Consider the following 56510-nt stretch of genomic DNA (forward strand, 5'->3'; position numbering starts at 1 on the left):
AACTGGCGACAATGCATGAAGCCTTCCTCAAACTCGCTGCCTGCATGATCTGCTGGAATACTCTTCAACGATCTGCTCAGGCATTTTGAAACCACCTCTAAGCACCTGAAGTAGATATGGTTTGTCACCCTGCACGAAAGCATCGACGATTGTGAGGCAGTGCTCGACTGATCCTGCCTCGTTTCCACGTACAGCAAGTCATGCAGCGATCATCCTAGCCTCGTAATCGACGGGAGTGGAGAAATCGATAGAGGTGTGCAGGCGTTGTCGATTGTAGTAGCCCTCGATCCAGTCGACGATATCCAGACGAGCCTGAGCGGGCGTTTCGTAGCGAACTTGATAGATTCGCTCGACTTTCAGGGTTTTGAAGAAGCTTTCCATTGGCGCGTTGTCCCATGCATTAGCGCGACGGCTCATCGAAACGTTCATCTTGAAGTCAGCGGCCAGTTTTCGGTACGCCCGGCTTGCATATTGGGCGGATTCAACCGGTCGTCGCAACACCTTTGATCGAGGAGGTGTTGCATGGTGCGAAGTGCAAAGCAGGTGTATCGGTTGACCGGTCGAGCAGCGATGTACTCGCCGGGCGCGCCATCGCTTGGAAACGAGATCGAGCGTCGCTTTTGGCAACAGATCGCGACTGGCATTACAAGCGAGAAGGCAGCGCAGGCGGTAGGCGCATCTCAAGCAGTGGGCTCGCGCTGGTTCCGCTATCGTGGCGGCATGCCACTATTCATGTCCGAACCTATCGCTGGTCGATACTTGTCGTTCTCTGAGCGAGAAGAGATAGCATTGCTCTGTGTCCAAGGCCTCGGAGTGCGCGAAATCGCTCGGCGTATCGGACGCAGTCCATCAACCGTTTCGCGAGAACTTACGCGCAATGCTGCAACCCGCAGTGGGTATCTCGAGTATCGTGCCTCTGTCGCGCAGTGGAAGGCGGATCGATTCGCTAAACGACCGAAGCCAGCGAAGCTGGCGACTAATGAACGACTGCGTCATTATGTACATGAGCGCTTGGAAGGCAAAGTTCATGACACTGATGGCCGTGCAGTTGTTGGGCCTAGGCAGGCACCGTTTAAGGGGCGAAACAAGCCTCGCCGCGGTGATCGAACGTGGGTCAAAGGCTGGTCACCCGAACAAATCGCCAATCGGTTGCAAGTGGATTTCCCGGATGATAAATCGATGCGCATTTCCCACGAAGCCATTTATCAAGCGCTTTATATTCAAGGGCGAGGCGCGCTTAAGCGCGAGCTGGTGGGCTGCTTGCGCACCGGTCGCGCGTTGCGCGTTCCTCGAGCGAGAGCGCGTGCCAAAGCGTGGGCGCACGTCAGTGAACAGGTGATGATTTCCAGTCGGCCCGCAGAGGCGGAAGATCGTGCGGTGCCGGGCCATTGGGAAGGCGACCTCCTCATTGGCCTGAACCGATCCGCCATCGGTACGCTAGTAGAAAGATCAAGCCGTTTCACAATGCTCGTGCATTTACCTCGAGAAAAAGGCTACGGGTTGATTCCGCGCACGAAGAACGGACCTGCGCTAGCCGGCTACGGGGCTGTCACGATGGCCAACGCACTCAAGAAGACTGTGACTGACTTGCCTGCGGAGTTATGGCGGTCATTAACATGGGATCGTGGCAAGGAGCTTTCCGATCATGCCCGCTTCACTATAGAGTCTGGCGTGAAGTATTCTTCGCCGACCCGCAAAGCCCGTGGCAGCGTGGTACGAATGAAAACACCAACGGCCTTCTACGACAATACTTTCCAAAAGGCACAGACCTATCCCGGTGGAGTGCTCGCGAGATCCAAGCCGTTGCTAATACGTTGAACTCAAGACCGCGAAAAGCTCTTGGATGGAAGACGCCCGCGGAAGCTCTCGACGAGTACCTAAAATCTGTTCAACAATCCAGTGTTGCGACGACCGGTTGAATCCGCCTTGACTTCCGCGATCGGAATGTAATAACAACCCCAGCGCGGGCTTACGGTGCCAGCACGCGCTGCGCAGTGCCTGGCAGACCAGTTCCGCGTTGATGCGCTCTGACATTGACCAACCTACGATGCGTCGGCTTGCCAGATCCAGAATGGCAGCTAGGTATAGCCAACCTTCGCCGGTCCTGATGAACGTGATGTCGCTGACCCAAGCCTGATCGGGCTGCCAGCCGTCAAATCGACGATCAAGCAGGTTGGGGGCAACCGGTAAGCGGTGTGTCGAATCCGTCGTCACCCGATACGGGCGTTTATAGACCGGCCGCAGCCCTAGGCGTTGCAGACTACGGCGTACGCGTTCGGCGCTCGCCGGCTGCCCCTGGATCCTTAATTGCCTTACGATCCGAGGACGGCCGTAGCTGCCGCGACTGGCCCGGTGAATCGCTGCCACCTCCCGATCAAGCGCGGCGTTGGCCTGCGCTCGCTGACTTGGCACGCGCTTACGCCACTGGCAATATCCGCTGCGCGACACCGTCAAGACGTGACACAGCCGAGTAACACTGTACTGGTCGCGGTGCTCGTCGATCCATGCGTATATATGGACTCTCCCGTTTTGCAAGCGATGGTTTCCTGTCGCGGTGCCAATGGGTAAGTTTGCACGTATATATCCGGCCTGTTTTCGCGGCTAAGCCGCTGGCCATGATGCAAATCGCCTGCTTCGGTCTCAATACTTCAGCGGCCTTGAGAAGCCACTACGCATGTCGGATTTCCGAAGCCGGGTCCAACCCGGTGCGCATCAGCCAATCATCGTTCGCAAACTGGTGAAGAATAAAACCGTTACGATTTAACGCCAATGGAAAGACTCGTTCTTTGCGAGGATCGACCAGGCAATGCGCGACAGTTTGTTCGTTAGGGCCACGGCCGCGATATTCGCGCCACGGCGAATCGCCAACGCATTTGCCCAGCGCGAAATGGCGTCTTCACGTCGACTCGCGAAGCGTAAAATCGAGCGCGCGCCTTGGATCAACAACCATCGCAAATAGCCGTCCCCTCGCTTGCTGATCCCCAGCAATTTCTGCTTACCGCCGCTGCTATGTTCGTGGGGCGTCAGCCCAAAGCTCGCTGCCATGCAGCGACTGTTTCGGAAACGTCGCGCGTTGTCGACCGCTGCGACTAGAGCGGTGGCAATGACCGGCCCAACGCCAGGAACTTCGAGCAGGCGAGCGCAGCGTTCGTCCTCGGCGGCGATGCGTTTAATCTTGTTGTCCACTTCCGCGATACGTGCCTCCACATGCCCGAGTTCCTGCCACATTGCTTCCGTGAGCTCGCGTGCGAGGGCTGGCAGCGAGCCGATTCCGGCCGCAATACAATTTCGCATGCCGTCTTTGAATGCCGCCACTCGCGCAGGGAACACAATGCCATACTCACCTAGTAGCCCTCGCATCTGATTAATGAGCGCCGTGCGGGTCGTCATCAGACGCTGTCGTATGCGGTGGACCATCTGTATGGCTTGCTGCTCTGGCGTGTTGATCGCCACGGTTGGCATGTCGGGACGTAATACAGCGTCGCAAATTGCAGCGGCGTCGTTCGCGTCCGTCTTTGAGCGCCGTACAAACGGCTTGACATACTGCGCTGGGATAAGCTTTACCTCGTGCCCAAGCTTCTGCAGTTCGCGCGCCCAATAATGGGAAGTGGCGCACGCTTCAATGGCAACAAGACAAGGCGGCAATTTGTAGAAAAACGCTAAAACTTGGTTGCGCTTGAGTTGGCGTGCGACAGCGGTTCGTCCTTCAGCAGTCACGCCGTGCACTTGAAATACATTCTTCGCAATATCGAGTCCGACGGTCTTAACTATCATGGCGGCTCTCCGGTAAAGAAAGGACATTGTGCGCTTCCAGGAAAGGTGGGAGAGTCCATGCATTACTTCACCGCGACCCCTTCACGAAGTACGCCGTCGCTTTTCGAAGGATCTCGATATCGAGTCTCGCACCGGCGAGCTCTTTCCGAAGTCGGCTGTTCTCCGCCTCAAGTTCGTTGATCGGGCGCGTCGATCGCGTGCTCTTCACTCCGTGACTGTCGACTTCGCCGATACTTTTAGCACTGTGACTCCGTCGACTCCAATTGCCCAAGGTTGCCACGGGCACTCCGAGCCGACGCGCGGCTTCGTGCTGCCCGACTGATTCGGCAAGTCTAATGGCCTCGACCTTGAACTCGTCCGTATATTGCCGCTTTGGCACTAGCTTCTCTGACATTCGAACCTCCGTACAAACAGAAATTAGCAAATTTCTGCTGTACGTGAAACCGAGGCACGGTCACTGGCTGCTTGCACGGGAGGGTCGAACGGCAAGCGTGGAGAGCATCCGTAAGGGTCTCGCTGAGTGGCCGGGTGGTGAATCGGCCGGACGACGCAAGCACCGGCTATTCGACGAACGCGCAATTCAAATCGGCCTTACCCGGCTGGCCGAAATGGAACACGCGTAGGATTACTATCCAGGACATAAGGCAACGCCGATCGCTCGCGCAAGCCCCTGTCGGGTTTAACACTGATGAAGAGCGTTATTGCCGCTTCAACCGGCGTGCTCCGAACACTTCCCGGCGTCACTTAGCTTCCGCCATTTCGTGGCTGGTGGTACTGTCCGCTTGACATAACGCCGTCGTGTCGTTCGGCGCGCGCATCACGCGTCGTCCGGAGCAACTCCTATCGGTTCTGTTGGAGCCTTAGGACCTCAGCAAGCGCGTGTATGTTGAATGGCTTGGCAAGGCACGCGTCGCAGCCGGCCTCACGTGCGACGCCTTCTTCCTCGCCTATTGGTCGACCAGTGACCGCCACAATCGCAACGCTTGAACCCGTTTCCAGTTGCCGGACCCGGCGCGCGAGCTCGTATCCGTCCAACTCGGGCAAGTTCACGTCGGTGATGATCAGCTCGAATTCGGAGGCCGCCAACAAATCCAAAGCTTGTTTTGCACTTGCCGATGTATGGACCTTTGCTTTGTAGAGAGAAAGAAGGTCGGCCATCGCGGTCAACGACTCCGCAGAGTCATCAACCACGAGTACGCGAACGCCTTCGAAGATCGACAGGTCTGCGGGCGATGCTCCGACTCGACGGTGCGCGGAAGCAGCGTCCGCAGGTAGCCAAACCAGGAAGCGAGCACCTCGGCCTTCACCTTCGGAAAACGCTTCGGCGGTCCCGCCGTGGAGTTGGGCTAACTGGCGTACAAGCGAGAGCCCAATCCCGAGTCCGCTTGATCGCACGCGCGACCGCACGTTGGGCGCCTGCTGAAAAATCTCGAAGATCGATTCCAGCAGAGGCGGGGCAACGCCAATGCCCGTGTCGGCCACTTCCAGACGCACCTTGTTGGCTTCCTGCCGAAGTCGAACACTCACGTGCCCGCCGCTTGGCGTGAATTTCAACGCATTGCTCACGAGATTCCAGACGATCTGTTCAATTCTGACCGCGTCGGCGCGAATGATGAGAGGCTCTGCGGGGACCTCCACTTCCAGGTGTATCTCGCGAGCGGCAGCATCGTCGCGCACGGCTTCAGTGATTGACCGTGCGATCTTGGTAACGTCAGTCGGCGCGAAGTGCAGCGCAAGCTTCCCGGTCTGGATGCGGGAGGAATCAAGCAAGTCGTCGATTATCTGCGCCTGGGTCAGCACGGACTTCTGAATCGCGTCGGCGATTTCCTGGATACGGCCGACATGCTGCGCCTCCGGCATCCGAGCGAGAATCTCGGCTTTTACGTGAATCAAGTTGAGTGGATTCTTGAGTTCATGCGACAGCACCGCAATGAATTCATCTTTCAAGCGGTTGAGCTTTCTGATCTCGTCATGGTCCGCGCGCTCCCGAGCAAGCGCCATATCCTTCTTGCCCTCGACAAGCTTCCTGTTCGTCGCGTCATGAACAATCTTCGCGAAACCTGAAAATCCCGGCACATCGATGCGGCTCAAAAAGCCACTGCAAAAAACCTTCATGCCACCTTTTTTCAGATGCCAGCGCTCGTCTTCGGCGCGTCCAGTGCTGCGGGCCTTGTTGCATTCTTCTCGGGGGACGCCGGCGGCAACGTCTTCGTTCGCGAAAATTGCGTCAAGCGGGCGACCCAGCATTTCGTCGGACTGGTAGCCGAAGATTCGACTTGCGCCGACGTTCCAGCTGACGACCAGGCCGTCATCGCCGAGAACAATGATGGCGAAATCATGCGTTTCCTGAGCAGCAAGCCGGAGTTTTTCTTCGCTCGCTCGCGCCTGCATTTGGGCGGCCTTCTGTTCGGAGATGTCGATTAGTGCGAGTACTGCACCGTCGATCCGGTCATCATCGGTGCGGTATGGGATAACCCGGGCGAGGAAGCTCCGTGCATCATTGCTCTGCACTTCTTTTTCGACGGTTCTGAGCGACTGGAAAGCGGCGCGCAGATCGTCGATCATTTCTGGATAGTCGAGCTTGTGCGTGAGGTGCTCCAGCGGCCGACCCGTGTCAGCTGGCAGGATATTGAAAAGCGTTTCCGCGGGCGAAGTGTAACGCTTGATGCTCAGCGTCCGATCGACAAATATAGTCGCAACACCGACCAGAGCAATCAGATTCTTCAAGTCGTCGCCAACCCGCGCGGCTTCCTGAACTTTCACTAGAAGTTCGGTATTGACCGTGACAAGCTCCTCGTTAAGCGACTGCAATTCTTCGCGGCTTGCCTCCAGTTCCTCGGACGCCGAACGCAACTCCTCATTCATCGCCTGCAATTCTTCGTTAGAGGCCCTGAGTTCTTCGCCTGAATTGCGTGCGTCCTCCAAAGTATTTCGCAAACGGTCTTCGCTTCCGGCGAGCGCTTGCTTTAGAGAATCGACCGTTTCCTCGCCGGGTTCGCTTCTCAGTGCGGCGTCAGTTGTCGTCGGAAACGGTGCCAGCAAATCACATGTAAGCGAGATCAGGTCCTCGTCTCGCCCGAGGTCACGGAAGGGTCGCAACGACAGGGTCACCGCGATGTCGCCGGATGCGGTCTCGAACGGAACGGCTTCTTCATCCCCACGCCGTCCCATCGAGACGCAGCGCTCAATGGCCTGGCGCACACGAGCGTGCACGTCATCGCGAACGACATCGAAGAGGTTCACTGCCCGAGTCCGCCTCAGATCTTCAGTCAGCCTGTTTGCGTTCGCTGAACGATAAACGATCTCACCGTCTGTGCGTATCACCATGACGGGTGGCCCGAACAAGTCAAGGGACTGCGTCTGGCTCGGAATCTTCACTTGAACTGGCTTATCGTTGACGGGCAGGCTGAAGAACGCTTGTCCGCCGCCGATGTAAGGCTGAACCTGAAAGTTGGGGTAGGTGGGCAGACCGTTGGACGCAGTTCTTGGCATCGAACGATAGATCTTCTTTTGCTTATTGATAGGCTCGAAGAATTCTTGTGCGAAGTCGGCCGATTCGGCGGTGCCGAGGAACAACAGCCCTGCCGGGCGTAACGCAAAATGAAACGCTTCGACGACCCGCGATTGCGCCCGCCGATCAAGGTAGATAAGCAGGTTTCGACACGAGATCAGGTTGATGCGGGAGAAGGGAGGGTCGCTCAGCAAGTTGTGCGCGGCAAAGATCACCGTATCGCGTAACGATTTCGTCAGGCGATAGCGGTTGCCCTCTTTGTGAAAGTACTGGGCCAGGCGCGCAGGGGAGACATCGTTGGCGATCGCTGCCGGGTAACTCCCGGCTCGCGCGATTGCGATCGCCCGTTGGTCGATGTCGCTCGCGAAAACAGCCACCCGCGGTCGATGAGGGAGTCGGCGGGAGATTTCGTCAAGAAGGATCGCGATGGAAAACGCTTCTTCGCCTGTCGCGCAGGCTGGAACCCACGCCCGCAGTTCCTCCTGCCCATACTTTCCGTTGGCAAACTCGGTATGCAACCGTTCTTCGAGCGCGCCAAAGGCTGAGGGATCGCGAAAGAAATTCGTCACGCCGATCAGCATGTCAGCCAGAAGTCTCGGCGTCTCGTCGGAGTTTGCGGTCAGGAAGGCATTGTAGGCAGCGGCAGTTGTGAGACCGTTCACTTGCATGCGGCGCTCGATGCGACGCACAATCGTGCCCCGTTTGTAATTGGAAAAGTCGTGCTGGGTCCGAGTCCGCAACGTTTCCAACACTTCGTCGATCGCGCCGGCGTCCGGGATCAGCGAGTCGGTGCCCCCGGGCGGCTCGTCCGGGTCGGACGGCGCCGGAAGTTCAATTTGTGCGGCGCTCCTCACGAGCTCCAAAAGCCTCGGAATGATCTCGGCCACGGGAAGGACCAGGTCGACGTCCCCGGTCGCAATGGCGTTTCGCGGCATCTCGCCATACTGCGCTTCCTCCGGACGCTGGGCGATCGTAATGCCGCCTTGTTCGCGAACGCGCGCAATGCCGACTGACCCGTCGGTTCCCGCGCCCGACAGCACGACGGCGACCGCGCGAGCGCCGTGGGCGTCGGCCAGGCTCCGGAAGAAAACGTCGATGCTGGTTGGCGGCAGGCGCGGTGGTTCTGGGTCGCTCAGACGCAAATACCCGTCTACCATCGCGAGGTGTTTGCCGGGCGGAATGACGTAGACGTGGTTCTTTTCGAGCGGCACCGGACCATGAACTTGCTGCACGCGCAGGCTGGCAACGCTCTGAATGACGTCGTGCGCGTGGCTGGCATGGTCGGGCGACAAATGCAGTACGACAACAAAGGCAACATCCGGCGAAGGGGGCGCAGACTCGAATAGCCGCAAAAGCGCCTGGACGCCGCCCGCGGAAGCGCCCACACCGACGACTGCGAAGTCAGGCCCGGTCGACTTGCTCTGTTCCTTTTTGCTCATTCCTGTATTTCCTCGACTCATTGACGCAGTACGTCGGCGCCGACCACGCTCGCTGGCCCGGAAAACACTCGTAGGAAGGTAGGAGCGTCGGTGCCTCGGGTGCTTTCTGCTAGAGGGGCGCAAACAACGCGATCATATCGAGTAGAGGCGCAGTGCCCATACCTTTTTGGCAGAAACCGTCGAATCCCGCTTCGATGCCCTTCGACTTCACAGCGAGTTCGTCCATCGAGGTATAGGCTATAAGAACCAGGTCGCGAAGAAGCTCCATTGCGCGTAGGAGCGCTGCAAGCTGAAAACCATCCGGCGACGGCATGTTGATGTCCAGCACGGCGACGTCGGGCGTCCATAAAGCGATTTGCTCGAGGGCCGAACGTCCGCTGACGGCGAAGCGGGCTTCGTGACCAGCAGATGAAAGGGCCAGGGCCACGGCTTCGGCTCCAAGCGCGTGGTCGTCGACGACGAGGATGCGCAGCGGACGGCGCGGGCGCGCCCTCCTTTCCGTCCAAATGAGCGGTTTCATACTCGTCCCGTGGGGATAAGGCTGTTTTGCTCGCGCGGCGCAACTGCCGTTCCCGTAGCCTGAGATGAGCCGTTCGACCGGGGGGCAAGACAGGCGCCGGCCGCAAGCAGCCTCCCGCTTAGCTCTCCGGGTAATCATGGAAATTAAGCCGGCAAGCCGGACGACACAATCGGAGGTGTCTGTGACTGATGGTCTTGAAAAGAAAAACCGGATCGTGGCGGTTGGAACGTCGCTGGGCGGTCTCGAGGCGCTCCGAACCGTCCTGTCATCGCTGCCGGAGAATCTCGCCGCGCCGATGCTGATTGTCATGCACATCGGTGCGTTCCGCAGCGTTCTGCCCCAGCTGCTCAGCCCCGTCTGTACATTGCCGGTGACGCATGCGATAGATGGCACCGTCTTAGAACCGTCCAAGATCTACATCGCGCCTCCCGACAGACATCTGGTTGTTCAGGACGGGCGGGTGCGCTTAACTACCGCGTCGAAAGAGAACTTCACGCGTCCCGCGATCGATCCTTTATTTCGTTCGGTCGCGGTCGAATACGGCCCACGTGCCATCGCTGTTGTCCTGACCGGTGATCTCGACGACGGCGCCGCGGGTGCTGCGGCCGTCGACGCATGCGGTGGCAGAATAATCGTAGAAGCACCGAACGAAAGCGTGGCGGCCTCGATGCCCGCTGCGGCGCTGCGCGCTGTTCCGAGCGCTACGGTGGTGCCACTGGACGGTGTTGGGCAGGCTATTGTCGATGCGCTTCGCCAGCCCATCAAAGGAGTTTCCATGAGCCCCCAAAAGCAACGTATAGAGGCCGAGGCAAGAATGACGCTGACTGGATTTTCCTCGCCCGAGGAGCTCGACCGTCTGGGCACGCGCAGCACGCTCACGTGTCCGGACTGCGGCGGCGTCGTGTGGGAAATCAGCGATGCTCCGCCCTTGCGATATCGGTGCCATACCGGACACGCGTTTTCCGAAGCCTCGTTGGACGCTGCCCAGAAGGCCGATGCCGAAGATGCCCTGTGGACGTCGGTGCGTCACGTTGAAGAGCGCGCGATGCTGGCAGCGCGTCGCGCTCGTATGGCCGAAACGCTCGGTGATGATGCCCGCGCGAAGAGCGAGCGCGATTTGTCGCAGCGGCTTCTCCGACTCGGTGGGGCTCTCCGAGATTTCGTGCTGGATAGTGCAGGGAATGATGACGACCCGTCGTCAGGTCCGTCCGACAATGAATCGCCAATTTCAGCGTCCTAATGGCCGCTTTCTAACCACGCGACTGTCCGGTTTAAATAGCGATTTTCCGATCGCCACCTGCGGCGAGAAACGCAGCAGCGCGACCGCCACCTCGCGCTGCATCTCGTATTCACGTACAGCGCTGCGATCGAGCATCAGCGCTTGAGGCGCGAGCGCCGTGCCCTGCCGCGCTTTATCCCCACTCGCGCATCCCGCGTCCTTTGCCAACGCGTCGAGCACGATGACTTTGTCGCGCTCGAGCACCGCGCACCCATGCTCAAACGGAGGCGACCACCTCAGTGTGAACACCTCCAGCGAAAGCCGGGGCAAGTGAATGGCGACGAACACAGCCGTAGGGACTCGGCAAGATCGGCGACGGTTGTAGGGTGACGGTCAAATCGCTCAGTTCGGATGGAACCGCGTCGCCTTGGCGTGCCGCTGGACAAACTGATGTGGCTGCGTGCCTCGAAAACGGCGGACGCCTTGTGGTGCGCGGAGCGCGTTCTGCAGGCCGGAAGTTGCGGTACGCAGCTGTTCTGGCAACAGCACACCGCTCCCAGGCTTGCCGACGCTTGCACCTGGCCGCTCAGGCGACCGATACGTTGCTGATTCTGGTACGTCCGCTTGCCGGCGCCCTGGAAGCGTAGCCGGCGACCTTACGCCTTGGCGTGAGACCCGCAGAGGGCGGCATCGCAATCGACATGATTAAACGTACGAGAACGCCAGCGCATTCGGCCCATGCGGCGCCCGCAGCAGCACGCGACTTGGCCGCCGAGCGTGTTGAGCCTGCTGACTCACGCGCGCGAGCGCCGGGCGCAACGGACGCATTTCACCGACGGCAGGCTGCTGAACGAGCAATTCCACGAGCGCCGCAAGCGGCCAGCCGCCGCCGTTACCGCTCGCAGGTCGGGCGACTATGCTGCTTGGTGACTGCGGAGGAAGTGGAACAGCGTTGGCAGGGCAGGTCGGTAACAAGTCCTCGGGCGTCACTAACGCCGGACGCCGAAGACGAAGTCAGGTTGGATTTCGGCGCGCCGGCGCTCACAATAAAATTCAGCCAGGGCATTAAGCGCCCGGCGGTAGACTCCAGTCGGTTCTTGCCGACCGCGCAGCGGCCCAACTTGTTGCTGTGCGATATCGTCCTCGGTGGCGAGCAGGACGGCTATGACGTTCCATGGCTCATCCGCGAGGAAACAGGCGAGCCGCGCCGCGACGCTGACGGAGCGCATGCCCGCGGTTGCGGGGTTATGCGCAGGCGGACGCGCGCTCACGCGCGTCGGCGTCCGGCTTCCAGGCGCATCCGACGAAACCGGTGCTCGCGCCGAAGCTCATCGCGACGATCGGCGGTGTAACGCTGCGCCCTGCGCAGAAATGCAGAACAACTTCGCGGATGAGCATCAAGACTTGGAATCGCCCTCGGCCGGCTTCGTCTCCGACAGGTCGTCCGTCTTCACTTCTGCCTGATGGACCGACGTGCCTTCGTCATCAGTTTCGGAGATGTCGGTTTCGAAGGTTTCATCGCCCGATACGGACTGATCTTGCGTGCCGGGGTTTTTGGGTGAGGTGCTCATGTCGATACTCCTTTAAGGAAAGGCCGGAACACGTTATGCCGCTGAGTTTTGGCGTCGGCACTGACGGGTATTTGCAACCGTCGTTCCCGCAAAGCAAATTTTTTGGCGTCGAAATCTTGAGTTCCAGGCCGGTGCTTCACTGGAAGCGGCCGAATTGACTGCCGCGGTGAAGCGAAGTTCGTCGCCGCCGACACGCTTACTATCCCGAAGGCGCTTGTACGGCGTCTTTGTACAGCGACGTTTCGAGGCAAGGGCACACTGGGGCATGATGTTATAGCCTCATCCCCAGTTACGGTAAAACCACTGGATTCATAGAAAGCAATTTCATTGTGGTTCTGGAGTCTGCGTCAGCCGCGGTGAGCGGTACCCTATCCGACGGGCTTTTTGTTCGAGCGCCGAAAGAATGGCGAACTCCATACCTTCGAACTCCGGGCGCGCATACAGGTGTCTGAGCTGGGCGACTTGATAGCTATGTCGACTGGTACCCCGCATTCCAGGAGTTCTCCATCAGCGGAGCGTGCCACCAGGAACCGCGAAGACTCGAGCGGATACGAGGCTAGCCTTTTGGACAGCTATCCACGCGGCTCCGATTAAAACGGCACCGAGCCATGCCCTCGCGGGTGCGACGCTTGCTCCCTCTCGCTCTATTCAGAAACCAGCGAAGGAGCACAGCATGAAAGCCGTCGTCTTCCACGGAGTCGGAAACATATCCCTCGACAACGTTCCCGACCCTTCGATTCAGCACGATCAGGACGCCATCGTTCGCCTGACTGCGAGCGCCGTTTGCGGGACCGACTTGCATATGGTTCGCGGCACGCTCGGCGGCATGAAGCCGGGAACGATTCTCGGCCATGAAGGCGTCGGCGTGATCGAGGAAATTGGCAAGGGTGTGCGTAACTTCAAGCGCGGCGACCGCGTACTGATCCCATCGACGATTTCCTGTGGCTTCTGCTCGTATTGTCGGAAGGGCTATACCGCTCAGTGCGACGAGGCCAACCCGAATGGCCCGGCCGCAGGCACGGCGTTCTTCGGTGGCCCGCAATCGACGGGACCCTTCAACGGCCTGCAAGCCCAGTTCGCGCGCACGCCGCTCGCGAACGCGAGCCTTATCAGGCTGCCGGAGAATATCGACGACGAACGTGCCATTCTGATGTCGGATATCTTTCCGACCGGATTCTTCGGCGCGCAACTCGCCGAAGTCACCCGAGGCGATACGGTCGCGGTGTTCGGCGCCGGGCCGGTCGGTCAGTTCGCCGTGGCAAGCGCGTTCATGCTCGGAGCAGGACGCGTGATCGTCGTGGACCGTCTGCAAGATCGCCTGGACATGGCGCGTGCGCAAGGCGCGGAAGCGGTCAACTTCGATGAAGAGGACCCGGTGCAGGCCATCCTTGAATTGACCGGCGGCATCGGCGTGGATCGCGCGATCGATGCGGTAGGCGTGGATTCCGTCCACGCACAGGCGGGCCCGGCATCATCCGAGGACAGTGCGAAGCAGGGCGAATCAGAAAGCGAAACCGTAACTCCCGAGCGCAACATGTCGGACGGCAACTGGATTCCCGGCGATGCGCCCACCCAGGCGCTCGACTGGAGCATCGCCGCGGTGGCCAAGGCCGGGACGCTCGGCATCATCGGGGTTTATCCGCCGAATGATCGATTCTTTCCTATCGGCGTCGCAATGAACAAGAACCTGACGATCAAGATGGGCAACTGCAATCACCGCGCGGTGACGCCGCCGCTGGTGGAGCGCGTACGCAGCGGATCATTCGACCCGCTGCGGGTGTTGACTACACGGGAGCCGTTGATGAACGTCATCGATGCCTATAAGGCGTTCGACAAGCGACAACCCGGCTGGATCAAGGTCGCGCTCGAACCGGTGGCCTGATTGCGCATCGGAAAAGGTAGATTCTCATGGCGATCCATAAAGCCGGCAACCGCTCCGTCACTCACACCGTGGCCCTCGACCAGATCGACGTTCGGAAGGGGCAGGTAACGGAAAAAATTGAGCGCGATGTTTTTCGTCAGCGATTCACGGCGCGCTTTTACGATCCGGCGTTTCGCGTAGAGGACGAGGCGATCGACCGGCTTGAAGCGATCGCGTGGGACGCGTATCTCGAAGGCAGAAAATCGCCGATAACCGAAAAGGCAGGACCGCGTTTCGCAGACCCCGAATACGAGCTATCGGTGGAATGGCGCGAGGCGAGCGACCGAATTGCCACGGCGCAGGCGCGGCAGCGCGATCCAGAAGCGCCGTCGCGTGTCGTCATCGTCGTGGGTTCGTCGCGCAACGACTTCACGTGTCCGGGCGAAATGTCGAAGTCGTTCCGGCTGGCCAAGCGAGCGGAAGCCATCCTCCAGAGCGCGTCGATCATAGTCGACGTGCTCGATCTATCACGGCTCAACTCTGAGCACGACCTCCATATCCATCCTTGCAAAGGCTGTGTTTCGACGGCGATGCCGCTTTGTCACTGGCCGTGCAGTTGCTATCCGAACCATTCCCTAGGCCTCGTCAATGACTGGATGAACGAGATCTATGAAAAGCTCGCCGCCTGCCACGGCTTGCTGATCGTCACGCCTGTCTACTGGTATCAGGTCAGCAGCCCGATCAAGTTGATGATGGATCGCCTGGTCTGCGCGGATGGCGGCAATCCCGATCCGTCATCCACGCACGGCAAAAACCCTGCTGAAGCCAAACAACTCGAACTGGATGGATGGGATTATCCAAAGCATCTGGCAGGGCGTGCATACGGGCTCGTCGTCCATGGCGATGTAGCCGGAATCGAGGGTTCGCGCCGCGCGTTGACCGATTGGCTCGACTGGATGGGTTTCGTGGAGTCGGGTGCAAAGTCTCGGCTCGACCGATTCATCGGCTACTACGAGCCGTATGCCACGAGTCATCAGACGCTCGATCGTGACTTGCCGGTTCAGCAGGAAGTCGAGAACGTCGCGCGTGCGCTCGCGGCCAAGGTGGCACAAGTGCGTGAAAAATTCACCGAGCCGGATTCGAACCTTCAGCAACCGCGCGCGAAATAGCCTCTTAAACGCAGAGGCGTCGCGCGGGAGCCGTTACGGCGGGTGGCCTAGTGATTGTCGGGCAAGGCGTAGGCGATCACGTAATCGCCGAGCTTGGTCAGGAACGAACCATGTCCGCCCGCCGCGATGAGCACGTATTGCTTGCCGTTGGCCTCATAGGTCATCGGCGTTGCCTGGCCGCCTGCGGGCAGCCGCGCTTCCCATAGCTTCGCGCCGGTGTCCGTGCTGAACGCGCGCAGATAGTCGTCAGCGGTGGCGGCGATGAAGAAGACATGTCCTGCTGTCGTCATCGGTCCGCCGAGCATCGGCATGCCCATCTTGAATGGAATGGGAATCGGAGACGAGTCGCGGGTCGTGCCGATGCGTTTCTTCCAGATCACTTGGTTGGTGTCGAGATCGAGCGCGGCGACATAGCCCCATGCGGGTTGCTTGCAAGGCAAACGCACGGGCGAGAGGAACGACATCGGCAGATTCGATGGATTGCCGGTGTCGCGCGCCTGTGCGGCGGCCGGCGTTTCATAGTAGGACACGCCGCGGCAGGTCACATGCTGGAAGCTGGGATCGGGCTTCAGTTGCGGGTCGAAGCGCCATTTCTGCTTGCCGCTCGCGCCGTCCAGTGCGACCGCCTGCTGATGCGGCGTGCAGAAGTACAGCGTGCCATCGACAGCGAGCGGGGTGACTTCATCGGTGATCTCGAGCGGGTCGTTCGGGCCTTTCATGTCGCCCGTGCGAAAACGCCATGCTTCGCGCAGGTTCGAGACATTGCGATCGTTGATCTGCGCGAGCGGTGAATACCGGGTGCCGGCCTGTGAGTTGCCATAGGCGAGCCAGTTGCCCGCGTGCTTGCCCGGTGTTTCCGCGGCCGCCGACGTCGCCGCGCTCACGGTGCCGTCTATCTGCTGCGGATCGTTGAACGCGGCATAACCCAGCGCGACGCCCGACAGCACGAGCGCAACGCCCAGCGCCGCCGGGCCTGACGCGCGTGGCGCGACATAGATGCGCAGCACGAACGGCAGCACCATCCAGATGCCGACGAGCACGAGCACATCGAGGCGCGACGCGAGCGCCCAGAAATCGAAGCCGGACTCGGCGATCGCCCATATCAGCGTGCCGAGCAGCAGTAACGCATAAAGCCAGAGCGCCTTGGGACTTGCGCGCAGAACGAGCCATGCGATGACGAGCGTGACGATGCCCGCGATCAAATAGTAAGGCGACCCGCCGATGGCAACGAGCCAGCCACCACCTATGATCAAGTAGAGGCCCGACAGCGCGAGGAATACCAGCGTAATCCATTTGACCACTGCCGAAGGCGCGCGCGGCCGCGCAAGAGGTGGGGAGGAGGGAGCATTCATTTGACAACTCTCGAGGGTGGGGCCCGCATGCGATGCAGCGTCGAAGGCAGTTGGTTCACTCAGCAGTCGTTGTGCCCGTCGATGACGCTTTATCTGCGCGCAGCGGCTTGCGCGTACGCTCCTCACAGTGCTAACTGCTGGGGCGCTAACTTGTTGAGTTATCCAGGGCGGCAGTCTGAGGAGCGTGTGGCTTCGCGGCGAGGCCAGAGGCCGGGTCATGGAAGCTTGCATTATTCGCGACTGCATGCTTCTCAATTCGGCCTTCAGGCCAAGCGTGTTATTGAGGAGTCGGCAGTGAAGGACGAATACCTCCTTAATCATGCTTTGCATTGGACAAGCGTGACGACCGTTCACCGGAACGCCCTTTGATACGGATGTCGTCGCCGCATGCGGTCCGCACTAGGCGCGCCACCGGCGCGGTACATATAACTTGCCTAAACGCTCTTTCGCCAGAAGGATTCCATGAATACCCACGTTGCCAACGCGGAGGACTTCCGGATAGAAGATTTACGTAATGGCAGCGAATGGTGGCAGTACGGCCTGCAACCTGGAGATTGCGGTCGCGGCGCGCATAGATATGCGCGCCGCCGCGCTTCAGCCTTCTTCCTGCCCGACCGCCTTCGACACATCGGCCGGTGCCTGAAACTGCTGTTCCGGCAGCGCATCGAGCGCGGACATCACATCGTCGCTTGCCTTGCTTGCGCGCTGTATCGACGATGGTCTGCTTGTCCGCGGGATAGTGAATGCCTCTCAACGCCTCCTGAATTTTGATGAACACGGTATTGGAACCGCTAGCGGACGTGCCCTTGCTCATGGCTTTGAACTCCTTCGTTCGTGTGCGGAGTTACTGGCTGGCGCCCGATGGCGTATCGCTTGCCGCCGTCGCGGGGAAGCTGGCCGCTGCCGGCGCGGACGTGGCCGACGTGGGCGCGGCAGCCGCACTGTCGCTGGCTGCGCTGCCCGCGCTCGTGCTGTTGCGGTTGCATCCAGCGATGACGCAAAGACTTGCCGACAATGCGGCGATCGCCGCGGCTTTCAACATGATGGATAATTTCATGGTGCGCTCCTTGTCTTGCCCCGGTCGATAAAACTGATGAGCCCATTGACTGATCCGCTTGCGTTGCCGCCGATGGCTTCGGTTTGGGATCGGGCTCGGCCTCCGTGTCGGTGCCGGTCTTGCCGGTGCTGCGATGGACGGTTGCGCCGGTTTCATCGAGCAGATCGTCGAGGTCGTCGCTTTCGTCGTAGGCGGAAGGCGTGGGCGGCATCGAGATCAGGAGGAAGTGCACCGACACGGCGGGAAGTTCGTGGATGTCGAAATGACTGGTCATGGCGGTTAGAGCGTTGAATGAATCGTTCGTAAAATTCAGCAAGCGGCATTCCGCTGTTCCGCGCGCGCCTTAGGTCCTCGACTTGCTAAATGGGTGCAAACAGCAGGAGGAAGAATGGCTCTTCATCCAGTGCGATCCGTGCAACGGGAAGACGGCTTCGATTGACGGGCGAATCCTGCTCGATGAACTAAGCGCCAATCTCGCGTTCTTCTCGAGCGATGGCGGCCAGTCGAGATTCGATGTCCCCGAGTTTCGCTCGGCAAGTGGCATGTTCTACGTGGCGCGCACGGCCCTCGGAAAGCCCGTCGGGTGCGGCGCATTAAGGCATCGACGCATCGACGGCCGAGATCAAAAGGGTCTATAGCCGTCAATCTGCATCGGGCATCGGGCATCGGGCGTCGGGCATCGGGCACCGGCACGGCCGTCGTCCGGCATCTGGAGGCCGACGCTGCCGGTTGTGGCTACAGGAGGCTCTTCCTGGAAACGCGGGCGGTCACAAGCGTGCGATGCGGTTCTACCAGGGTAATGGATTCAGTCCCATCGAACGATATGACGGTTATGTCTGCCAGATGGATGCGCGCTGGCTTGAAAAAATGCTGGTCGATGTATGACGTCCGCCCCCACAGCGCCGCATCAGCGTCGACTATTTCACGTCGATAAGCGTTTGACGGCATGCAAATTGCACCAGCTGCGTCGACGCCCGGCGGACCGACTTCCGCTGGCTCGATACCGCCGAACACCCAAGGAGACGTTCATGGCTAACAGGGTTCAAGGTTCCGACCCGGTCGATTCCCTCATAACGGAAAAGGCTGAGGCTGCATATGAATTCCCGACCAGCGCAGACCGGCCTTCTTCGAATGAGAACGGGGAGTCATCCGCGTCCGGCAATGATATGCGTTCGGTCGTCAAAGACAGGCTCTCCGATGTGCGGGACGGAATGGCGACGAGATATCGGGCGGCATCCGAAACCACCGACGACTTCGTGCACGACAATCCGTGGAAGGCTATCGCGCTGGCCGCAGTCGGCGGCTTGGTGATCGGGATGCTTGCTTCGCGTTGAACCAGATTGAGCGGCGATCGGGCGACCACCTTTTCAGTATCGCCGATCGTCGCGTTTAATTGAATCCATTGCGAATCACTCGTTCGTCGGATCGCCCGGGTCTTCGACACCCTTCTCGATGTTGTCCTTCTGATCGCCGTAATCCTTGCGATTGGCGCCGTTGGTGATCTCCACGTCGCCCTTGAGCTTGCGGTCCTCGTCGCCCGTCACCTTGCCGATCGCGGTGTCGGTCCAGCCCTTGACCTGTTCCTTGATGCCTTCCTTCTGATCCTTGTTCAAGATTTTCTCCGTTCGGTGCAGGCGTGCGGCGCCGCACGCGCTGTAATGAAGTGTGTCAGACCTCGACCTATGCAGCATGTCGTGTGCCGCCGCTATCATCGACGCGCGAGGAACACGCAATGCTTGACCGCCAGCATTCCTTACCCGCAGCGAGTGCCACCATGCGAATCCGGCTCAAACCTCTCGACCAACAGGTCATCGTCATTACGGGCGCAACGAGTGGAATCGGGCTCGTCACCGCGCGCACCGCTGCGAGACGCGGCGCCAGGCTAATGCTCGTATCGCGCGACGAGAAGGCGCTTTCCTCACTCGCCGACGAGTTGTCGCGAGATCGAAGCGATACCGTCGCGTATGCCGTCGCCGATGTCGGCGACCGTGAACAGCTGCAAGCCGCCGCGAACGAAGCGATTTCGCGCTTCGGCGGCTTCGACACCTGGATCAACAATGCAGGCGTCTCGTTGTACGGGCGCTGCGTCGATGTGCCGCTGGAAGACCAGCGCAAACTCTTCGATACGAACTACTGGGGTGTGGTCAACGGCTCGGTCGTCGCCGTGCAACATTTGCGGGAACGGGGCGGCGCGCTCATCAATCTGGGAAGCGAACTATCGGACGTCGCCATTCCGTTGCAAGGCGCATACGTTGCATCGAAGCATGCGGTGAAGGGCTTCACCGACGCGTTACGCATCGAACTCGCCGACGAGCACGCACCGGTCTCGGTGACCCTCGTCAAGCCCGCGGGCATCGACACGCTCTTCGTCGAGCACGCGAAAAACTACCTGGATCATGAGCCGAAGCTGCCACGGCCGGTGTATGCGCCCGAGGTGGTCGCGGAGGCCATACTGCACGCCGCGGCTCATCCGCGGCGCGACATCTATGCGGGTGGCGCATCGCGCGGCATGGCCTGGTTCGGGCGATCGGCGCCGCGCGCGTACGACGCCATGACGAGCCGGCTCGGTGTGAAGGCCCAGCTCACGAGCGAGCCCCGGCGCGACGGCGATAGCCTCTATGAGAGCGGCACCGGCCTGAGAGAGCGGTCCGGACGACACGGCCGGGTCCGCGAACGCAGCTTCTACACCGATGCGCATACGCATCCCGCGAGTGCGCGTGCGGCGCTCATGGGCATCGCGGGTGTGCTGCTGCTCGCGGCGGCGCGACGCTATGTACGCGAGACACAGGGACGTCGGCTTACCCGCTTCCTGCGCTGAAAGTGCGGGTCATGACAGGCCGCGTGCGAATCGGCATCTCCGGCTGGCGCTATGCGGGCTGGCGCGGCGTATTCTATCCGCCGAAACTCGCGCAGGCGCGTGAACTCGAATTCGCGTCGCGCCGGGTGCAGAGCATTGAGATCAACGGTTCGCATTACTCGCTGCAACGCGCATCCAGTTGGCGTGCATGGCGCGATGCGACGCCCGACGAATTCGTTTTCAGCGTAAAAGGTCCTCGCTATCTCACCCACATGCTGCGCTTTCGCGATGAAACGGCTATCCCTGCAATGGCAAACTTCTTTGCGTCAGGCGTGCTGGGCCTTGGCGAAAAACTCGGCCCGTTCCTCTGGCAGTTCCCGCCGAGCTTCGCTTTTCATGCGGACGACTTCGAGCGCTTCCTCAAACTTCTGCCAAAGGATACGGCCTCCGCCGCGGCATTTGCCCAGAAGCACGACGCGCGAGTCAAGGAACCGTGGTTCGATGCGCCAAGGAAAAAGCGAGCGTTGAGGCACGCCGTGGAAATTCGGCATCCGAGCTTTCTTGACGAGACCTTCGTAAGCTTGCTACGCAGACACGGCGTTGCGCTGGTGGTATCGGACTCCACGGCTGGCTGGCCGTACGCAGAGGACGTGACCGCCGATTTCGTCTATATGCGTTTGCACGGCACCGAAACCCTTTACAGCGGCGCATATACCGACGAGGCGCTCAACGCCTGGACGCATCGCATCGTGGCCTGGGCGAAGGGAACGCAGGCCGCGGACGCACGGCTTATCACGGCGCGCAAGCGGCGAAGTCGCGCATCGCGCGATGTCTTCTGCTACTTCGACAACGATCAGAAAGTACAGGCGCCGTTCGATGCCGAACGGCTCCGAGAACTTCTCGAAAGAGGCTCATTCAGCGCTTCATCGCGCTAATGAAATCGTCGATGAAGGTCAATTGGCCAACGCCTCGCGTTCGAGTTCGTCCAACGGAAGGTGACGCACGTCCCGGCCCTTCACGACAAACACGAGAAACTCAGCGATGCTCTTTGCGTGATCCCCGATCCGCTCGAGCGCTTTGGCGATGAACAGGTATTCGAGCGCGACCGAAATGGTTCGGGGCACTGCGTTCATCTGCATGGCGAGCCTGCGGGAAAACGAGCGGAACAGTTCGTCGATCGCTTTGTCGTCGCGCACGATCCGCGCGGCATCTACCGTGTCCATTCGTGCGAATGCGTCGAGCACCCGATGCAGGACGGAGTGAACCATCTCGCCGCATTTTTTCAGCTCGGCCACCTGGAACGATGCCGCTTCACCACTCTCGGAAATATGCCGCATCCGTTTGGAGATCTTCCGTGCTTCATCGCCCATGCGTTCGAGGTTCGTCACGCACTTGGACATCGCCATTAGTAACCTGAGATCGCAGGCAGCCGGCTGTCGCCGGGCGATCACATGTTGTATCTCATCGTCGATTTCGATTTCAAGCGAGTTGAGAACCCGCTCGCTGTCGCGGATTTGCAGCGCGAGCGCCGGATCGTACGCGTTCAACAGTCGCAGGCAGCGTTCGATCTGCATTTCGACGAGACCACCCATCTCCATGAGATGGGTCGAGAGTGCATCGAGCGAGGCGTCGAATGCCCGTGAGAGATGCTTTTCTGGCATGGCGAATATCTGGTTCACGCCCCTCATGGTGAGCGGTGAAGTCGTGTCGTCCGAGGGGCGGACTTCACGCTTATCGTGTTGCAAATAACGGTATATACCGTTTCATGGCCATTGCGCAAGCAGTAATCGCGCTCGAGGAAGCGTTCAATTCGCTAAGCAGATAGGGATTCGGCGCGATGCGCGTTGACCGGGTTGATGCCGCGTCGCTAGTGTCCGGAGGACGCTCCTTTCGGACGCCAACTCGTTCGTGAGGCTCGCACGATGTGGTACGTCGAGTGCTCGAATGAAAGCATTCTCCTGTGCCGAAAGACCCGCTAATGCGAGTCTTCTGGCACCGTGCCTGTCGAGGTTTATTCCGTGAGAGTCGAGTTCCATGCCCCGCCCGCAGCGGTCATGTCGAAGAGACCGAGAGTTCTGGGCTCGACGTCGTTGATCATCGCGTTTGCGCTTTTTATTTGTATCGACCGGTACTACGAACGAGCGGCGACGCATCCGGTCGACCTGGTCGTCCTTTGGCTCTCTGCTCAGTACTGCATTGCGGCGGTGCTTTTCTGTTTCTGGCCCACATCCTCTAAGAGGACGCTGAAGGAGAAGCTGCTCGTCGCCCTGTTGATTGGCGGCTTCATGGGCGGCGCAACCTTGCCGAAGGTCGTCGCCTTGTTCAATGGCCTCGGTGGTCCGCAGGCGCCGTGGTGGTTCTATCGCATTCCGTTTCCGGCGATTTCCGTCACAGCCTGCACTCAGACGATCATGGTCGCCGCGGTCGAGGCGACCATGTGGGTCGTCGCTTACGCGATTGTGTCCAAGCGGAAGCCGTGACCTTGGCGCATCGGGTCTGCACAGGCAAGCAGGTCGGAAAAGTTTTGGCACCACGATTGCTGTCATCGCGCAATGCCACCATCGGAGGCGATCATGGCGTCCATCTCGAAGCCGCTGTGCCGAATCCTTTTCCTCACACTGAGCCTCGCCGCGTTCGCTCGGGCGGGCGTTGCCGAGGAGAGCGCGGACAGGCGCGGCGATCATGCCCGAGGCGGCGGTCCGCAGCTTCAGCTCATCGCCACGTTCGAACATCAGGTCACTGGCGTGACGCTCACGCCGGATGGCCGCACTTTCGTCAACTTCCCCCGCTGGACGGAGGACGCGCCCATCTCCGTCGCGGAGCTCGGAGCGTCCGGCGATCTGCGTCCTTATCCGGATCCCGAATGGAATAGCTGGCGCAATGCGCGCCGCGACGAAGTCACGCCGCAGGATCATTGGGTATGCGTGCAGTCCGTCGTGGCGGACAAGCACGGCAACCTCTGGGTGATCGATCCGGGCGCGCCGGCGCAATCGCTCATCGTGCCCGGCGCGCCGAAGCTCGTGCGGATCGATCTCGCGTCGAACCACGTCGCGCAAGTCTATGCGTTCGATGAAACCATCGCGCCGCAAGGAAGCTATCTCAACGATGTGCGCATCAGTCCGGACGGGCGTTTCGTCTACATCACCGATTCCGGCGTGCGCGGAGCGATCGTCGTGCTCGACACGGGGTCGGGCAGCGCACGACGTGTTCTCGACGGCGATCCGAGCACGCAGGCCGACAAGACCGTCACCGTGAAGGTCGACGGCAAGCCGCTGCAACAGACGGACGGCAGGCCCGTGAGCTTTTCCGCCGACGGCATCGCGCTGACGCCGGACGGACGTTACCTCTATTGGCAGGCGGTCAAGGGCAAAACGCTTTATCGGATCGCAACCGACGCGCTGCAGAATGCGCAGCTCAGTCCGCGGCAGGTCTCGGCGCGCGTGGAGGCGGTGGGTATCGATGGTCCCGCGGACGGGCTCTGGTTCGACGAGCGTGGACGTCTCTATGTTTCATCGGTCGAGCATCATGCGATTCGCGTGCGTGACGGCGAGCGCATCGACACGCTGCTACGGAATCGCGCGCTGATCTGGCCCGACACGTTCTCGGAAGGCGCCGACGGCACGATCTACATCACCGATTCGCGCATTCCCGAGATGAGCTGGTTCGATCCGCAGAGTCCGATCGCGCTGCCGACGCGGCTGTATGCGATTCGAGGACGCTAGCGCCGGGCGACGCCGTACTCGGCGTGACTCGTTCACCGTGGATATTGACGCAGAAAGAGGAAAGCAGCGTATGGAACAGCGATTCGATGACCGGCGCGTCCACGTGCTCTGCTCGGGTCTGGCAGCGGGACTGGCATCGGCCTCGGCGGCCTGCACCGGCGCGCAGCGTGCGGGTCATGCGCCCTACGCCGCGCTGAATGCCGTGACGCATTGTGTGTGGCCCGACGCATCGTCGCAGGAAAGGCCGAGCATCCGCTACACGGCGCTCGGCGCGACGATCCACATGGGCAGCGCGGTGTTCTGGAGCGTGCTGTTCGAAGCGCTGTGCGGACGACGGAGCCGTCCCGCGGGAATCGTAAGCGCTGCCGCGGCGACCGCCGTCGTCGCTTATGTGGTCGACTACCACGTCGTGCCGAAACGCTTCACACCGGGATTCGAGACGCATTTGCCGAGGCGCTCGCTGGCCATGACATATGTCGCGTTAGCCGCGGGATTCGCAATCGCCGCGCTGGCGCGACGCGCGTCCCGCTGAGGCCACTCGCCGCGCGACACGCCGCGCCGCGCGGCGCTTCATGCTTCACTCCGCGAGCGGCGCATCGAGCACGTGATGCGCGGCGATGACCGAGCGTTCATTGATGGCGGGCGGCCGGGTCTTTCTCGGCCGGAACACGAGATCGCCTCGCTTGATGTGCTCGCCGCTGATGGAGCAGACATCTTCCGCGCGCGCTCTGCCAAGCGACCAGACTTGTTCGGCGAGGCAACCCAGTTGCGAGTCCGACCACGACACGCTCGCGGTGCGGGACGTCAGACGCTCTCGTATCGTGATCGACACATGACTGTGCGCGGTCGGGCGCATCGCTGCTGAACGGCGCAATGATTCCTGGGAAGGTGCAAGACAGTCGAACCAGGTTACACGCGCTTCGAGTGCCGTCTGGGTATTGTCGATGGTCGCCATAGGTTGCTGATCTGTTTGCGAGTGTCGGTCGATCCCGGCATGCGCCGGCTCCGTTTTCATACGACGCATTCGTCATGCCGAAACAGCGCACGACGCCACTCATGGGTCGTGTCCGGAAGCTTCCGGTATCAAACAGGGCCTTTGCGCGACGCGACCGGACTCCGAACCGCGATCCGCACGCAGTTTCGCGATCGTCGGAAATGGAGCGGCCGCGCTTGTAGTGGTGGTTCCGGGAAGCGTTACCTCGAACCGCGATTCGCGAAGTACCGGTGCAGCAGCGAGGTCGCGCTCGAGCCATGCAGGACGACGGAAAGCACGATGGTCGCGAGCACGATCGGCGCGATCGGCCGGACATGTTCTCCGCCCGCCTGTTCGAGCGCGAAGAGCAGGTAGTAGAAGGCGCCGACGCCCCGTATGCCGAGCCATCCCGCGAGCAGGCGCTGCGGCCGGTCCATGCAGGAACCGGCGAGCGATATCGTCGCGCTGAGCGGACGGGCGACGAAGAACAGAAAGAGCGCGGGCCATATGACCCGCCAGTGGAGAAGCGCCTGCCAATGCGCCGACACGACGCTCCCGATCAACAGCATCAACGCGAATTCGACCAGCCGTTCGAACTCGAGCGCGAACGCCATCATCGTCTCGGCCATGTAGGCGTGCGCGAGCTCGGGGTCGCGGGCGGCTTCCTCGCGCTCGCCGCGTTCGACCGACTCGAGCGCCTTGCTGGGCGAGGTCTTGCCGGTTGCGGCGAGCTCCTGCCGGCGCAAGGACACGCCGGCCGCGAACACCGCGATGAACGCATAGCCGTGCACGAGCAGCGCCGCGCCATAGGCAAGCGCCATGAGCCCGAGTGCGATGAAGCCTTCGAGCCCGAGCGCCTGCCGGTAGCGCGTTCGCAGACGAATCACGAGGCGCACGACGCCCGATCCGAGTCCCCAGCCGATGACGAGCGCACTGACGACGCCCCAGGCGATAGCCGCCGCGAAGGTCCACGGATTGCCGCTGCCGGGGCTTGCACTTCCGCATAGCGCGAGCGCGACCAATGCGAACGGGTACGCGGCGCCGTCGTTGCAGCCGCCCTCGGACGAAAGCGCGAAGCGCAGCGGCTCATCGTCGCCGGCCTTGCACACGCGCAATTCGTTGGCGAGCACGGGATCGGTCGGGGCGAGTATCGCCGCGAGCAGCAGCGCAGGTCCCGAGGCGAGGCCGAGGCCGAAGCGCGCGGCGACATACACGAGGCCGATCGTCAGGATCATCGCCGGGCCCGCGAGCCGCAGCGTGAGCCGCCAGAGTTCGTTCGAAAGCGGCACGCGCAAATGCATGCCGATCGCAAACAGCGAGACGACGAGACCGGCTTCCGTCAGCACGCGCAACAGACGCAGATTCCCTTCGATGTCGGGCTCGAGCAAGCCGGCGCCGGCCGGGCCCAGCGCGAATCCCGCGGCGAGATAGACCATGGCGCCGGTCATCGGCAGGCGCGAGATCACGCCGCGCATGACGGCCATGAGAATCAGCAGCGCGCCTACCACCATGAACCAGACCGCCTCGATGACCACCGCTTGCTCCTTGACTTCGTGGACCGCGCTTGCCGGTGATACACGCTCGTCGGAAACGCGGTCGAGCAATCGACATTCCAAATCGCGCCCGTGGCGGCGCGGACGAGATCGGGCCTTGCGCGTCGAAAAACGCAGCTAGAGAAGCAGCGATTGAGCGCGGTGACGAGATAGTGGCCGCCGACCTACGAAGTCCTGAGCTTTAGGAGGAGAGGTCAAAGCAGGACATGCCGCACCCAGACGTCGGAGAATGCAAGAGGTCATCATGGTGACAGAAGAAGGTGTCGATGAAATGGAAGTTGTTGTTAGTGCGTGTCGTGGCGGCTGGCAAATGGAGGCCCCGGCAACGCAAAAAGTCAGCAGCATGGTAGTGCACGACAAATGTCAGGCGGTCATACTCGCGCGGAGGCTTTTCCCCGACGCTCAGATTCGGATTTTGCTTACTGACGATACGACCAGGCCTTCCTAAAGTGGAGTTGTTTGAGAGCTCTTGAGAACACTCCCTTCTCGACGACTAGGCGGCCAAGGAAGCAATAGATTCGGTTAGCGCAACTCCGTTCCTGCTGTTCGCTTGCTTCAGAAAAATCTCCGCGATGCCTTTGGTCCGAATGCTCGCCTCGACGCTGCGAAGTTCCTTCAGCCGAATCCATTTGCACCGAGCAATCTCGTTCGATGGGACCGCGGTCGCGTCCGCTTCCACACTCGCGATGAAGACGAAGTGTCGAGTGCGCAGTCCGCGAAACTGAAACGCATAGCGGACCTGCAAAGCAGCAAGCCCCGTCTTCTCCTGTAACTCCCGCCCTGCGGCGTCAGCGGGCTCCTCGGCTGTCTCGATGCGACCGCCAGGGAACGCCCATCGTCCTGTTGCCCGGGCAACAAGGAGGACTCGTCCGTCCCGTTCGCAAATCACGGTTGCTCTACGTTTCATGAGACTGAAAATCCTAGGTTGAAGAGGGGCGGCTTCCTAACGGTCACGGGCACATCTGGGTCCGACGGTATAGCCTAACTGTTTTCCGGTATCGTGGGGGGCGTGATGAAATCGCGTTCGGGTGCCGAAATCTGCTTTCCGGCCGCTCTCTTCGGCATGGCCTGCCCTTTGTCTATGCCAACGCTCATCTTGGCGTTGCTCCGGGTCATCATCGGAACGGTGTACGTTGGGTACCGCGAGTCGCGCGCGTTTCCGGCAGACTGCGTGCCTCGACATTGCCAAACGGAGTTTCGAAGTGCTTTTCTCTGGTTCTACCACCTGGCGTATTGGCCTTGGTACATGTTCGTTGAGCTAGCTTAGCTCGCAGAGACAATGAGGTCGCGGTTGTCGCAAAGCTCCTGGCACTCGAAGTCAGCGTCGGATGTCGAAGGCGAATCGCGAAGGGACGACGAGCAGCGTCGAACGGGTATGGCAAGCGCATCTATCACGAATCTCGCCCATCCAAGGATTGGCAGGCGCTTCGCCGGGGAATAGGATGTCCCGCGCCGCTAGTTCGAAGGTTCCGAGGCCGTACCACCACGCGGGCTGCGCTCATTAGCGTCCCATACGGTCAACCAATAGCTGTCCGCGTGCCGCAAGAGCGCCAGCAACGACTGGTACCACGTGCGCAGGCACGCACCATTCAGCGTCCGTCCCGTCTTCCAACAGCTGCTCGGCGAACAGGTGAAACACCTCCGAGCATGAAACTTCCGGCCGCGGATCATCTGCACCATGTTCGCGGTACATGCTCGCAAACTGCAGCACGCATCGGCTCAGCGCTGCACTTGTCAACTGCGCCCAAGCGCAGCTTTCCTTGCCCGCTAGGCTCTGCTGCATGCGGTTTACGACAGTCAACAGCGCGCTCGACAGACGTTCGGGTATTCCGAGGTACGCGTAGCCAACGCCGCCATTGTCCATCCTTGTCTCCATTTCGCCGTACGTCGCGAATACTGCCGCCGATGGTTGCAATCGGCATGCCGAACATCTGACGTCATGGCTTGGACGCCTTGCGCACAAGCGAATGGCTGTCGAGAGGTAGCAGCGGCAAACGAGAAGACGCGGGCGTGCGTTTTTCCGGCCGCACCTCAAGCGACCGAAGCGACTGCCGTAAACAGGATTGTCACACTGTGACCGTCGGCGGAAATGTGCAGGCTAACGACAACAAGGAGACCCTATGAAAAAAATTGCTGCTTTAATCGTCGCGCTGCTATGTATTGTGAACGTCGCCCACGCTTGCCCGAAGGGAGAACATCCTCACGGCGGCACCGGTTCCCATCATAAGGGCGGCTACTGCTCCTAACTTACCGCTTCTTCGAAGCCCGCCTCCGCGGGCTCTGCTGACGTTTGTCTCCTCGTTCATGCCACTCTCGGTGAGCGTGCAAGTAGGCGCCCCTCCAGTTTGATGCCAAGGGTGCGTCGCACTGGCGGGTTATTGGGTGTCGCTCTCAGACGCGGGCAACTCGACTCGGAGGTCGCCCGATTTGTCTTGCCAGACCGCGGCTGGCGGCTCGTAATTCCTGCACCCATAAGGAACTCACTCATCGGGCAGGCCCGCGAGGGCAGGCGGGCACACGCGGCACTCAAGCAAGGCCCTTCGACCCTGTCCTCGAGATAGCGGACTACGAACTCGCCGGAGAACTCGACCTCGCGGGGGATCTGAAAGGGAGCGTTCATTCGGCGTCGGATATGGTCAACGGGAGGCCCTCTCGTTGTCCCCAGGACCCGGGCTTTTCCAACGCCTCAGCGAGTCAAAGACCTGGAGCGATGCTTTCCGGCAGTCACGAATTGATTCCGCTGGAGTGCTTCCGGCGCTGCGCTTACGACCGTTGTAGCCGCGCTCGATAGCACTGAGCAGGTCCACAAGCGCACGCTTGCCGCAGCGGGAGTCTCTCGGTTGATTTAAGAGCAGGCTACGCGCTGGACGAGGGCTCGTATCTGTCGGAGATTTCTGCTACGGCCTCTTTCGGACTCGAAGCCGAACCCATTCCTTCCGATCGTGTTGAAAGGCGGAGATAAGCTGCCGCAAGACGTCGCAATTCATCCTCGGAAGCGTCCTCTATCCCGATGAGTTGATTGCTCGCCGCACGATGCGACGAGAGCAACTCGTTAAGCTTTAAATGCAGGGCAACGCTATCTTTATTCTGGCTCTGCTGAATCAAAAAGACCATCAGAAATGTGACGACAGTTGTGCCAGTATTGATCACTAGCTGCCAACCATCGGAGTAGTGAAACAACGGTCCGGTTACAACCCACGCAACCACTGTCAACACCGCCAAACAGAAAGCGGCTGGCGAGCCAGCCCACCTGGTAACCAAGCTCGCGAACTTATCGAAAGCACGGGATAGCGGATGTGGATTGGCGTAAGCGGGGCTCGCGGTGTCCGGAACCGTATCGAGTTCGTCGACAGACGAGCGAGACGTTCTGGTGTTGTCCATAGCCTGCTCCCGGGTCGCTGTTGCACTTTATGAGGGCAAGTCACGTGCCAGTCGGCTGGACGTAAGCTGAACACGGCGCGAGCGCCGACATGAAAGCGAGCGAAGAAGCGCCGCAGCATTTTGGCGCCACGACGTCGAGTAGCAGTGGAAGGGCTTCAGTACTGCCGTACAGGAAGGCGCATGCCGGCGTTTGGGAACGCGCCGTGGGAGGACGGCAGACCGTGGCCGCCCAGCTCGACTTGCAGTTTGGTTTCATTCATGAGGCTCGCTTGGCGCACCATCTGTTGGCAAAGATAGAAGAACTCCATTTCGCTGAGCCGTGTAACGCGGCGCTCGCCGCACTGGAATGACGAGCATGAAGCGTTCGAGCGGGGACACCTTGGCTTGGGAGGAGGTCACAGAGGACTGCGGACGCAAACAGTTCGCCCGTTTTCGAAGTGGTCGTGTTGGAGACGACGTCCATCTTGAACCGTCGCGGGTCCCGGATTCGCTGAATTGCTGGGACAAAGGAAATGGAGGTGCGAATGAGTCAATCATCGGTTGCCATCGTCGTGAGCCGCGACGATCCGACATCACCGGAGGGAACACGACTTCTCGATGAACTCAGCGCAATGCTGGCCGTGTTCTCAGGAGACGGAGGGCAATCGCGGTTTCAACTCGCCGACTTCCGCTCGTCGAATGGAGCCTTTTGCATCGCGCGAACAGCGCTCGGCGAGCCGGTGGGATGCGGAGCGTTCTGGCATTACGACAACGGTACGGCCGAACTCAAGCGACTCTACAGCCCGCCCAACGCCGCTGGCGTCGGGCAAGCAATTCTCCGTCAACTCGAGAGCGATGCAGCCGCCTCAGGCTGCAGGAAGATCGTGCTGGAAACGCGCGCCGTAAACCATCGCGCGATTCGCTTCTACGAACGCAACGGCTTCTCGGACGCAGCGTTATGGCGCGTACGTTGGCCGGCCTGATGCGCGTTGCTTCCAGAAGCTGCTTCGATCGAAGTAAGGGTAAAGGTGACAGCAGGCAAGCGTCGATGAATACGCTGTTGTTGCCCCTGTTGGTTATTTCCCTAGCCCGGTTTCCACTCGCTGAATATGAAAAGCGGTTGGCGGATGCTGCGCTCGATAACGAAACGCCAGGCGCGGCGCCGTCTGCAATGCAGACGGCGCCGTGTGCACCTTACACCTTGTCCGCGCTTCCCGCGCCGAGATCGGCGCCCGTCGTCGGATCCGCCGAAGGATCTGAAGCCGTACGCGATGCCATCGCTTGCAGCACCTGCACGTCCTGCTCGGTAACGGTCACGGTCGCGGTGCCGTCGCCGCCGTCGACTGCGGGTTGCGGGTCCTCGACGAACTGCCAGTCGCCGCCTTCGTTCCACGGTCCGCGCGCATCGTCGCCCTTCGACATGTTGAAGTACACGCTCGCGAACTCGGGAATGCCCGGCAGCTTGCCTTGCGGAAAGTTCGGCTGAATCGAATGCAGCGCCTTCTCGAACGATTTCTGATGCGCGATTTCGCGCGTCATGAGAAAGCCCAGCGCTTCCTTGATGCCCGGATCGTCGGTCACGTTCATCAGGCGCTCATAGACGATCTTCGCGCGCGCCTCGGCGGCGATGTTCGAACGCAGATCGGCTGTCGGCTCGCCGATCGTATCGATATACGCGGCGCTCCACGGCACGCCCGCCGAATTCGTGAGCGACGGACCTCCGCCGTAAAGCAACTGCGTAACGTGCGAATCGTTGCCGGGGCCGGTGAGCGATCGATACAATTCGGCTTCCTGCTCGACGGCTTCTGCGAGTTGACCTTTTGCGCCCTTGTTCAGCATCGCGACGATCGATCCGATGACTTCAAGATGGCTCAACTCTTCCGTCGCAATATCGAAAAGCAGGTCCTTGCGGCCAGCATCGTCTTCGCTGACCGCTTGCGTGAAATAACGCATCGCGGCCGCCAGTTCGCCTTGCGGACCGCCGAATTGCTCCAGCATCAGATTGGCCAGACCCGGATTGGGGACGCCCACGCGTACCGTGTATTGCAGGCGTTTGTTATGCACGAACATTTGAACGACTCCTTTTATGGCGCACGAACTCCCTCACGGGCTTCGCGCGAGTCATCGAAGTTGAACAGCTAGCTTGCAGCGCCCAAGAGCGACGCGCATGCGTTGCCTATGGCCGTGTGACTGCAGGCCTCAGCGCGTCTCGGACTCGCGCTGGCGTGTTGCAGCAGTGAAGCCGCGTCGTGATATGTGAGGCAAGCCTAATACGATGTGCTGCGGCCCGCCTGAGCACACTTCAGCAACCGGTGTGCCACCGCACGGGCGGTAGGCGTGCGCTTAACCGTCTGTCTTCTTGGGTCCCGTCCCAGCGGCGGAAGGGGCCCGAGATTCGATCGGAATCCACGGATACGACCACCTGCCGTAAGAGCAGGGAGGGCGCAATGGCTACTGACGAGCTCGCATGCGGCGGGGCGGGGAGGGCGTTGCCCGCATCGCATGGCAGCCGCGATAAGCGAAGGGTGCGAAGCGTTTTCGGGTTTTTTCAAAACCCGGCTCATCGTTTGGTCTTCACGACTCCGGCGGTCATTGTCATGCCGCGCGCGGCCTGCGCTAACGCCATCATCTGTGCGGCGGGAATGTTGACAGTCAATACGGGCCGCCAACCTATCCGGAAGATATATTCGTCGGCTATCGAGACTCCGATCGAACACCGGCCCGCTCGCCGGTTCGAGGCAGTGGATGTTCATGTTGGTTGAGCAAGGCGCGCCGATGCCGCGACCGATCAAAAGAGATAAAGGCTTCGCGACGATGTTCGCGCACCTCGGAGGAACGACAGTCACGGTCTTTCAACACAATGGAACGGACCTCGACTATACGCTCGCACCACCGCGATCAGACTGAATTCACGCGCGGATCTTCAAGTTGTGCGTGCAACGGATGGCTTTCGGACGAACCCTGTTGGGCATATTACGAGACTCGTATGGCGCCTTCGATTGGCGGTTCCTTTCTGTTTCAGCCCGCTCGGCCTTTTACTTCCCGGCGTTTGGTGTTTGGGCGGTGCGACCCGGCATCGCTATTGCTGAAGGGCCGGAGCGACTGGACCATTCAATGAGGAGATTTTCATGAAGGCACATCCGGCTCTGGCTACTTTCGCCGCGTTCACGCTGATCAGCGCCGCGCCGATCACCGTTCTTGGGCAGACGCAGGCGGCAAGTACGACTCAGGCTAACGATCTTCCGGCAGTCGATAAAGCGTTCGTACAGGCCGCGTCGGAATCGAGTTCGACCGAAATCGACACGGCCAAGCTCGCCAGCAAGCAGTCGCAGGACAAGGACGTTAAAAGTTTCGCGCATCACATGATCGTCGACCACACCAAGTTGACCATGCAGTTGAAGATGGCGGCCCCGCATGGCGTCGCAGTCCCGAAGGACAACTCGGACACCGCGGTGATCGACGCGCTCAGACCGCTGAAGGGCAAGGAGTTCGACACCATGTACATCCAGAAGGTGGGCGTTGAAGGGCATCAGAAGGCCGTAGCCGCGTTCCAGAAGGAAGCGCAGGAAGGTCAGAACGCCGACCTCAAGAAGGCTGCGCAGAAGGCGCTGCCTACCATCCAGAAACATCTGAAGATGGCGCAGGATCTCGCCGCGAAGAAGGGCGTGCAGTAAGCGAAATCTAGCGTGGCACGGAAGGCCCGCGTCGATGCACGCGGGTCTGGTACTTACTGGTCGGCGTTCGGGGCGCGGCGGCTGGCACCGTCGATGCTCTCAACAGAGCGCCCGATCACCGGGAGATGACCCATGGACGTCAAATCGCTGATGGGCGGCGCTTTCGCGTGGCCCGTTCGCACCTTCAAACGCTTCAGCGCCGACCGCAGCGCGCCGATGGCCGCAAGCATCGCCTTTTACTCCGCTTTCTCCCTCGCGCCGACGCTCGTCATGGTGATCGCCGTCGCCGGTCTCGTGTTCGGCGCGGAAGCGGCGCGCGGGCAATTGTTTCATCAGATCAGCGGGATGCTCGGCAAGGAGGCGGCAGCGAGCGTGCAGGCGATCGTCGAGCATGCACATCAGAGCGGCGGCAGCGGCATCGCGGCGGTGCTGTCGTTCGTGCTGCTGGCAGTGGGCGCATCAGCGACGTTTTCATCGTTAAGCACGGCGCTTTCGGTGATCTGGCCGAAGGACGCCGAACAGAAGTCGGGCGTCGCCATGCTCGTCAAGGTGCGGCTCATTTCCTTCGGCCTGGTCATGGGCGTCGCGTTTCTGCTGATCGTGTCGCTGGTGCTCGACACCGCCGTCCAGGCTGCGGGCAAATGGGTGTTCGGCGAATCGCCGCTCGTCATAATTGGCGACATCGTGCAGTTCCTGCTCGGACTCGTGATTCTGTCCGGCGCTTTTGCCGCGCTGCTCAAATATCTGCCCGATGGTCCTGTGCCTTGGCGCGATGCGCTCGTCGGCGGGAGCATTTCCGCCGTGCTATTTTCCGTCGGCAAGAAGATTTTCGCGTTGTACCTCACGCACGCGGGGACAGCGAACGCATTTGGCGCGGCGGGCTCGCTTGCCGTTCTATTGATGTGGCTCTACTTCGCCGCCGCGGTTTTGCTGCTCGGCGCAGAAGCGGCGGCAACGCGAGTTGAAGCGCGCGAAGGCGAGCAACGGCCCGCGCCGGAATCGCCGGAAGCGCTGCCACCGAATGGCGGACAAGTGCCTGCCGGCCCCGCGGCCGACGATGCCACCGTGCACGCGCCCCCGCCCGCGCCCGTGCGCGTGCCGGTGCCAGTGGCCGTGCCGGTGCCGCGCGCGATGGAACCCGGCGCGACGATATGGACGCGGCTCCTCGCAAGGAGCATCAGCGTCGTGAAGGCCAATCCGAGCCGGTTCGCGATCGCGGCGGCGGGCGCGGGCTTCTTCGTTTTCACGCGGGGCACGCATCGCCCGGCGGCTCGAAAGCGGTGAGCGTCGTGACCCACGCCGTTGAGCGAAGAAGCATGTTAGTTCGCAGAACTGGATCATAGTCCAGTGTCACGCGTGGCTTGGCGGTGCGGCCGTCGCATCGCTCGCCAACGTGGCGTGCATCGCCGTGCGGGCGCGCTGCGCTGAGCGCGACTTTCCGTCTGCCGGACATTTCATCGAAGTCGATGGCGTGGTTCTGTGATGTCTCGGGAGACACGGAACGGATTGCGTTGATAACGGTGATAGTGGCGAGGACAACTTGACGCATCAATTCGAGGCCACGTTCGAAAGTCGATGGGCGAATGTCGACAAACCTCCTCGCCGAACCGAGACTAGAACGACATCACATTGATCAAGGAAGATCGCGCATCTGCGGTTCCGACGCGATGACAGCAGCGGTGGCTGCAGCAAACCTCGCGAACGCCTCGACCGATTGAGGGCGCCAGTTTCACATGCTCCGGCCACACAGAGTTGCAGAGGCCCGCGACAACCGGGACGCTTGCGGCGTTCGTGTGCGCAGCGTCAGAAGTACGCTGGCCAGTAGTAGCAACAAAACAAGGTCGCCTACTGCTCGCATAAATCTAACCCGTGTGAATTCGTCTGTTGATATATGTCATGACATCGGAGGCGCTGTACTTCCTTAATGGGACCGAAGCGCGTAGCAATCGCGACACCCGCCAGCGGGAGTGGAGGCTAATTCGCGGCATAGCGTTTGCGGGCAGATCTGCGCCGTAACCGCCCAACTTTATGGAGAATCGCCATGGCCGTCGCAACCCTTAATGACCTTTTTATTCACGGACTCTCTGATATCTACAGTGCGGAGAAACAGCTGACCAAGGCGCTGCCCCGACTGGCGCGGGCTGCAACCAATCCTGAATTATCGGCAGCGTTCAAAACTCACCTGGAAGAGACGCAGGGACAGGTGGAGCGGATCGACCAAGTAGTCGAAAGTACTGGCGTCAAGCTTAAACGCTTGAAGTGCGTCGCCATGGAGGGACTCGTTGAAGAGGGTCAAGAGCAAATCGAGGAAATCGAGAAGGGCCCGATCCTGGATGCAGCGCTGATCGCGGCGGCTCAGAAAGTTGAGCACTACGAGATCGCTGCGTATGGGACGCTGGCGACGCTTGCGAAAAAGCTCGGTTATACAGAAGGTATGAATCTTTTACTGGAGACGTTGGAGGAGGAAAAGTCAACGGACGAAAAGCTGACCATGCTTGCCAAGCAAGAATTGTCGAAGGAGGAGGTGGGCAAGTAACGCGTTATCGCCGCGGGTGTACGGCCTCAGAAGACGCGAAGGGCAGTGACGTATCTATCGTACGTTGCTGAAGAGCTTTCGGCCTACGTCATGGCCGCGCTTATGCTTCGGACAGGGCAGCGCGAGGCTGTCGCCCGTGGATTAGCAAATGAAGAGCCGCGGACAGCCGTACGCTGCGAGCACGCGGCTCGTCGAGGTCAGTCGAAAGTGATCGCGCGGCTAGCTCTTGTGCTTGGCAAGCGTTCTGAAAGGGCATAAGGCAAAGGAGACGGTCCGCCATAAGCGACAACGAAGGAACTCGGCATGGCTTCGGTGCTACTGGTGGATGATGATATGGGGTGGCCGGGTTCTCTCGGCGTGCGATTGCGGCGGAAGGTCATACTGTCCGAACTGCAACCGACGGCGAACACGCTTTATCGCTCGCGAAATCGGCACGCCAGACGTTGTGGTGACGGACTGTGCTATGCCCGGCTTGGATGGCGTGGGGCTAATCCGTTCAATGCTTGCGGATCCGAAGCTTGCGCAAATCCCGGTGATTTTGATTTCCGATGCTCGACGGCGCCCGAGCGTACCTTGTGTCTGCTTTATGAGCAAGCCGTTTCCCATGCTTGCGCTGCTTCGTCAATTGCAGGTTGGCGCCAACGAGGACGTAGCCGCTCAGTGCTAATGCTGGCTGCGAGTCGCTTCTCGCCGTCCGATAGAGGACCCCGAATTGGCTTTCATTGACTGTGGGCCGGCGCGGGAGGCGGGCATCACCTTGAGCCGCCTCTCATTCAGGATCAGCGTCCCACTCTCCTCAGCTTGAGCTTGGAACCCTGTTAGGCGCGACAGGGTTGCCGGTCCTCGGGCGAGCAATATTGGCTGTCGGGGATCGATTGTGTTCCTCTCCCTCCGCCATCAAAGAAGCGCTCTCGCTGACCTCGTCAGCGTTGGATTGCCTCTGCGGCACCCGCATTGCTGTAACGCTTACGACGAGGTAAGCCGAACCTATTTGGCGGGGGCCAGCGCGATGCAAGCTGTCAACGTTGCGAAAACCGGGTTTGAGATCGGTTGGGATTTCGCTCGATTGGCCGTGTATTGGACCCTGCAATCAGCGAGCACAGTGTACTGGACGGATACCGCGCCGGACGTGAGCATTTTCGCGTTCCGCAACATCTTCCCGATCGCTTCGTGTCGAAATGGTTGCAGCTTCGGCTGAACGCATTTCGACGCCGCCGAATTCTCGACTGCGAAGTGACTCCTGCCTACCTAAAAAGGATCGACTGCGCGGTGTGCCCGATTACATTGACGGCCATGACACATTCTGCGCTAGCCGAAAGCGACTGGTCGGTCGACAGGATCAACAATGATGGGGCATACGCGCCCGGCAACCTCATGGTGATGTGCGTCAAAGCGAATCGAGCCAAAGGAGCTAGGGGCTATCATGAGGTCATTCAGCTGGTATCGAAAAGTGGAGATGGCTTGTTGCTCGGTCTTTCCAAGCGCGAGTGGGCGCGTTTGGCCTGTGTGATGGTCGGCGCGGCGAACTTGACCGGGCCTAGTCCAACTCTCCTGCCGCTTCTCACCCGAATCCCAGAGGATTCCCGGGTGCCCCTGTACTTCGTTTTCCAGCAGATGCTCTTGCTTTCGGCGCGCTTAGCGACCGAGCGCAACCGGGTTATGAAGGCTTTGTGCAGATTGCATCCCTCGAGTGAGCGTTCCCTCGTTTTGCGATGCGCAGTGGAAAGGTTGGCGGTGACCTTAAGAGATGCCGCTTACCCATACGACGCATTATCTGACGAAGGCGTTCAGCGCCCGATGAGAAACTGGTTCACGACTATGCCGGCAGGCAGCATACCCGGATTACTTCGAGTATGTTCCCAGTATGGCGCCGAGCGGTGCGAAAATGCACCTCCAGTGGCATGGGCGCTAGAGACAAGCGGTCGCTTCTAATTTAGCTGGTTTCAGAGGAGTGGCGGGCGACGCGCCGATCCCGCCACGCGACATAGCATGCTTCGCGCGTGTGTTCGAGTGCGCGTGGCCGACTTGGCAGCGGTAAACCGGACGCCGTCATGCCCTCCTTCCCGAGGTTTCCTTCACGATCACTGTTGGCAAACGCCGGACATGTTGCACCACTCCTTGACTGAAGCGCGACGTCATTGCTCATGCACCCATTTCGTCGCAACGCTGCACCGAAACGCCGCCTACGAAGGACAGCGACGCGAGGTGCTCTGCGCAGAGGCGCAGCGTCCTGACGTCTCCGTTGCACAGGATGGTCATGCCTTCTCGCGTATGGTCTGCTCGACGAACTGTCACACCCAGCCGGCCTAACGCGTCGAGAACGCTTGCGTTTGCAAGAGGCTCACGCGATGCTGAGCGGATGGCGAGAAGCACGTCGAGCGTGACAGGTGCTGGGTCTTTCATTCGGCTTGCCCTGCCCATGAGTATGCCTGATTACTAATGCCGATGGAAAATCTGCATCGCAGCCTTGTCACAAGCTGACTCGCACGGAGAACGAAAATGCCCATCGAATCGATGAGCGCAGAAAATGCCGGATGCAACAGGCTTCCCACGTTCAGTATGGACGACTTCTGGCATCTCGTGATGTACGGAACCCGCGTTGGACGGAAATCAGGATGCGACGCTCATATTTTCGTGGTGATCCGCCGCATGCTGATGCGAGAGTTCGGCGGCGCATTCTAAAAAGAACCATTGCCTGCGGGGCGATGCGCATATCCCTCGCGCGTGGCGAAGCCGCAGCACACAAGGCCAGGTGGCCACTCGAAATCCAACGCGCTGTCTCGATCCGAGCGGACGCTCCCGCGACGTAGCCACCCGCGGAAACGGGTTGCTTCAGTAGGGCGAACCACAATGACGAGATCGTTTTAAATGATTGATAAAGCTCTGGCAGCTAGGTCATTGCGGCCGCGATGCGTCGCGCGATTATTGGCCGCGTCTTCGAGCACGCCGGACGCGGAATCGAACAGGTGCCTTCCCTTGCGTATCGAAGTCGTTTCGCCGTCGAGAGAGTCCAGACGTAGCCGCACTCGGGGCACGTGAGATCACTGGGCTTTGCGACGGCGTTGAGTTCGTTAGCGCCCGAACTACCTCGCAGCGTGACCGACGTCTCGACTTCGGCAAGTCTGGCCGCGCCATCGTCGAGTTCGCCACTACGCAGGCGGCCCCCTTGCAACGACCAGTCCGCTCCGACGCATTCATCGGCTCTACAACGCAAGCGCAAACTGATTGACGGATCGAACGATCTCGCAACTCGCATGCGGACCGCAACGGTCGGTGCACGTGCCTTCAATGTTGCCGCCAGACCAGGCATGACTCTTCGCCGAAAATCGGCGTGCTTGCGGCGCCTAAGAGCGCTCTCGTACGCTGCGCCACCTTCCCGCCTTTCGACGCGAATCGGACAACGTGTCGTCGGCAGTGCGTCTGGCGCTCCTGTTTCAATCACACGAACGATCGAGCGGCGAAGGCGCTTCGCGCGTCCTCTGGCTCGCCGTGACTGCGGGGAAGCGCTTCGAAAAGACTGAGGCCGACCAGTTCTTCCCGCCGATGCGACGGCGCATTCAGGAACCCATCGTTGACCGGCGAGGACGACCGCGTCCTGAGTTGGCGACAGCAGATAGACGCTCACTGGAGACGCATTGGAAACGACTTCGAAAAGCGTAGAGCTGAAGGCCGCGGCTTTCAACCGACGGCCCCCAAATCCATCTCGAATTAGTTTGGCGATCTCCGCTGATGTTGGACAGACAGCGAGGCCGAGGACATCGTCGTCGATCCGATATGCCGGACGGTCTTAGCTTTTTTGATGCGCGCCGGCACCTCGCGTGCGGCAAGACGCGGCGGTAGCCGCAAACCGAAGTTAAGAGCGACTAGGGCATGAAAACTGCTAGACACGTATCGATCAAACCAAACGATCGGAGCCGACATGGCGACAGACGAGCGACGCCGCCTCGGCGAGTGGCTTCCCCGCGAAGAGGAAGTGATCGCGCGGTTTCGCGAGACCTTTGCGGAACACGCGCGGAAACGAGCGAACATGGCGAAGCGAGCCGGCGTCGTCGAAGAGATGGCGGCGTTCATCCGCGACGATCCGGTTGTGCGCATGGATTTCACACGTGCGATCCGCCAGGCGCGCGAAGCCGGTTACACACTGGGTTATTCGAGTATCGACGAATTCATCGTGCTGCTCGATGCGATGCTGACCTATTCCCCGCCTTTCAGCACATCGAGCCTGATTCACTGTCCCGTCAACGCATTGCTCGACTGGCCGATGGTCATGCCATCCGGCTACGCGCTGTTTCGTGACCCGGCGTTCAACGCGCATCTGAAGAAATTACTGAACGTGTGGTCTGGATTCTTGAGCGGACCGTATTCGCGAACGCATCTGACGACCGATTCACCCAATGGCTGGTTCAGCAAAGAAGCCGACGAGAAGATCGGCCTCGATCAGTTTCTCTGCGATCCGCAAAAGCCTTATTGGGGTTTCGCGTCGTGGAATCATTTCTTCACGCGCGAATTCAAACCCCATGCGCGTCCGGTCGCGCACCCGGACGACAGCAAGGTCATCGTTAGCGCGTGCGAGGCATCGCCGTATAACATCCAACACGACGTGCAGCTTCAGGAATCTTTCTGGATCAAGTCGCAGCCATACTCTCTCCTCGAGATATTTACCGCGAAGGAAGCGGAGCTCGCGGGCCGCTTTGTCGGCGGGACGGTGTATCAGGCCTATCTCAGCGCGTTTTTTTACCACCGTTGGCACGCGCCCGTGAGCGGGACAATCACGAAGGCGTATCTTGTCGATGGCACCTATTACTCCGATGCCGATTCGGAGGGCGAAGAGCCGGGCAGTCTCAACGATTCGCAAGGCTATATCACCGCGGTCGCGGCGCGCGCGGTGATCGTCATCGATTGCGATGATCCATCCATCGGGGAAGTCGCGTGCGTGTTCGTCGGCATGGCGGAAGTGTCGTCGTGCATGATTGAGGCGTTGCCCGGCCAGCGCGTGCGCAAAGGGGAAGAGCTTGGCTACTTTCAGTACGGCGGCTCTACGTACTGCCTGATCTTGAGGCCCGGCGTAGTCGAAAGCTTCGCACGTCAGCCGCCATACCATGACGATGCGCCGCCCGTGCACGTCAATGCGCATCTCTGCACGACGCGTTGACCGATAAAAGGGGAGCGTGCGCGATTGAGGCTGTACACCGACGCGCGCATCAAACGATGAGCGCGCGAAGGGAGTGTGCGGAGCGCTGCGGCACTACCGCTCGAGCTGGCCCCGCGGCGCATCATTCTGAACTCGCCGGAGAAGCAACGATGACACTCCAGAGGAAAATTGCCAACTGGCGCAGGATCGGCCACTTTTGCACGAGACGCATGGGCGACTATGGGGAGCTGATTTCAGTCGAGCTTGCCGAAACGAAGAAGCGCGTGCTGCACGAAGTGATCGCGCTCGTCACGCTCGCGATCGGCGCGCTGTTCACGTTGTCCTTCGTATCGGTCGCCGTGATCGTAACGGCGGTCGGCACCCCGCATCTGGCGCTGACCGCGTGGTGCGTGGCGGGCGCATGGCTCGCGGTCGCGGTTATTGCCGTGCTCGTAATGATGTCACGCAGGCCGGCGGAGCCGTTCCAGTTGCTGCGCGATCAGTTGCGGCGCGATATGGAAGCGATCAAGGAGGTCGCGCAATGAAGCACGCCGAGGCTCAGGAAGCCATGCTCGCGCGCATGGCCGAATCGCGCGCGGAACTCATCGCAGCGCGTGAGGCGGAGGCGCCGCTGCGCATCAGGCGCACGCCGCGCGTGCGGCCGGCGACGAATAGGGCGCCATGGTTTCTGCGCTCGCCGAATGCCGAATTCATCGCACTTGCGCTCGTCGGCGTCGCGGTTCTGGGCCTGCGCCACACAGTCCAGACGGCAATCGGCGCGGGATTGAACGCGTCGACGCATCGCGCGATTTCCGATCTTTTCAGCGGACTGCGGGAGTAGAGCAGGACTCTCGATGCGGACGTCTGAGCGCCCGCATCGAAAGAACGAACATCGCGCGGGGTTTCCCGGGTGTCCATCGCGTAAGCGCCGCTCAACTCAACGTTGCCGCCTGCCGCTTGGCTCACCTGGCGGGGCCACGCGTCGCGCCGATGACCGCGTTGGCGCCGGACCGCCGCGTAACTCTCGATGAGCGCCGGTCAGTGCAGGCGTGCGGTGTTATCGCCCGCATCCTTTGGGATCTTCGATTCGAGTTCTTCCTTGCGCTGCATCAGCTTTTTGCCGAGTGCGTCGAGATCCGCGCCCGACTTCCGCAGCTTGGGGAACAGGTCCGACTCTTCCTCTTCGATGTGATGGTTCACCATCTCGCTCATCACCTTGAAGGTCGCGTCGAAGCCCGCGTCGCCTGCTTTCAGCTTCACAAATTTTTCAATCAGCACCTTCACGAGAAAGTGTTCGACATACGCTTCCTCGACGTCGGGGCGGTCGTTCTCGCCGAGCGCTTCCTGGGCGGCGGGATAAAGCAGTTCCTCCTCGATCATTGCGTGCACCGTGAGCTCTTCGCAGGCGCGGCGGACGAGCGTGGTCTTCGCGTCGAGATCGTCCCTCGCGGTTTTCCCGAACGCATCGAACAGCTTCTGGACGGCACGATGATCCTCGGTCAGCAGCTGGATCGCGTCTTGGCTCTGCGTCGCCCGGGCGGTAGCGGCGGTCGTCGTTTGTGTGGGATCTTGGCGGGACATATTGTCCTCCGTTCTGAGTTGAATGGCTCCTGCACAGAGCAAGGCGCGGACCCGGCTAGTCGACCGCGCCATGCTATTGCTCGGCGAAAATAGGAGCGTGCTGCGGCTGCCCGCGCGGCTTACGCCGTTCGTTTCCGATTGCGCAGCACGAATTCCAAGCGACGCGCGCGGCGCTTTAGCAGGGTCACATCGGGAAGTGGAAAGGCGCCGAGTACGCGCTCGCGTGATTCTTTCAGATGGCGATGAGCTGACCGCATAAGTGGCCGTACTAATTCAGCTTGGACGAGTTGCGCGGCTTCTCGGCGCCGCCTTTCCAGGCGCACTCGGTACATGCGGCGTCGACGCGGGCTGCTAACCGACGTCATCCAATCCATCCTCGTCATCCTCCGAAGCAGACGCGGTCGACATATATGAGTGACGAAGCCCCTTCCTTGCAGTCCGCCGCGCCAATTACGCTGGCGAGTAATTTGCAAGTGACCGCCTTCGCCGTGAACTGTCCTATGCAGACGAATTCCCAGAGAAATCGGCGAGTGGGACCACACTATGTTTCCGCTCGAAGCGCTCGATGACAGCGTCAGCAAAGACCGATCATGACGGGATCTTACTCGGCGGGAAGAACAACCTTCGATGGCAAGATGTCGGCGCTCATTTGGCAACAGACGTATCACCGCTTGCGACGATCTGAAGGTCGACTTGAAGGGTTGCCGCTTCCGTGTACGGCGCTGACGGACTCCAGCCGAATTTGAGACTGTTGCAGACGGTCACCGGCTCCGTGGCATGCCTACGCGCCTCCCGTGATTCTGACGGCCGAACTTCCGTCCTTCACGATTCCGGATCAGCCGGTCGGTTGGCACGAGCCACAGACCCATGTCATTGGTGCGCTCGTCGCGAGCCAGATCGAACTGCGTATCAGTCGAATCGACAACGTGTTCCGCTGGTTTCTGGTAAGAGCACAGCCGGTCGCAGACTCAGCTAGACGTAATGAAGGTTTGATCGGCTCTGACACCGTTATTGAGCTGCAGCGACAGCAGTCGGGTGCCTGCAATCCTTCAAGGCGGCCAAATGCCACGTTGCGAATCGAGGACGCTGAAACCCGCGGCTTCGCGCTCGGCGTGGCTTCGCACGGTGTCGACACCGCGTCGACACGGCGTCGATACGGCACGCGGGTATCAGGACAGCGGGAAATTGGGTGCGTTTCCCGGCCTCGGTATCGGACTGAACGGCGTCTTTATCGCCTTCGTGGTGCCGCTGCTGCGGCCAGTCCTGTCGCGATCCGCCGGAAGTTGCCGATCATTGTCGTGGCGAACGGGAACAAGGGTTGCAGGGAATACGACAGACTGTCTGCATCCAACTCTACGGGTTAAGCATGCGAGCCTCACGAAACGGATCATTGCTCTCGCGCGGTGTGTTGATTGCCGGCGCGGCCGTCGCATCGATCGGGATTGCGGCGTGGACCGCCATGCGCGCGCGACGTGCGGAGCGCGACTGTCCGCCGCTCGGCCAGTTCATCGAAGCCGAAGGTGTGCGGCTCCATTACTTCGACGAGGGTGACGGTCCGGTCGTGGTGCTGCTGCATGGAAACCTGGTCACGGCGCAGGATTTCCTGGCGAGCGGGCTGTTCGATCGTCTATCGAGACGCTATCGCGTCATCGCTTTCGATCGTCCGGGCTTCGGATACAGCGAGCGGCCGCGCGGTCGCCTTTGGACGCCGCAGGCGCAGGCGCGGACCATCCAATCCGCGCTCAAAAACATGGGGCTGCCCCGCGCGGTAGTCGCCGGCCACTCCTTCGGTTGTGTCGTCGCGGTCGCCATGGCGCTGGAACCGCATATGGAGATTCGAGGGCTCACGCTGATCTCCGGCTACTACTATCCGACCGCGCGGGTAGATGTCGCGATCAGCGCGCCCGTCGCCATTCCGGTCATCGGCGATGTGATGCGCTACACGGTCTCGCCTATCGTCGCGCGCATGATGTACGGGCGTACGGTCCAAGCTATGTTCGCTCCGCGCGAGGCAACCGAGAGCTTCCACACGTATGTGCCGCGTGGAATCGTACTGCGCCCGTCGCAGATGCGGGCCACGGCGGAGGATGCCGCGTGCATGATTCCGGCCGCGGCGCACATGTCGGCACGCTACGGCGAGATGGACATGCCGGTCCGCATCTTCGCCGGCAGCGATGACCTGATCGTCGACGCGGCGTCACAGTCCGGGCGTCTCTTCAAAGACATCGGGCATAGCGTGCTCTCCATCATTCCGAAGCGCGGGCATATGGTCCATTATGACGAAGCCGAGCGCATCGGCGACGCCGTGGAGGCGATGGCGCTCGAATGAGCGCGCCAGACGTAGGCCTACTTGTGCAGCTTGCTGCGCATCGAAGCGACATCGTTCGTGGTGATCGGACGCGCATCGTTGCCCCAGGACGCGCGCACGTACGTCAGCACTTGTGCGATCTGCACATCGGTGAGGCGCGCGGCGAACGGCGGCATCGGCTGACGCGGCGGGCCGTGTATCGTCGCCGGACTGTTGCCGCCTTCAACCAGCAGCCGGATCAGCGAGGTCGTGTCCTCGCTGATGACCGACGGATTGCCGGCAAGCGCCGGAAACGCGTTCTGCACCCCCTTGCCGTCATCGCGATGACACTGCGTGCAAAAGCCCGCGTACACCGCCGCGCCTTGTGCTGGCGCAATGTCGGGAGCGCGCGTTTTAAGACGGCCGGGCTCCGCGAGTGTGGGATCGAAGATGCCATCCGCTGCGCCCGTCGCGGGCAGGCTCTTCAGGTAGACGGCGATCGCGCGCAGGTCGTCATCGGTCAGATACTGCAAACTGTCCTCGATCGTTTCGACCATGCTTCCATATGCAACGATACCCGCGCCGTGCCCGGTCTTCATGAACGCCGCAAGGTCCTGCGCTGTGACACGGCCGAGCCCCGAGCCGGGATCGGCTCGCAGATTCGGCGCGAACCAGTTGTCGTTGATGCCGCCGGATAGAAACGCTTTCGATGATTCGTCGTAGCCGCGCTCCTGATAGCCGATGCCGCGCGGCGTATGACACGAGCCGCAGTGCCCGAGCGACTGCACGAGGTACGCGCCGCGATTCCAGTCGGCATCGTGGCCGGGTCGCGGCGCGAAGCGGTCCTTCGGTGCAAGCGCCGCGCGCCACAGACGCAGCGCCCATCGCTGGTTGAACGGAAACGGTACTTTGGTCTCGGGCGGCTTAAACTTCACGGCCGGCACGCCTTGCATCATGTAGGCGTAGAGGGCGCGCATGTCGTCGTCGCTGATCTTGACGAAGGCGGGATAGGGCATCGCCGGATACAGGCCCTTGCCATCCCGTCGCACGCCTTCGCGCAACGCTTTCGCGAAGTCCTCGAAGCTATATGCGCCGATGCCCGTCTCGCGGTCCGGCGTGATGTTGCTGCTCACGATGGTGCCGAAGGGCGACGTCATTTCGAGTCCGCCGGCATACGGCGCGCCGTGCGATGCCGCCGTATGGCAGCCCGCGCAATCCGCGGCTTTCGCAAGGTACGCGCCCCGCGCAAGCAGGTCGGGCGAGGGCGCTGCATCGTCCGCCATGGCGACAAGCGGCCACAGGAGCAGGATGAGGAGAAAGCGGGAGACGTTCATCGTCATTGGTGATACAGATAGGCGGCGATGTCACGGGCGTCAGATTCGCTTACACCGAGATCGGGCATCGCGCTGCCCGGCACGATACGCTGCGGGAAGCGAATCCACGTCTGCAGATTCTCGGGCGTGTTGGGCAACTTACCGGCGACGTAGGCGCGCTCGCCGATTTTCTGCAGCGTCGGCCCGACCTTGCCGTAGGCGCCCGGCACGCCGTCAATGCGATGACAAGCGCCGCAGCCGTAGCGCCGGATCGCATCGAGGCCGCGTTGCGGATTGCCGCCGGTGATCGAATCGGACGAAGGCGGCTCGCCCTTGCACGCAGCGAGCGCGACGACCGGCAACAGCGCGACGATAACTTTGCGCATGCTGTCATCCCTCGCGGGCGATGCGCTCGCCGATGCGCGGCGGCGGGCGTCGCATCAGCCAGCGCGCACCGACCATCAATCCGCCGATCAGATAAGCCAGTCCGCCCGGCACCCACATCACGAGGCCGCCGAGTTGCTGATCTTGCAGCGGATCGAAGCCGAGCGCGCGCGTGGTCTCGATGCACGACGGATACCAGATGCCCGGCGCCAGCGTCAGCAATGCGCCGAGCGCGCCGGTGTGAACCATCGTCGTGAAGAGGGAGAGCATTGCGTGCGCGTTCGACGCGCCTTCCGGCCCACCTTCCGACGCACCTGCCGATACGCGGCCGAACACGGCCCACCAGAAGAGCAATGCGCTTGCGAGGAAACTCGCATGCTGCAACGTATGGATGCCGGGCCGGGCGAGCGCCGCCTCGAAGAAGCGCGGCGCATGCCAGATCCAGAGCGCGGCGGCGTGGAGCGTCCACGCGACGAGTGGCAATGTGAGCCAGCGCCACGGCAATCTGATCCAGCGCGAGCGCGTCGCCGCGCCGATGCGTACTCTCGCGTTCGCGGGAAACGCCCAGAGCCACACGCCGAGCGGCCGGCCGATGACGAGCAGCGGCGCCGCGACCAGCATGAAGAGTTCGTGCTGAAGCATGTGCGCTGAAAACAGCCATTCGCTCAGTCCGTGCAGCGGCGACACCAGCGCGATCACGAGCGTGAGCCATCCCGCGATGAATGCGGCAAGCCTCGCTGCGCGCTCCTTGCGGCCTTGCGCGCCGCGCCTGCGCAGCTTCACATATCCGACGAGATAAAGGACCACGCTCACCGTCAGCACGACGATGACCCACGGCTCGAACGTCCACGCGAGAGGCGACGCCTCGGGCGTGTCGGCGGGAACGTGCGCGTTTGCACCGGCACATGCGAGCAGCGCGCAAAGCGGTGCGAGTTTCAACATGCGGACAGCAACCATTGCGGTATCGATATGGCGATCACGGACAAGACCGACAGCGCGCCCACGCCTGCCGCGACCGCGGCGATGAACGCCGGGCGCGCGGGACGAGCGGCGGTATCGGGCGCCGGCAGGGCGAGCGCACGCCGCGCGTCGCGCCAGCGCTTCCAGGCGAGCAGCGTCGCGGCCACGCACACGATCGCGCTCGCGCCGCTCACACCGTGCAGCAACGCCTCGCCTCCAAGCCGGCATGCCGGCGTCACCAGCGCATAGTTCACGCTGAGGCAGCCGAGGACGACGGATGGAGCGCCGAGCAGCGCGAGCCAGGTCTTCATAGCCGGGCCGCCCAATAGATCACGCAGTAGATCGGCAGCCAGCTCAACACGACGAAGTACCAATAGAGCGCGTTCTCGCTGACATCGACGAACCGCTTGCTCTCGAATGGTCCGGTGAAGAGCAGCACGGTCAGCACGGCGGTATCGACGGTATCGGTGATGAGATGAGTCGTGTGCAGACCGAGCAACAACCACACGACCGACCCATACGCATTCGTGTACCAGCTCACGTTCAGCGAAGCGAACTCGAAGCCCCGTATCACGAGGAACGCGATCGACGCGACGAGGCAGACCGCGAGCCAGATCGCAGCTTTGCGGCGCTCGCCTCGTTCGGCTGCGTTCTTCGCAAATTGGTTGGGCGCGAGGCTCACGATCAGTACCACGGTGTTCAGCGTGCCCCATAAAAGACGCGGTGCATCGGCGGCCATGGGCCAGGCGGGCGCGCGCGTGCGCAGATAGAAGTACATCATCACGGCGATGGCGAACACGGTGCCTTCGATCAGCATCAGGCCGGCCGTGCTCCACCACATCAGACTGCGATGACTGAAGGCGAAGGTGGGCAGCGCGCGCACGTCGAGCACGAAGTCGCCTGTCTCGGGCCTGTCGGGCCGCGGCGTCGCCGTGCGGGTATCGGTGTTCATGGCTGACGCTCCCGCGCGACGGCGAGCCGGTTATCGGCGCGGTTCGGCCAGAACCACCCGATCATCGCGATCGCAACGGGCAGCGATGCCCATACGATCGCCCACGGCGTATAAATGGAGCCGATGAAAAGCACGGTCGTCGCCACTGCGCTGACGAATGGCCAGACTGATGGCTTCGGAAACAGCGGACGGTGATCGGGCTGCGCATCGAGCACGCTCGTGACCAGAACCTCGCGTGCATCCGCAGCAAGCCCCGCGACGAATGCGGGCTGCGCGGCGGGTTCCCACAGCGGATCTCGGCCGTGCACGACCGGAATGGCATCGAAGTTATGCGGCGGCGGCGGCGACGGCACGCTCCATTCGAGCGTTCCCGCGCCCCACGGATCGGCGGGAGCGCGTTCGTCGCTCCTCACGCTTCGGACGACATTGACGATGAAGAGCAGCACGGAGAGCGCGATCATGTACGCGCCGACCGTCGCGGTGAGATTCATGCCGTCCCAGCCGAGCCCGTGCGGATAAGTCCACACGCGTCGCGGCATGCCTTCGAGACCGAGCAGGTGCATGGGAAAGAAAGTCACGTTGAAGCCGATGAAAAACAGCCAGAACTGCCACTTGCCCAGACGCTCGTCGAGCATGCGCCCCGCGAACTTCGGGAACCAGTAGAAGAACGCGCCGAAGAGCGGAAACACGCCGCCGCCGAACAGCACGTAATGCAAATGCGCGACCACGAAGTAAGTATCGTGAACCTACAGATCGAGCGGCACGGACGCGACCATGATGCCGGTCATGCCGCCCATCACGAGGATGAAGAAGAACGCGAGCACGAAGAGCAGCGGCACGCGCAGATTCAGCTTGCCGGTCCAGAGCGTGCCGATCCAGCAGAAGATCTGGATCGCCGACGGAATCGCGATCATCAGGCTGGCGGCCGTGAAGAAGCTCTTGCCAAGCTCGGGGATGTTGGTCGCGAACATGTGATGCACCCAGAGCCCGAACGCCAGAAACGCGGTGGCGATCAGCGAAAGTACCATCGCTGGATAGCCGAACACGGGACGGCGCGCGAACGTCGGAATGATCGACGAGAGGAAGCCGAGCGGCGGGATGAAGACCAGATACACCTCGGGATGGCCGAAGAACCAGAACAGGTGTTGCCACAGCAACACGTCGCCGCCTTTCGCCGGGTTATAGAAATGGGTGCCCACGAGCCGGTCGAGAATCAGCGCAGTGCTGCACAGCATGACAGCGGGCATCGCGAAGATCACCATGAGCTGCGTGACTAGCGTGGCCCAGACGAACAGTGGCATTCGGTTGAGTGACATGCCGGGTGCGCGCATCTTGAAGATCGTCGTGATGAGAACGACCGCTTCAATAAGACCGGAGAGTTCGGTGAAGGTGATCATCTGCGCCCAGATGTCCGCGCCCTTGTTTGGCGAGTAGTCGGGGCCGGCGAGCGGCACGTAGCTGAACCAGCCCGCGTTCGGCGCGGTGTTCACGATGAGCGCGCCGAACAGCAGCAGCCCGCCGAACAGGAAGACCCAGTACGCGTAGGCGTTCATGCGGGGAAACGCGACGCTGCGCGCGCCGATCATCAGCGGCACGAGGTACGCAGCGACGGCCTGCATCACCGGCACGGCGAAGAGGAACATCATCGTGGTGCCGTGCATCGTGAAGAGTTCGTTGTAGAGGTTCGGTCCGATCAGGCGTTGGTCCGGACGCGCGAGTTGCGTGCGCATGACGAGCGCGAGCAACCCGGCGAGCAGAAAGAACGCGAAGCACGTCACGATGAAGCGCCGCGCGATCGTCTTGTGGTTGATCGCGCTCAACATGCCGATGAAGCCGGGCGGATCGCTCCAGGTTCTCGCGAGTGCGTCGCGCACGTCGGGCGCGGCGTGCGGACCGTCGGTCAGCGGCGTGTCCGTCATTTCAAGGTCTCCAACCACGTGAGCAGCGCCTGCAGGTCGTCGGGCGGCAGGCGTGTGGGCGGCATCGCGGTGCCTGGCTTGAGCGTTCGCGGATCGATAATCCAGCCCGCGAGATTGCCGCGGTTGTTCGCGAGGGTTCCTGCGGCGATGAACTGCCGGCTCGCGACGTGGGTCAGATCCGGACCGATGCTTCCCTGCGCGGGCGTGCCGCGCACGGTGTGGCAGCGCGCGCAATCCTGTGTCAGGAATACGTCCCGACCGCGCGCGGCGCGTCCGTCTGACGTTTGCGCCGCCGGCTCGCGCTGCCGCGCGGCCCAGGCTTCGTATTGCGCGGGCGGATCGGCTGTGACCGAGAAGGCCATCAGCGCGTGCTCGTAGCCGCAGAACTCCGCACACTGACCGCGATAGACGCCGGCCTTGTCGGCGCGAAACTCGATGGTCGCGTCCCGTCCGGGAATCATGTCCTTCTTGCCGTGCAGGCTCGGCACCCAGAACGTATGAATCACGTCGGCGGCCGTGAGCGAAACGACAACGGGTCGTCCCACTGGAACATGAAGCTCGTTGGCGAGCACGAAACCGGATGCGCCGTTTTCATCGGAATAGCGCGCTTGCCACCACCACTGATAGCCAGTCATCTCGATGTGCAGCGCATTGTCGACCGGCAGCCGGGACAACGCGCGGTCCGTGACGACGTCCGCGAGTACGAGTGCGAACAGGAGGAACGCGGAGAGTCCGGTGGCCGCAGTTACCCAAAAGCGCATTCGCGGGTGCGCGCGATTCACCGTGGAGACGTCCGCCGGCGTCGCGCGGTTGGCGCGCGGAGCGCGCACCATCGCGATCAGGCATGCCAGCAGGATAGCCGCGAAGACCACGCAGCAGACCGCGAGTGTCAGATGCCAGAGGTCGAGAATGCGGCTCGCCTGAATGCCGGCGGGGGTCAGGGCGCTTTGCATGGTACGTCGGCCATTTTCCCAGGTGAGCGCGTCTCGTCGGAAATGGACAGAAACCGAACAGGCACGTTCGCAACAGCAATCGCCGTTCCCTAGAGCGTTAAGTCGGGTCGCGATTCGAGAAGTACCGGTGCAGGAGTGTGCTTGCGCTCGTGCCATGCAGGACAACGGAAAGCACGACGGTCGCGAGCACGATCGGCGCGATCGGCTGGACATGCTCCTTGCCTGCCTGTTCGAGCGCGAAGAGCAGATAGTAGAAGGCACCGACGCCCCGAATGCCGAGCTCGACCGATTCGAGCGCCTTACTGGCGTCGTCTCTCCCGTCGCGGCGAGTTCCTGCCGACGCAAGGCCACGCCCGCCGTGAACACCGCGATGAACGCATAGCCATGCACGAGGAGCGCCGCACCATAGGCAAGCGCCATGATTCCGAGCGCAATGAAGCCTTCCAGCCCAAGCGCTTGCCGATAACGCGTTCGCAGGCGGATCACGAGGCGCACGACGCCCGAGCCGATTCCCCAGCCGATGACGAGAGCACTGACGATGCCCCAGGCGATAGCTGCGGCGAAGGTCCACGGATTGCCGCTGCCGAGACTCGGGCTCCCGCACAGCGCGAGCGCGATCAACGCGAACGGATAGGCGGCGCCGTCGTTGGAACCGTCCCCGGGTGAAAGCGCGAAGCGCAGCGCCTCGTCGTCGCCGGCCTTGCGTACGCGCAGCTCGTTGGCGAGCACCGGATCGGTCGGAGCGAGGATCGCTGCGAGCAGCAGCGCGGGTCCGGCGGCGAGGCCGAGGCCGAAACGTGCTGCGAGATACATCAGGCCGATCGTCAGAATCATGGCCGGCCCGGCGAGCCACGACGTGAGCCGCCAGAGTTCGCTCGCAAGCGGCACGCGCAAATGCATGCCGATCGCGAACAGCGAGACGACGAGCCCGGCTTCGGTCAGCACGCGCAGCAGGCGCAAGTTTCCTTCGATGTCGGGCTCGAGCAAACCGACGCCGGCCGGACCCAGCACGAACCCCGCGACGAGATACACCATGGCGCCAGTCATCGCCAAGCGGACGATTAAGCCGTGCATACCGCCATGAGGATCAGCAGTGCGCCTACCACCATGAACCAGACCGCCTCGCTGATCACCGCTCGCTCCTCGACTTCGTTTCCCGTGCTTGCCTGTGAAACGTTCGTTGGCAACGCGGTGAAGCAATCAGTATTCCATGACGCGTCCTTCGACCTTGCAGCTGGCATACGAACTGCTGCCCAGCATCGCATGCGAGCCAGCCCTCAAGAAGGCGATCATGGACATCCCACAACAAGTCGTTTCTTTTCTCAGCTCGCGTGGTCTCACGCTCGCGACCGCGGAATCGTGCACGGCTGGATTCATCGCGTCGCTGGTGTCGTCGGTGCCCGGCAGTGGGGGCTGCCTCGACGTGGGCTTCGTGACCTATTCGCCGACGGGCAAGGCGGGCTTTCTCGGCGTACGCGAGGAAACCATGCAGCAGCACGGACTCACGAGCGAAGCGGTCGCGCGGGAGATGTCGGAGGGAGCGTTGCAGCAGGAAGCGTGCTGTGCGCAGGTCGCGGTGTCGAACACGGGCGTAGCCGACGAGGTGCCGGACGGACCGCCGCCGGGCACGCAGTGTTTCGCCTGGTCGTATCGCACGCGCGAGGGCGACATTCTTACCTTCGCCGAGACGAAGAAATTCGAGGGCGAACGCAACGACATCCGGCGTGCGGCAGCGCTTTATGCGTTGTCGCGCATCGAACATTACTTCGGTCAGCAGCAGGCACAGCGCGTGAGGGAGAAGCGATGAACGAGCAAAGCATCGATTGGCGCACCTGGCAGGAAGAGATTATTCGCGAACTCGGCGTCACCCGAGACTTCGACGTCGAGGCCGAGCGCGAGCGTCGTATTGACTTTCTTTCGAATTACCTCGTCGAGCAGGGGTTGCGTACTTTTGTGCTGGGGATCAGCGGCGGCGTAGATTCGTCGACGGCGGGCCGTCTCGCGCAACTGAGCGTCGAGCGCATCCGTGCAAGCGGATATGATGCGCGTTTCGTCGCGCTCAGGCTGCCGTATGGCACACAGCGCGATGAGGAAGACGCCCGGCTCGCGCTCGACTTCATCCGGCCGGACGAGGCGCTGACTGTTGACGTGAAGCGCCCATCCGACGAAATGCTCGGGGCGCTGAAACGCGCGGGCGCGCAATATACCGACGATTTCCACGAAGACTTCGTGCTCGGCAACATCAAGGCGCGCCAGCGCATGATCGCGCACTATGCGATAGCGGGCGCTCGCGTCGGCGTGGTGATCGGCACCGATCACGCTGCCGAATCGCTGATGGGCTTCTTCACCAAGTTTGGCGATGGCGGCGCCGATATCTTGCCGCTTTCGGGGCTGAACAAGCGCCGCGTGCGAGCCCTCGTGCGTTCGATGGGTGCCGTGGATCGCCTCGTGATGAAACTGCCCACGGCCGATCTCGAATCGCTCACGCCGCAGCGTCCGGACGAAGAGAGTTACGGCATCAGCTACGAAAACATCGATGACTTCCTGGAGGGCAAGGATGTCGGCGAAGAAGTGCTGCTTACAATCCGCCGCTTCTATATGGCAACGCGTCATAAGCGCATGCTTCCGGTCGAAGTGCCGCGCTCAGCCGATTGACGCGGGTTTTTTCTCCCAAGGCATGGCATGCGAGTCCACCACCTCAACTGCATATCGAGCTGTCCGCTCGGCGGCAAGCTCTTCGACGGTCGCACGCCGAGTCTTCTGCGGCGCGGCGAACTCACATGCCATTGTCTGCTGGTCGAGTCCGAGGAAGGTCTCGTGCTGATCGATACAGGCTTCGGCCTGCGCGATGTCGCCGACCCGCGCAACCGCCTTTCGGCATTTTTCCTCTTGATGCTCAAGCCCGAGTTCCGCGAGGAGATGACCGCGATACGCCAGATCGAAAGATTGGGCTTCTCAGCCGCCGACGTACGGCATATCGTGCTCAGCCATCTCGACTTCGACCATGCGGGCGGTCTGGATGATTTCCCGAACGCGATCGTGCATATGCTTCGCATCGAGCGGGACTATGCGGTCCAGCAGCGAACCTGGCTCGATCGACAGCGCTTTCGGCCTCAACAATGGTCGACGCAGCCCAACTGGCAATTCCACGACGCAATCAGTGGCGACCGTTGGCATGACTTCGAATGCGTGCGGCCGCTCTCCGCGTCGCTGAACGATATTGCGCTGGTGCCGCTCACGGGACATACCTTCGGGCACGCTGGCATCGCGGTGCACAAGGAGAGCGGCTGGCTGCTAATGGCGGCGGACGCATATTTCTTCCACACCGAAATGGATCTGGAGCGTCCACGCTGTACGCCGGGGCTGGCTGTCTATCAGTGGCTGATGGACAAGGATCGAACGGCACGTCGCTGGAATCAGGCGCGCCTTCGCAGGCTGTGCGCTGGCGACGCGTCATCCGGCAAGCTCGACGTGTGCTGCAGCCATGACCCGACAGAGTTCGAGCGCCTTGCGGGGCGCTCGGCGGGCGTCCCTGCCGAGGCATTCAGACAGCCCAGGTGCGCGCGGGGCTAGCGGCCCGGAATACGAACCGTGCCGCGGCGTTATAGATCGGGTTTGCTGCCTTCCCCGCCGGTTCGCGCGCGGTCAAACGTATTGCTACCCATGCCGGGTTCGCTCGCCAGTTGCTGCTGCGCCAGAATCCAGAAATCCTCGGAGCGTCCCTCCGGACGGCCTGCTTCTTCCCAAAGCCTGTGAGCGAGTGCGCGGATCTGCTCTTCCGTAGTGGGAACGTTCATGCTCTTCTCCGGTGGAATCGATGCTGAACACAGCACGCTCAACGCGAGGCGAGCATGCCCACGACGACCCCGGCCAGCGCGGCAATCGCGATGGCATTCCACGGATTCTCATGCACGAAATCGTCGGTCGTGTCGGCTGCGACCCTGTACTTCCTACTCATGGCATCTTGCATGTCCGCGAATTTGTCCTTGGCGCTCGACCGCAAATCGCCCGACGCGCCGTTGCTGCCCCCATTCCACGACTGCGACGCTTCACGGAAACCATGACCGTCTCTCTTTGCGGACGGCTCACTGTGTCCATCAGTAGCCATGCTCTCGCTCGTCGGAAATTCGTAGCTACTGCCGGCGCGTTCGGTCTTCAGAGCGTCGACGGGGTCGAGCGTGCGATCGTTGTCAGCCATGGTTGCCTCCGACGGGCATAGTGGAATACGTTAGGGTAGCCGAGTATCCGTGCAAACGGCACGCGCGGTACCGCAATCCGCGTGCCGCTTCTCCGGGATCACGCGGTTTCCCCGCAACTCCCGTCGCCAACGATCGAGCCATGGAAGACGATCAGATGAACGTAGGCCGCTCACTGCATCCGACGCGCGTGATGTGCGCGAAAGGCTTCATACCGCTCTGGACCGCCGGCGCGGTATCCACCTCGATGATGTGGCTGGAAATGCTCGTCGCTGCGCTGTTCACTTTCAAGACGACGAATTCCGCGGTGGCCGTCGCAGTAGTCTCCGCCTGCCGGAGTCTGCCGCTTCTTCTGAGCGGAGCGGTCGTGGGCGTGGTGGCCGATGCAGTAGACCGAAAGAGGATTGTGCTTGTCGGGTTGTTGCTGGCGAGCGCTTCGTCGACGACGGTCGCGGTCCTGTCCTGGCTTGGCACGCTGGCTACCTGGCACCTTTGCGCAGCCGCGCTGGTGAGCGGCGTCGTCTATGCCACCGAGATGCCGGCACGAAGGCGCATGATCGCCGAGACGGCGGGGACGGCGATGGCTTCTCGCGCGGTCGCCATCGACAGCATGACCAACTACGCGACGCGATGCATCGGCCCTCTGTTTGGGGGCTGGATATACGGCGTGCTCGGCGTCGCAACGTCGTATTCTCTTTCGGCGGCGTCGTCTCTCTTCGCGGCGGCGCTCATTTCCCGCCTCGAGG

Annotated in this window: 51 protein-coding genes and 9 pseudogenes (1 of these 60 running past the window's edge); 26 read left to right on the forward strand and 34 right to left on the reverse strand. The window is 61.4% G+C overall.

Annotated features, from left to right (window positions below; genetic code table 11):
* Positions 1-198: 198 nt before the first annotated feature.
* Positions 199-480 (reverse strand): annotated as a pseudogene (locus QCE69_RS37130) (integrase core domain-containing protein); the annotation flags it as partial.
* A 42-nt stretch (positions 481-522) separates the two neighbouring features.
* On the opposite strand from QCE69_RS37130, the pseudogene QCE69_RS37135 reads away from it, so the two are divergent.
* Positions 523-1919: pseudogene (locus QCE69_RS37135) on the forward strand (IS30 family transposase).
* 7 nt (positions 1920-1926) lie between these two features.
* Here QCE69_RS37135 and QCE69_RS37140 read toward each other — a convergent pair.
* The 5 genes and pseudogenes from QCE69_RS37140 to QCE69_RS37160 form a co-directional block, all read right to left on the reverse strand.
* Positions 1927-2517 (reverse strand): annotated as a pseudogene (locus QCE69_RS37140) (IS3 family transposase); the annotation flags it as partial.
* Positions 2518-2760: 243 nt separating this feature from the next.
* The gene (locus tag QCE69_RS37145; RefSeq protein WP_309935878.1) at positions 2761-3774 is read right to left on the reverse strand and encodes an IS110 family transposase; all 1014 of its coding nucleotides are present in this window, start codon (positions 3772-3774) and stop codon (positions 2761-2763) included.
* A 65-nt stretch (positions 3775-3839) separates the two neighbouring features.
* Positions 3840-4168, reverse strand: a pseudogene (locus tag QCE69_RS37150) (transposase); the annotation flags it as partial.
* Positions 4169-4614: 446 nt separating this feature from the next.
* A complete protein-coding gene (locus tag QCE69_RS37155) occupies positions 4615-8724 on the reverse strand; it encodes a chemotaxis protein CheB (protein ID WP_309911308.1) in 4110 nt (1369 codons plus the stop codon).
* Between the two features lie 109 nt (positions 8725-8833).
* Positions 8834-9244: a response regulator gene (locus QCE69_RS37160; RefSeq protein ID WP_309911309.1), complete on the reverse strand. Its 411-nt coding sequence runs from the start codon at positions 9242-9244 to the stop codon at positions 8834-8836.
* Between the two features lie 181 nt (positions 9245-9425).
* Between QCE69_RS37160 and QCE69_RS37165 the strand changes: the two genes are divergently transcribed.
* A complete protein-coding gene (locus tag QCE69_RS37165; RefSeq protein ID WP_309911311.1) occupies positions 9426-10484 on the forward strand; it encodes a chemotaxis protein CheB in 1059 nt (352 codons plus the stop codon).
* Here the strand turns inward: QCE69_RS37165 and QCE69_RS37170 are convergent.
* The 4 genes from QCE69_RS37170 to QCE69_RS37185 form a co-directional block, all read right to left on the reverse strand.
* Positions 10473-10811: a hypothetical protein gene (locus QCE69_RS37170; protein ID WP_309911313.1), complete on the reverse strand. Its 339-nt coding sequence runs from the start codon at positions 10809-10811 to the stop codon at positions 10473-10475. The two genes, QCE69_RS37165 and QCE69_RS37170, sit on opposite strands and share 12 nt — an antisense overlap.
* A gap of 641 nt (positions 10812-11452) precedes the next feature.
* Positions 11453-11692, reverse strand: coding sequence for a hypothetical protein (locus QCE69_RS37175; RefSeq protein WP_309911315.1), 240 nt, complete (start codon positions 11690-11692; stop codon positions 11453-11455).
* A gap of 16 nt (positions 11693-11708) precedes the next feature.
* Positions 11709-11864: a hypothetical protein gene (locus tag QCE69_RS37180; protein ID WP_309935879.1), complete on the reverse strand. Its 156-nt coding sequence runs from the start codon at positions 11862-11864 to the stop codon at positions 11709-11711.
* On the reverse strand, positions 11861-12034 hold the full coding sequence (locus QCE69_RS37185) for a hypothetical protein (RefSeq protein ID WP_309911316.1): 174 nt from the start codon (positions 12032-12034) through the stop codon (positions 11861-11863). The genes QCE69_RS37180 and QCE69_RS37185 overlap by 4 nt, the downstream gene beginning before the upstream one ends.
* A 673-nt stretch (positions 12035-12707) precedes the next feature.
* Between QCE69_RS37185 and QCE69_RS37190 the strand changes: the two genes are divergently transcribed.
* Positions 12708-13916: a zinc-dependent alcohol dehydrogenase gene (locus QCE69_RS37190; protein ID WP_309911317.1), complete on the forward strand. Its 1209-nt coding sequence runs from the start codon at positions 12708-12710 to the stop codon at positions 13914-13916.
* 116 nt (positions 13917-14032) lie between these two features.
* A complete protein-coding gene (locus QCE69_RS37195) occupies positions 14033-15064 on the forward strand; it encodes a flavodoxin family protein (protein WP_309935926.1) in 1032 nt (343 codons plus the stop codon).
* A gap of 47 nt (positions 15065-15111) precedes the next feature.
* On the opposite strand, the pseudogene QCE69_RS39665 reads toward QCE69_RS37195, so the two are convergent.
* The 4 genes and pseudogenes from QCE69_RS39665 to QCE69_RS37210 all read right to left on the reverse strand — a co-directional run.
* Positions 15112-15522 (reverse strand): annotated as a pseudogene (locus tag QCE69_RS39665) (PQQ-binding-like beta-propeller repeat protein); the annotation flags it as partial.
* A 105-nt stretch (positions 15523-15627) separates the two neighbouring features.
* Positions 15628-16746: pseudogene (locus QCE69_RS39670) on the reverse strand (hypothetical protein); the annotation flags it as partial.
* A gap of 264 nt (positions 16747-17010) precedes the next feature.
* Positions 17011-17094: a hypothetical protein gene (locus QCE69_RS39675; protein WP_409018322.1), complete on the reverse strand. Its 84-nt coding sequence runs from the start codon at positions 17092-17094 to the stop codon at positions 17011-17013.
* Positions 17095-17207: 113 nt separating this feature from the next.
* On the reverse strand, positions 17208-17789 hold the full coding sequence (locus QCE69_RS37210; RefSeq protein ID WP_309911322.1) for a hypothetical protein: 582 nt from the start codon (positions 17787-17789) through the stop codon (positions 17208-17210).
* A 712-nt stretch (positions 17790-18501) separates the two neighbouring features.
* On the opposite strand from QCE69_RS37210, the gene QCE69_RS37215 reads away from it, so the two are divergent.
* A complete protein-coding gene (locus QCE69_RS37215; RefSeq protein WP_309911323.1) occupies positions 18502-18807 on the forward strand; it encodes a glycine zipper domain-containing protein in 306 nt (101 codons plus the stop codon).
* 75 nt (positions 18808-18882) lie between these two features.
* Here QCE69_RS37215 and QCE69_RS37220 read toward each other — a convergent pair whose 3' ends face one another.
* The gene (locus QCE69_RS37220) at positions 18883-19086 is read right to left on the reverse strand and encodes a CsbD family protein (RefSeq protein WP_309911324.1); all 204 of its coding nucleotides are present in this window, start codon (positions 19084-19086) and stop codon (positions 18883-18885) included.
* Between the two features lie 161 nt (positions 19087-19247).
* On the opposite strand from QCE69_RS37220, the gene QCE69_RS37225 reads away from it, so the two are divergent.
* Positions 19248-20291: an SDR family oxidoreductase gene (locus QCE69_RS37225; RefSeq protein ID WP_309935880.1), complete on the forward strand. Its 1044-nt coding sequence runs from the start codon at positions 19248-19250 to the stop codon at positions 20289-20291.
* An 11-nt stretch (positions 20292-20302) separates the two neighbouring features.
* The gene (locus tag QCE69_RS37230; protein ID WP_309935881.1) at positions 20303-21205 is read left to right on the forward strand and encodes a DUF72 domain-containing protein; all 903 of its coding nucleotides are present in this window, start codon (positions 20303-20305) and stop codon (positions 21203-21205) included.
* Positions 21206-21223: 18 nt separating this feature from the next.
* Here the strand turns inward: QCE69_RS37230 and phoU are convergent, their stop codons facing one another.
* Entirely contained in the window at positions 21224-21931 is a 708-nt protein-coding gene (gene phoU, locus QCE69_RS37235; protein ID WP_309935927.1) for a phosphate signaling complex protein PhoU, read from the reverse strand.
* A gap of 393 nt (positions 21932-22324) precedes the next feature.
* Between phoU and QCE69_RS37240 the strand changes: the two genes are divergently transcribed.
* From QCE69_RS37240 to QCE69_RS37250, 3 genes are all read left to right on the forward strand, one after another.
* Complete coding sequence (locus QCE69_RS37240; protein WP_309911477.1) at positions 22325-22750, forward strand: hypothetical protein; 426 nt, start codon at positions 22325-22327, stop codon at positions 22748-22750.
* A gap of 93 nt (positions 22751-22843) precedes the next feature.
* The gene (locus QCE69_RS37245; protein WP_309935882.1) at positions 22844-23992 is read left to right on the forward strand and encodes an L-dopachrome tautomerase-related protein; all 1149 of its coding nucleotides are present in this window, start codon (positions 22844-22846) and stop codon (positions 23990-23992) included.
* A gap of 70 nt (positions 23993-24062) precedes the next feature.
* On the forward strand, positions 24063-24524 hold the full coding sequence (locus QCE69_RS37250) for a hypothetical protein (protein WP_309911474.1): 462 nt from the start codon (positions 24063-24065) through the stop codon (positions 24522-24524).
* A gap of 45 nt (positions 24525-24569) precedes the next feature.
* Here QCE69_RS37250 and QCE69_RS37255 read toward each other — a convergent pair whose 3' ends face one another.
* A complete protein-coding gene (locus QCE69_RS37255; protein ID WP_309911471.1) occupies positions 24570-24947 on the reverse strand; it encodes a DUF3331 domain-containing protein in 378 nt (125 codons plus the stop codon).
* Positions 24948-25186: 239 nt separating this feature from the next.
* Positions 25187-26569 (reverse strand): cation:proton antiporter, encoded by a 1383-nt coding sequence (locus QCE69_RS37260; RefSeq protein ID WP_309935883.1) that lies wholly within the window; start codon positions 26567-26569, stop codon positions 25187-25189.
* Between QCE69_RS37260 and QCE69_RS37265 the strand changes: the two genes are divergently transcribed.
* Positions 26536-26703, forward strand: coding sequence for a DUF6723 family protein (locus QCE69_RS37265; RefSeq protein WP_309911483.1), 168 nt, complete (start codon positions 26536-26538; stop codon positions 26701-26703). The two genes, QCE69_RS37260 and QCE69_RS37265, sit on opposite strands and share 34 nt — an antisense overlap.
* A 308-nt stretch (positions 26704-27011) precedes the next feature.
* On the opposite strand, the gene QCE69_RS37270 is transcribed toward QCE69_RS37265, so the two are convergent.
* From QCE69_RS37270 to QCE69_RS37280, 3 genes are all read right to left on the reverse strand, one after another.
* Positions 27012-27425 carry an NUDIX domain-containing protein gene (locus QCE69_RS37270; protein ID WP_309935884.1) on the reverse strand — a complete coding sequence of 138 codons (414 nt, stop codon included), beginning with the start codon at positions 27423-27425 and terminating at the stop codon, positions 27012-27014.
* 594 nt (positions 27426-28019) lie between these two features.
* A complete protein-coding gene (locus QCE69_RS37275) occupies positions 28020-28382 on the reverse strand; it encodes a hypothetical protein (protein ID WP_309935885.1) in 363 nt (120 codons plus the stop codon).
* 992 nt (positions 28383-29374) lie between these two features.
* A complete protein-coding gene (locus QCE69_RS37280; protein ID WP_309911465.1) occupies positions 29375-29899 on the reverse strand; it encodes a low affinity iron permease family protein in 525 nt (174 codons plus the stop codon).
* 89 nt (positions 29900-29988) lie between these two features.
* Here QCE69_RS37280 and QCE69_RS37285 point away from each other — a divergent pair, with 89 nt between their 5' ends.
* Both QCE69_RS37285 and QCE69_RS37290 read left to right on the forward strand, forming a co-directional pair.
* Positions 29989-30249, forward strand: a complete 261-nt coding sequence (locus QCE69_RS37285) for a hypothetical protein (protein ID WP_309911463.1) — start codon at positions 29989-29991, stop codon at positions 30247-30249.
* A gap of 174 nt (positions 30250-30423) precedes the next feature.
* The gene (locus QCE69_RS37290; protein WP_309935886.1) at positions 30424-30861 is read left to right on the forward strand and encodes a GNAT family N-acetyltransferase; all 438 of its coding nucleotides are present in this window, start codon (positions 30424-30426) and stop codon (positions 30859-30861) included.
* A 211-nt stretch (positions 30862-31072) separates the two neighbouring features.
* On the opposite strand, the gene QCE69_RS37295 is transcribed toward QCE69_RS37290, so the two are convergent.
* Positions 31073-31948 carry a manganese catalase family protein gene (locus tag QCE69_RS37295; RefSeq protein WP_309935887.1) on the reverse strand — a complete coding sequence of 292 codons (876 nt, stop codon included), beginning with the start codon at positions 31946-31948 and terminating at the stop codon, positions 31073-31075.
* Positions 31949-33006: 1058 nt separating this feature from the next.
* On the opposite strand from QCE69_RS37295, the gene QCE69_RS37300 reads away from it, so the two are divergent.
* The 7 genes from QCE69_RS37300 (at position 33007) to QCE69_RS37330 (ending at position 42060) form a co-directional block, all read left to right on the forward strand.
* Complete coding sequence (locus tag QCE69_RS37300; protein WP_309935888.1) at positions 33007-33552, forward strand: DUF4142 domain-containing protein; 546 nt, start codon at positions 33007-33009, stop codon at positions 33550-33552.
* A 132-nt stretch (positions 33553-33684) separates the two neighbouring features.
* A complete protein-coding gene (locus tag QCE69_RS37305; RefSeq protein WP_309935889.1) occupies positions 33685-34836 on the forward strand; it encodes a YihY/virulence factor BrkB family protein in 1152 nt (383 codons plus the stop codon).
* A gap of 757 nt (positions 34837-35593) precedes the next feature.
* The gene (locus tag QCE69_RS37310) at positions 35594-36088 is read left to right on the forward strand and encodes a DUF892 family protein (RefSeq protein WP_309935890.1); all 495 of its coding nucleotides are present in this window, start codon (positions 35594-35596) and stop codon (positions 36086-36088) included.
* A gap of 2499 nt (positions 36089-38587) precedes the next feature.
* The gene (locus tag QCE69_RS37315) at positions 38588-38770 is read left to right on the forward strand and encodes a hypothetical protein (protein ID WP_309911455.1); all 183 of its coding nucleotides are present in this window, start codon (positions 38588-38590) and stop codon (positions 38768-38770) included.
* Positions 38771-40007: 1237 nt separating this feature from the next.
* Positions 40008-41240 (forward strand): phosphatidylserine decarboxylase family protein, encoded by a 1233-nt coding sequence (locus QCE69_RS37320; RefSeq protein WP_309935891.1) that lies wholly within the window; start codon positions 40008-40010, stop codon positions 41238-41240.
* 209 nt (positions 41241-41449) lie between these two features.
* Entirely contained in the window at positions 41450-41764 is a 315-nt protein-coding gene (locus QCE69_RS37325; RefSeq protein ID WP_309935892.1) for a phage holin family protein, read from the forward strand.
* Entirely contained in the window at positions 41761-42060 is a 300-nt protein-coding gene (locus QCE69_RS37330; protein WP_309911450.1) for a hypothetical protein, read from the forward strand. The genes QCE69_RS37325 and QCE69_RS37330 overlap by 4 nt, the downstream gene beginning before the upstream one ends.
* 197 nt (positions 42061-42257) lie before the next feature.
* Here QCE69_RS37330 and QCE69_RS37335 read toward each other — a convergent pair whose 3' ends face one another.
* A complete protein-coding gene (locus QCE69_RS37335; RefSeq protein ID WP_309911449.1) occupies positions 42258-42800 on the reverse strand; it encodes a hemerythrin domain-containing protein in 543 nt (180 codons plus the stop codon).
* A gap of 1070 nt (positions 42801-43870) precedes the next feature.
* On the opposite strand from QCE69_RS37335, the pseudogene QCE69_RS37340 reads away from it, so the two are divergent.
* Positions 43871-44072 (forward strand): annotated as a pseudogene (locus QCE69_RS37340) (LrgB family protein); the annotation flags it as partial.
* 115 nt (positions 44073-44187) lie between these two features.
* On the opposite strand, the gene QCE69_RS37345 reads toward QCE69_RS37340, so the two are convergent.
* Complete coding sequence (locus tag QCE69_RS37345; protein WP_309911484.1) at positions 44188-44376, reverse strand: hypothetical protein; 189 nt, start codon at positions 44374-44376, stop codon at positions 44188-44190.
* Between QCE69_RS37345 and QCE69_RS37350 the strand changes: the two genes are divergently transcribed.
* Entirely contained in the window at positions 44362-45129 is a 768-nt protein-coding gene (locus QCE69_RS37350; protein WP_309911447.1) for an alpha/beta hydrolase, read from the forward strand. The two genes, QCE69_RS37345 and QCE69_RS37350, sit on opposite strands and share 15 nt — an antisense overlap.
* Positions 45130-45146: 17 nt before the next feature.
* Here QCE69_RS37350 and QCE69_RS37355 read toward each other — a convergent pair whose 3' ends face one another.
* From QCE69_RS37355 to QCE69_RS37390, 8 genes and pseudogenes are all read right to left on the reverse strand, one after another.
* Positions 45147-46421, reverse strand: a complete 1275-nt coding sequence (locus tag QCE69_RS37355) for a cytochrome c (protein WP_409018325.1) — start codon at positions 46419-46421, stop codon at positions 45147-45149.
* 2 nt (positions 46422-46423) lie between these two features.
* Positions 46424-46786, reverse strand: a complete 363-nt coding sequence (locus QCE69_RS37360; RefSeq protein ID WP_309911446.1) for a c-type cytochrome — start codon at positions 46784-46786, stop codon at positions 46424-46426.
* 4 nt (positions 46787-46790) lie between these two features.
* The gene (locus tag QCE69_RS37365) at positions 46791-47726 is read right to left on the reverse strand and encodes a cytochrome c oxidase assembly protein (protein WP_309935893.1); all 936 of its coding nucleotides are present in this window, start codon (positions 47724-47726) and stop codon (positions 46791-46793) included.
* Positions 47720-48055 carry a hypothetical protein gene (locus QCE69_RS37370; protein ID WP_309911444.1) on the reverse strand — a complete coding sequence of 112 codons (336 nt, stop codon included), beginning with the start codon at positions 48053-48055 and terminating at the stop codon, positions 47720-47722. Before QCE69_RS37370 ends, QCE69_RS37365 begins: the two co-directional genes overlap by 7 nt.
* Positions 48052-48696, reverse strand: a complete 645-nt coding sequence (locus QCE69_RS37375) for a cytochrome c oxidase subunit 3 (RefSeq protein WP_309911442.1) — start codon at positions 48694-48696, stop codon at positions 48052-48054. Before QCE69_RS37375 ends, QCE69_RS37370 begins: the two co-directional genes overlap by 4 nt.
* Positions 48693-50615, reverse strand: a pseudogene (ctaD, locus tag QCE69_RS37380) (cytochrome c oxidase subunit I). Before ctaD ends, QCE69_RS37375 begins: the two are co-directional and overlap by 4 nt.
* Positions 50612-51781 (reverse strand): cytochrome c oxidase subunit II, encoded by a 1170-nt coding sequence (coxB, locus tag QCE69_RS37385; protein WP_309935894.1) that lies wholly within the window; start codon positions 51779-51781, stop codon positions 50612-50614. Before coxB ends, ctaD begins: the two are co-directional and overlap by 4 nt.
* Positions 51666-52698, reverse strand: a pseudogene (locus tag QCE69_RS37390) (cation:proton antiporter). Before QCE69_RS37390 ends, coxB begins: the two are co-directional and overlap by 116 nt.
* 161 nt (positions 52699-52859) lie before the next feature.
* Here QCE69_RS37390 and QCE69_RS37395 point away from each other — a divergent pair.
* From QCE69_RS37395 to QCE69_RS37405, 3 genes are read left to right on the forward strand one after another with little or no spacing between them, the layout of a single operon-like run.
* Positions 52860-53375: a CinA family protein gene (locus QCE69_RS37395; RefSeq protein ID WP_309911439.1), complete on the forward strand. Its 516-nt coding sequence runs from the start codon at positions 52860-52862 to the stop codon at positions 53373-53375.
* Entirely contained in the window at positions 53372-54223 is an 852-nt protein-coding gene (gene nadE / locus QCE69_RS37400) for an ammonia-dependent NAD(+) synthetase (RefSeq protein ID WP_309935895.1), read from the forward strand. The genes QCE69_RS37395 and nadE overlap by 4 nt, the downstream gene beginning before the upstream one ends.
* A 27-nt stretch (positions 54224-54250) precedes the next feature.
* Positions 54251-55141, forward strand: a complete 891-nt coding sequence (locus tag QCE69_RS37405; RefSeq protein WP_309911437.1) for an MBL fold metallo-hydrolase — start codon at positions 54251-54253, stop codon at positions 55139-55141.
* Between the two features lie 29 nt (positions 55142-55170).
* On the opposite strand, the gene QCE69_RS37410 is transcribed toward QCE69_RS37405, so the two are convergent.
* Complete coding sequence (locus tag QCE69_RS37410; protein WP_309911436.1) at positions 55171-55365, reverse strand: DUF2934 domain-containing protein; 195 nt, start codon at positions 55363-55365, stop codon at positions 55171-55173.
* Between the two features lie 38 nt (positions 55366-55403).
* On the reverse strand, positions 55404-55766 hold the full coding sequence (locus tag QCE69_RS37415) for a glycine zipper domain-containing protein (RefSeq protein WP_309911435.1): 363 nt from the start codon (positions 55764-55766) through the stop codon (positions 55404-55406).
* Between the two features lie 140 nt (positions 55767-55906).
* Here QCE69_RS37415 and QCE69_RS37420 point away from each other — a divergent pair, with 140 nt between their 5' ends.
* A protein-coding gene (locus tag QCE69_RS37420) for an MFS transporter (protein ID WP_309935896.1) crosses the window boundary here: on the forward strand, positions 55907-56510 show its beginning. 668 nt of this gene lie beyond the right edge of the window; the window shows 604 of its 1272 coding nt (coding positions 1-604); the start codon lies at positions 55907-55909; its stop codon lies off the right edge, out of view.

Origin of the sequence: Caballeronia sp. LZ032, from assembly GCF_031451315.1 — a bacterium.
Taxonomy (GTDB): Bacteria; Pseudomonadota; Gammaproteobacteria; order Burkholderiales; family Burkholderiaceae; genus Caballeronia.

Coding starts and splice junctions, on each gene's coding strand:
- QCE69_RS37145 (WP_309935878.1), bottom strand. CDS start 3,774: ATGATAGTTAAGACCGTCGGACTCGATATTGCGAAGAATGTATTTCAA.
- QCE69_RS37155 (WP_309911308.1), bottom strand. CDS start 8,724: ATGAGCAAAAAGGAACAGAGCAAGTCGACCGGGCCTGACTTCGCAGTC.
- QCE69_RS37160 (WP_309911309.1), bottom strand. CDS start 9,244: ATGAAACCGCTCATTTGGACGGAAAGGAGGGCGCGCCCGCGCCGTCCG.
- QCE69_RS37175 (WP_309911315.1), bottom strand. CDS start 11,692: ATGCGCTCCGTCAGCGTCGCGGCGCGGCTCGCCTGTTTCCTCGCGGAT.
- QCE69_RS37185 (WP_309911316.1), bottom strand. CDS start 12,034: ATGAGCACCTCACCCAAAAACCCCGGCACGCAAGATCAGTCCGTATCG.
- QCE69_RS37190 (WP_309911317.1), top strand. CDS start 12,708: ATGAAAGCCGTCGTCTTCCACGGAGTCGGAAACATATCCCTCGACAAC.
- QCE69_RS39675 (WP_409018322.1), bottom strand. CDS start 17,094: ATGTCCGCGCTCGATGCGCTGCCGGAACAGCAGTTTCAGGCACCGGCC.
- QCE69_RS37215 (WP_309911323.1), top strand. CDS start 18,502: ATGGCTAACAGGGTTCAAGGTTCCGACCCGGTCGATTCCCTCATAACG.
- QCE69_RS37225 (WP_309935880.1), top strand. CDS start 19,248: ATGCGAATCCGGCTCAAACCTCTCGACCAACAGGTCATCGTCATTACG.
- QCE69_RS37230 (WP_309935881.1), top strand. CDS start 20,303: ATGACAGGCCGCGTGCGAATCGGCATCTCCGGCTGGCGCTATGCGGGC.
- phoU (WP_309935927.1), bottom strand. CDS start 21,931: ATGCCAGAAAAGCATCTCTCACGGGCATTCGACGCCTCGCTCGATGCA.
- QCE69_RS37240 (WP_309911477.1), top strand. CDS start 22,325: ATGTCGAAGAGACCGAGAGTTCTGGGCTCGACGTCGTTGATCATCGCG.
- QCE69_RS37245 (WP_309935882.1), top strand. CDS start 22,844: ATGGCGTCCATCTCGAAGCCGCTGTGCCGAATCCTTTTCCTCACACTG.
- QCE69_RS37250 (WP_309911474.1), top strand. CDS start 24,063: ATGGAACAGCGATTCGATGACCGGCGCGTCCACGTGCTCTGCTCGGGT.
- QCE69_RS37255 (WP_309911471.1), bottom strand. CDS start 24,947: ATGGCGACCATCGACAATACCCAGACGGCACTCGAAGCGCGTGTAACC.
- QCE69_RS37270 (WP_309935884.1), bottom strand. CDS start 27,425: ATGAAACGTAGAGCAACCGTGATTTGCGAACGGGACGGACGAGTCCTC.
- QCE69_RS37275 (WP_309935885.1), bottom strand. CDS start 28,382: ATGGACAATGGCGGCGTTGGCTACGCGTACCTCGGAATACCCGAACGT.
- QCE69_RS37280 (WP_309911465.1), bottom strand. CDS start 29,899: ATGGACAACACCAGAACGTCTCGCTCGTCTGTCGACGAACTCGATACG.
- QCE69_RS37285 (WP_309911463.1), top strand. CDS start 29,989: ATGAAAGCGAGCGAAGAAGCGCCGCAGCATTTTGGCGCCACGACGTCG.
- QCE69_RS37290 (WP_309935886.1), top strand. CDS start 30,424: ATGAGTCAATCATCGGTTGCCATCGTCGTGAGCCGCGACGATCCGACA.
- QCE69_RS37295 (WP_309935887.1), bottom strand. CDS start 31,948: ATGTTCGTGCATAACAAACGCCTGCAATACACGGTACGCGTGGGCGTC.
- QCE69_RS37300 (WP_309935888.1), top strand. CDS start 33,007: ATGAAGGCACATCCGGCTCTGGCTACTTTCGCCGCGTTCACGCTGATC.
- QCE69_RS37305 (WP_309935889.1), top strand. CDS start 33,685: ATGGACGTCAAATCGCTGATGGGCGGCGCTTTCGCGTGGCCCGTTCGC.
- QCE69_RS37310 (WP_309935890.1), top strand. CDS start 35,594: ATGGCCGTCGCAACCCTTAATGACCTTTTTATTCACGGACTCTCTGAT.
- QCE69_RS37315 (WP_309911455.1), top strand. CDS start 38,588: ATGCCCATCGAATCGATGAGCGCAGAAAATGCCGGATGCAACAGGCTT.
- QCE69_RS37320 (WP_309935891.1), top strand. CDS start 40,008: ATGGCGACAGACGAGCGACGCCGCCTCGGCGAGTGGCTTCCCCGCGAA.
- QCE69_RS37325 (WP_309935892.1), top strand. CDS start 41,450: ATGGGCGACTATGGGGAGCTGATTTCAGTCGAGCTTGCCGAAACGAAG.
- QCE69_RS37330 (WP_309911450.1), top strand. CDS start 41,761: ATGAAGCACGCCGAGGCTCAGGAAGCCATGCTCGCGCGCATGGCCGAA.
- QCE69_RS37335 (WP_309911449.1), bottom strand. CDS start 42,800: ATGTCCCGCCAAGATCCCACACAAACGACGACCGCCGCTACCGCCCGG.
- QCE69_RS37345 (WP_309911484.1), bottom strand. CDS start 44,376: ATGCAGCAGCACCACGACCGGACCGTCACCCTCGTCGAAGTAATGGAG.
- QCE69_RS37355 (WP_409018325.1), bottom strand. CDS start 46,421: ATGAACGTCTCCCGCTTTCTCCTCATCCTGCTCCTGTGGCCGCTTGTC.
- QCE69_RS37360 (WP_309911446.1), bottom strand. CDS start 46,786: ATGCGCAAAGTTATCGTCGCGCTGTTGCCGGTCGTCGCGCTCGCTGCG.
- QCE69_RS37365 (WP_309935893.1), bottom strand. CDS start 47,726: ATGTTGAAACTCGCACCGCTTTGCGCGCTGCTCGCATGTGCCGGTGCA.
- QCE69_RS37370 (WP_309911444.1), bottom strand. CDS start 48,055: ATGAAGACCTGGCTCGCGCTGCTCGGCGCTCCATCCGTCGTCCTCGGC.
- QCE69_RS37375 (WP_309911442.1), bottom strand. CDS start 48,696: ATGAACACCGATACCCGCACGGCGACGCCGCGGCCCGACAGGCCCGAG.
- coxB (WP_309935894.1), bottom strand. CDS start 51,781: ATGTCCAGCCGATCGCGCCGATCGTGCTCGCGACCGTCGTGCTTTCCG.
- QCE69_RS37395 (WP_309911439.1), top strand. CDS start 52,860: ATGGACATCCCACAACAAGTCGTTTCTTTTCTCAGCTCGCGTGGTCTC.
- nadE (WP_309935895.1), top strand. CDS start 53,372: ATGAACGAGCAAAGCATCGATTGGCGCACCTGGCAGGAAGAGATTATT.
- QCE69_RS37405 (WP_309911437.1), top strand. CDS start 54,251: ATGCGAGTCCACCACCTCAACTGCATATCGAGCTGTCCGCTCGGCGGC.
- QCE69_RS37410 (WP_309911436.1), bottom strand. CDS start 55,365: ATGAACGTTCCCACTACGGAAGAGCAGATCCGCGCACTCGCTCACAGG.
- QCE69_RS37415 (WP_309911435.1), bottom strand. CDS start 55,766: ATGGCTGACAACGATCGCACGCTCGACCCCGTCGACGCTCTGAAGACC.